This is a genomic window from Aeromicrobium sp., assembly GCF_023146395.1.
Classification (GTDB): Bacteria; Actinomycetota; Actinomycetes; order Propionibacteriales; family Nocardioidaceae; genus Aeromicrobium.
Window position 1 is genome coordinate 224,728 of record NZ_JAGLCD010000008.1, and the last position, 54,183, is coordinate 278,910.

Consider the following 54,183-nt stretch of genomic DNA (forward strand, 5'->3'; position numbering starts at 1 on the left):
GAGCCGTGGCACGAGACAGCCGCGACGTTCCCGCCTCCGCGCGCCGCGTGGTGGCGGCGGTCGCGATCCAGCTGGTGCCGTTGCTCGGGCTGCTCGCGGCGTTCACACTCGCCGCCGCGGGCTGGTGGGCCGCGTCGGGTGACGCGATCCCGGCGCAGATGTTCGCCCGGCTCACGGTCGTCGCGGTCGTCGGACTCCTGGGCTCGTTCGTCGTGCACGAGCTCGCACACCTGGGCGCGCTGCGCCGCATCCGCTCGGTCGAGTCGGTCCGGCTGGAACGCACGGCGTGGCGCCTCTCGCTGCACGCACAGGGTCGGATGACGCCACGACAGATCGCTGCGGTCGCGGTCGCGGGGCCCGGTGCCTGCACCCTGGTCGGGCTCGCTCTGGCGGTGCTCGCACCCGGCTCGACGCTGCCCTGGTGGTACCTCGCGCACCTCGTCGCCCTGGTGCCACCGCTGGGCGACGGTCGTGCCCTCGTCCTCGCGATGCGCGCGGCACGCCGCCCCCACCCCACGACCACTTGTCGCACCTGACCGACCGTTCGTCGCCGCGCGGTGACCGACCAGCGCTCGACCACCCACCTTCGCCGCTGCGGCCTCGTGGTGATCTGGCCCACACGCCGCGCCGCTCCCTAGCGTGACCCACGGCACACCCGTGCCCCCGTCGGCGCTCGCCGTCGGCGCCCAGGAGGAAGAAGGTGAACGACGTGGCCGAGAAGGTCAGTCCCGAGGTGCAGGCGGAGTATCAACGCCTCCATGCCACCGCCGAGTTCAGGGCGCTCCAGAGCGCATACCGCAGGTTCGTGGTGCCCACCACGATCGCGTTCATGGTCTGGTACCTGACCTACGTGCTCTGCTCGAACTACGCGGGCGACTTCATGGGCCAGCAGGTCTTCGGCAACATCAACGTCGCCCTGCTGTTCGGCCTGCTGCAGTTCGTCACGACGTTCGCCATCGCCTACGCCTACGCGCGCTACTCGCTGGCGAAGATGGACCCGATCTCCGACGAGCTCCGCGCCCAGTTCGAGCGGGAGGTCGGCTGATGACCCACCTCCACGGCGTCCTCGCCGACGACCGCGTGCTCCTGGCCGCCGAGGGGACCACGAGCGACAACCGCGTCCTGACGGCGTCCCTGTTCGGATTCGTGGTCCTCCTGACGGTCGGCATCACGTTCTGGGCCAGCCGCAACACCAAGACCGCAGCCGACTACTACGCGGGCGGGCGCTCGTTCTCCGGCATGCAGAACGGCTTTGCGATCGGCGGCGACTACATGTCGGCGGCGTCCTTCCTCGGCATCTCCGGGGCCATCGCGCTGTCGGGCTACGACGGCTTCCTGTACTCGATCGGCTTCCTCGTCGCCTGGCTCGTGGCGCTGCTGCTGATCGCCGAGCTGCTGCGCAACTCGGGCCGGTTCACGATGGCCGATCAGCTGGCCTACCGCATGGAGCAGCGACCCGTCCGCACGGCGGCCGCGACCTCCACGATCGTGGTCTCGATCTTCTACCTGCTCGCCCAGATGGTCGGTGCGGGCGCGCTCGTGTCGCTGCTGCTCGGCATCGACGGCGAGACCGCGAAGAACATCACGATCGCCGCGGTCGGCCTGCTCATGGTCTTCTACGTCGTGCTCGGCGGCATGAAGGGCACGACGTGGGTGCAGATCGTCAAGGCCGTGCTGCTGATGTTCGGCACCCTGCTCATCAGCGTCCTCGTGCTGGCGAAGTTCGGCTTCAACCTCTCCGACCTGCTGGGCACCGCAGCCCAGGAGAGCGGGCAGGGCAGGGCCTTCCTCGAGCCGGGCCTGAAGTACGGCGGCTCCACGACGAGCAAGATCGACTTCATCTCGCTCGGCATCGCCCTGGTGCTCGGCACGGCCGGCCTGCCGCACATCCTCGTGCGCTTCTACACCGTGCCCACCGCCAAGGCGGCCCGCGTGTCGGTGCTGTGGGCCATCGGCTTGATCGGCACGTTCTACCTCATGACGCTGGTCCTCGGCTTCGGCGCCGCGGCGCTCGTCACAGGCGACCAGAAGCAGCAGATCATCGACTCCGGCGGCAACCTGGCCTCGCCCCTGCTGGCCCAGGCCGTGGGCGGCGGGCCCGGCACCACCGGGGGCGCGATCCTGCTGGCCCTGATCGCGGCCGTCGCATTCGCCACGATCCTCGCGGTCGTCGCGGGCCTGACGCTCACCTCCGCCTCCTCGGTGGCGCACGACCTGTACGCCAACGTCTGGAAGAAGGGCACGGCCTCGGAGAAGGACGAGGTCAAGATGGCTCGCGTCGCGGCCTTCGTGATCGGCGGCGTCGCGATCGCCCTGGCCATCCCGGGCAAGAACCTGAACGTGGCGTTCCTCGTCGCGCTGGCGTTCGCGGTGGCCGCCTCGGCCAACCTCCCGGCGCTGCTCTACAACCTGTTCTGGAAGCGGTTCAACACCCGAGGCGCGGTCTGGAGCATCTACGGCGGACTGATCTCGTCGGTCGGGCTGGTCATCTTCAGCCCGATCGTGTCGGGCAAGGGCGTCGACGCCAGCGGCAAGAACCTGTCCCTGCTGCCCGAGAGCATCGACATCAGCTGGTTCCCGCTCGAGAACCCGGGCATCGTCTCGATCCCGCTCGGCTTCCTGCTCGGCTGGCTGGGCACCGTCACGACCCGCAGCCGGGTCAGCGAGGAGCGGTTCCCCGAGCTCGAGGTCCGCTCGTTCACCGGAGCTGGCGCCGAGAAGTAGAGCGCGCGACTCGACTCACCACGCGCTGGTCGAGTTCCCGCGAGGCGTTGCCCTGAGTGCCGCGCGAGGAACGAGCACGGTGTATCGAAGGGAACGAGCGGGAGTATCGAGACCCGCCTGCCTCGCTTCGCTCGGCCCATGGCTGGGACGCGGGGCAGGCGCCCGACGTGATCCCCCTGGCCCTGCAACCACCGAGCAACACCTCTCGCGCAAGACTGTGGCGTGGGACACCATGAACACCAGTACTCGCCCTGACTCAGGAGATCTCCAGTGACCGACGAGACCATCAGCAACCTCGCCCACGAGGATCGCGTCTTCGAGCCGCCGGCCGAGCTGGCGGCGCACGCGAACTTCACCGCCGCCACGTACGAGGCCGCCGCGAACGACCGCCTCGGCTTCTGGGGCGAGCAGGCCGAGCGCCTGACCTGGGACACCCCGTTCACCGACGTGCTCGACTGGTCGGACCCGCCGTTCGCGAAGTGGTTCGTCGGCGGCAGGCTCAACGTCGCCTACAACTGCGTCGACCGCCACGTCGAGAACGGCCACGGCGAGAAGGTCGCGTTCCACTTCGTCGGCGAGCCCGGCGACACCCGCACGATCACCTACGCCGATCTCAAGGACGAGGTCAGCCAGGCGGCCAACGCGATCACCGAGCTCGGCATCGAGACCGGCGACCGGGTCGCGATCTACCTGCCGATGATCCCCGAGGCCGTCATCGCGATGCTGGCCTGCGCCCGCGTCGGTGCCCCGCACACGGTCGTGTTCGGCGGGTTCAGCTCCGATGCGCTCGCCTCACGCGTGGAGGACTGCGGCGCCAAGCTCGTCATCACCTCCGACGGCGGCTACCGCCGCGGCAGTCCCTCGGCGCTCAAGCCCGCGGTCGACGAGGCCCTGGCCAAGCTCGGCGACGCCAGCCCGGTCGAGAACGTCCTGGTCGTCAAGCGCACCGGCCAGGACGTCGCCTGGAACGACGACGTGGACGTCTGGTGGGACGAGGTCGTGGGCGAGTCCTCGACCGACCACACCCCGGAGGCCTTCGACGCCGAGCACCCGCTGTACGTCATGTACACCTCGGGCACCACGGGCAAGCCCAAGGGCATCCTGCACACCTCCGGCGGCTACCTGACCCAGGCGGCCGCGACATTCCACGGCACGTTCGACCACAAGCCCGACACCGACGTCTACTGGTGCACCGCCGACGTCGGCTGGGTCACCGGCCACTCCTACATCGTCTACGGCCCCACGGCCGAGGGCGCGACGCAGGTGCTCTACGAGGGCACCCCCGACACCCCGCACAAGGGGCGCTGGTGGGAGATCGTCGCCGAGTACGGCGTCACGCTGTTCTACACGGCCCCCACCGCGGTGCGGACGTTCATGAAGTGGGGGCGCCAGATCCCCGCCGAGCACGACCTGAGCTCCCTGCGCATCCTCGGCTCGGTCGGCGAGTCGATCAATCCCGAGGCCTACGTCTGGTACCGCGACAACATCGGCGGCGGGCGCACCCCGATCGTCGACACGTGGTGGCAGACCGAGACCGGCGCCCACATGATCACGCCGCTGCCGGGCGTCACGCACGCCAAGCCCGGCTCGGCCATGATCGGCTTCCCCGGCATCAGCATCGACGTCGTCGACGACGCCGGCGAGTCCGTGCCCAACGGCGCCGGCGGCTACCTCGTCGTGACCGAGCCGTGGCCCTCGATGCTCCGCACGATCTGGGGCGACGAGGAGCGGTACAAGGAGACCTACTGGTCGCGGTTCGCCTCGCAGGGCTACTACTTCGCCGGCGACGGCGCCAAGAAGGACGACGACGGCGCGATCTGGCTGCTCGGCCGCGTCGACGACGTCATGAACGTCTCGGGCCACCGCCTCTCGACGACCGAGATCGAGTCGGCCCTCGTGTCACACCCCTCGGTGGCCGAGGCCGCCGTCGTCGGCGCCGCCGACGAGACCACGGGTCAGGCCGTCGTGGCGTTCGTGATCCTGCGCGAGTCGGCCGGCGACGACGGCGGCACCGACGACGCCATCACCGCGCTGCGCAACCACGTCGCCAAGGAGATCGGGCCGATCGCCAAGCCCCGCCAGATCATGGTCGTGCCCGAGCTGCCCAAGACCCGCTCGGGCAAGATCATGCGTCGCCTCCTGCGCGACGTCGCCGAGAATCGCGAGGTCGGCGACGCCACGACCCTCGCCGACTCCTCGGTCATGGACCTCATCACCGCGGGGCTGAAGACGACCAGCAGCGACGACTGACCCCGACCGCCCGCGCGGGGCGGTGAGTCCTCCACCTTGGGCGGTGAGTCTTCCACCGTATGAGCCTTCATACGGTGGAAGACTCACCGCCCGTCCGCGTCAGGTGGACCACTCACCGCCCCACCGGGGCGGGCGGTCGTGGTGCGTCGGGGCCGGTCGCTTGTAGGCTCACGGGCATGGCCACCAGCGTGAACTCATCGTCCGACGCCGCGACCGACCAGGTCGAGGAGCCCACGATCGGCCGACTCGTGGCCGACGCCAGCCGCGACCTCTCGGCGCTCGTCCAGCACGAGGTGGCCCTGGCCAAGGCCGAGCTCCGCTTCAGCGTCAAGGCGGGCCTGCTCGGCTCGCTGCTGTTCATCGTCGCCGGATTCCTCGGCGTCCTGATCGTCATCATGCTGTCGTTCGCGTTCGCGTACTTCCTGACCATGACCGGCCTGCACCCTGCGTGGGCGTTCCTGATCGTGGCCGGCGCCTACGCGCTGCTCGCGGTGCTGCTGGTCGTGTTCGGCATCAACCGGATCAAGAAGATCCGCGCGCCCGAGGCCACGATCGAGACCGCGAAGCAGATCCCGGCCGCCCTCAAGGGCCAGCGACCGGGTCCCGATCCCGTCTGACCGCGTCCGCCACGGCCAGCACCACGCCGAGCAGCAGCACGACGCCACCGCCGATCGCCGCCCGCTCGAGCAGTCCGTCGAACGAGGCCCGGGCGACGTCGAGGAGCACCAGGCCGACGCGCGTGCCCGCATCGGTCCCGGCGGAGGGATCCGCCGACGTCAGGGCCCGTGCCGCGACGTAGAGCACGCCGGTGACCGCCAGGGCACCGGCGCCGAGCCACACCAGGGCGACACCGCGGCGGCGGGCCGCCGCGAGGGCGACCACGGCTCCCACCAAGGTCACGACTCCGGCCCCCACGGCGAGCTGCGGGCTTGCGGCGACGACCGACACCGCGCGCCGGGCCTCGGGCTCGTCGCTCTCGACGGGCAAGGTCGCAGGGACGTCGAGGTCGACTCCCGCCTCGGTGGCCACCGCCGAGACCAACGGGGCCAGGTCGACCACGAAGCCCCGGTCCTGACCGTCGCCTTGGAACATCTCCCGGTGCGCCTGCCGCTGCGACTCGCCCCAGGCGTCGACGACGGCGTCGGCGGCGAGGCCCTGCCCGACGAATCCGGCGACCTCCTGGAGCGTCTGGTCGATCAGCGTCTCCGGGATGCCGACCTCGACCAGGCGTTCCCGCGTCCGGCCGTCGAGCTCGTCGACGACCGCCTCGACCACCGCGGTGCGGGTGTCGGCGTCGTCGAGGATCCCGCGGCTCAGCTCGACGTACCCGTCCTCGTCGGCGATCTCGACCGCGAGCCACGACAGCGGCAGCACGACCGCGAACGCGACGACCGCTAGCAGGCCCGCGACGAACGCGGTGAATCCCCTCATGCACACCCTCCGGTGTCGACCGACGACGTCGCGGTGCGGCCGGTCTCGGCCGCACCGGCGACCTGCTCGGCCGTCAAGGCGTAGCCCGTGTTGGCATCGGTGATCGAGGCCGCGAAGATCACGCCCAGCACGAGTCCCTCGGTCGAGACGAGCGGTCCACCTGAGTTGCCCGAGCGCACCAGGCTGCGGATCGAGAACGACTCGCGCACGTGCTGGCCCACGTCGTAGATGTCGGGGCTCTTGAGACGGATGCGCTCGCGGATGCGCGCGGCCTGGGCGTCGAACGGCCCGTTGCCCGGGTAGCCGAGCACTGCAGCGTCCTGACCGGCCTCGCCCCGGGTGTCGAACTCCAGGGCCGGGAGGTCGAGGTCGACCGCGAGCACCGCGACGTCGAGCTCGGGGTCGAACACGACGACCTTCGCCGCGAACGAGCCCTCGGTCGTGATGACGTCGGGCTCCGAGACGCCGGCCACCACGTGGGCGTTGGTCATGACGCGGTCCGGCGCGAACACGAAGCCGGTGCCCTCGATGCCGCGCTCGCAGGACGCCTCGCCCAAGATCTTGACGACCGAGGCCGCGGCCTGCTCGACGCCGGGCAGCTGCAGGGTCGCCGGATCGGGCGGACCCACCCGGACGATGTCCTCGCTGTCGAACGGGTCCAGGTACCGCGGGAACAGGTTGGCGTCGATGACGTCGCTGAACGCCCGCAGCACCCCCGAGGCCTGCGACGGCATGACGCGGTCGACCGTGCCGAGGATCGTGGAGTCACGGGCCGCCGTCGACAGGTACGGCACCGTCGTGCCGCTCACGGCGTAGCCCAGGGCCCAGGAGACGACCAGGACCGAGACGACGCTCAGGACGCCGCCCCCCGCCGCGTCGAACAGCCGGCCCCGGGGCGAGCGCACCGTGCGACGCAGGTCGGTGCCGACGATCGTGCCGAGGATCTGTCCGCCTGCGGCGGCGGCCACCACGATGCCGAGCGCCGTCAGCGACGCGGCGAGGTTGGGCTCGGCCGGCGAGATGACGAGCGGCACGAGCAGCACCGCGGCGAGTCCCCCGACCAGGAGGCCGGCCGTGGCGGCGAGATTGGCCAGAAATCCCTGCACGACGCCCGAGACCGCGAACGCGAGGGCGATGATCAGGATGCACAGGTCGAGGGAGTTCATGGCAGGGGCGGAAGCTCTCGCTCGTCGGAGACGTCCCACGGACGCTCCCAGCCGACGACCTCGAAGAGGCGGGAGATGACGCCGGCCGTGAATCCCCACAGCGGCACGGCCGTGCCGACGTCGAAGGCCGGGCCCCGCCACCCCATCGGATGGATCATCGTGAACCGGTGCGCCGGGTCGAGCAGCTGCTCGATCGGCTGGTGCAGCACGGTGCGCACCTCCGCGACCGAGACCGGCTCCAGGGGACGCGGCTCGCGCCAGTACCCCAGCACGGGCGCCACCGCGAAGTTGCTCGGGGGCAGCCACAGGGTGGGCAGCACCCCGAACACGTCGACCTCGGCCGGGTCGAGGCCGACCTCCTCCTGGGCCTCGCGCAGCGCGGCGGTCACGAAACCGTCACGGCCGGCACCGTCGCCGGGGTCGACCCGCCCTCCCGGGAAGGACACCTGGCCGGCGTGCTGACGCAGGGTCGTGGCGCGCTCGGTCAGGAGCAGCTCGGGGCCGTCGGGGCCGTCGGCGAACGCCAGGAGCACGGCTGCGGGTCGCGCGTCCTCGGGCGGGTGCGGGAATCGCGGCGAGAGCCGCTCCGGCTCCACCGAGGCGGCGATCTCGGCGATCGGCCGCAGCCAGGCCGGTACCGCGGACGGCAGCACGTGCTCGGTCACGGGCCCACCTCCAGCTTCTCGGCGATGTCGGCGACGAGCACACCGTAGTCGTCATACGGCGTGAGCTGGGATCCGACGACCTCGCCGTCGACCAGGAACACCGTGGTGGGCAGGCCGCGCAGCGACAGCGGGACCCGCAGCGAGCTCGACGGATCGGCGACCTGGGGGTACGTGACACCGAGCGAGCGGGCCAGGTCGATCGCGGCCGAGGGATCCTCGTCGGCGAACAGGACCCCGACGAACGTCACGCGACCGGCGTACTCCTGCGCCGCGCGCACCAGCAGCGGCAGCTCCTCGCGGCACGGCTCGCACCAGTGCGCCCAGACGTTGACGACGACGGGACCGTCGAAGGCCGCCAGGTCGACGGGGTCGCCGGTCGAGACGCACACGAGCTCGCGGTCGGCGAGCGGCGAGGCCACGGCGTCCGGCGCGCGGCCGGGGCAGGGATCGATGCCGGCGGCCTCGGCGGCCGCCACGACGCCGGCGCTGATCGGTGCCCCGTCGACCGCCTCGTCGGCGGTCCGGTCCGGTGCGCAGGCGGCGAGCAGCAGTGCGCCGAGCACGAGGGCGGCCGCGGCGCGCCTCATGCGCGCCCCTGGGTCGTCACGAGGGCCTCGGCGACCGCCGGATCTGTGGGGCCCAGCCCGTAGGACGGGCACCAACGGGCCACGGGGCAGGCACCGCACGCGGGCGTGCGGGCGTGGCAGCGGCGGCGTCCGTGCCAGATCAGCCGATGGCTCAGCATGGTCCAGTCGCGCCGCGGGAACAGCGCCCCGACCGCGTGCTCGGTGCGCACCGCATCGGCCACGGTGTGGGCATCGGCCCAGCCGAAGCGCTCCGCGAGCCTCAGCACGTGGGTGTCGACGGGCAACCCCGGCACGTCGAACGCGTTGCCGAGGACCACGTTGGCGGTCTTGTGCCCCACGCCGGGAAGCGTCACGAGGTCGGCCATGCGGGCCGGCACCTGTCCGTCGAACCGCTCGACGATCGCCGCTGACAGCCCCAGCACGTGCCCGGACTTGGCTCGGAAGAACCCGGTCGGACGCACGAGCTCCTCGAGCTCGGCCCGATCGGCGCCAGCCATCGCGGTCGCGTCGGGCCAGCGGTCGAAGAGCGCCGGCGTGACGGCGTTGACCCGCCGATCGGTCGTCTGGGCCGACAGCACCGTGGCCACGAGCAGCTCGAACGGGGTGCGGAAGTCCAGCTCGCACCGCGCCTCCGGGTACGCCTCGGCCAGCACGCGGTGCATGCGTCGCGCTCGACGCACCAAGGCCGTCCGGGACACGTCAGGCGATGGCGGGTGGGGCGAGACGGGGACGAGGGAACCTCGAGTCGTCTCCGGTCGCGCCACCCGCACAGCCTAGTTGGCCCGTCAATCTCCCGTTCCCGTGCCGGACTGTGCCAAACTTTGGAGGTACGTGTGACAGACCAGACATGAGAGAAGGCCCACGTGTCCGAGGAAGTGCTCCGCCAGGCCCCGCTCTTCGCCGGCCTCGGCGAGGAGGCGGCGGCGACGCTCGAGGCGTCGATGACGGCGGTGAGCCTGCGGCGCGGTGAGGTCCTCTTCAACGAGGGTGACGACGGCGACCAGCTCTACGTCGTCACCGACGGCAAGATCAAGCTCGGGCGCACCTCGCCCGACGGTCGCGAGAACCTGCTCGCGATCCTGGGCCCCGGTCAGATGTTCGGCGAGCTGTCGTTCTTCGACCCGGGCCCCCGTTCCGCCACCGCGACTGCCGTCACCGACGTCGACATGCGCAGCCTCGGCCACGAGGCGCTGAGCCCCGTGCTGGAGTCGCATCCCGGCGTGGCCAACGCGCTGCTGCACCAGCTCGCGGGCCGACTGCGCCGCACCAACGAGGTCGTCGGCGACCTGGTGTTCTCCGACGTGCCCGGCCGTGTCGCCAAGGCGCTGCTCGACCTCGCGAGCCGGTTCGGGCGCGGCGCCGACGACGGCGTCCACGTCAACCACGACCTCACGCAGGAGGAGCTGGCGCAGCTCGTCGGCGCCTCGCGCGAGACCGTCAACAAGGCGCTGGCCGACTTCGCCTCGCGCGGCTGGCTGCGGCTCGAGCCGCGCTCGGTCATCATCCTCGATCTCGACCGCCTGCAGCGCCGCGCCCGCTGACCCGGTTCCACCACTGATGGCCTCCGCCCACCCGGGCGGGGGCCATCAGCGCGTCCCGGGGTGGACGCAATCTGAGGGGTTGTGGCTGCCAGCCGACGAAGGCTGAGGGGTTGCGGGTGCCGGGGCACCCTCAGACCCTCAGACTTCGTCGCTCCGCTCGGTCCGGAGGTGCTCCAGCTGCGCCTCGACCGAGCGCTCCGCGGCGGGCCAGAGCGACTCGTCGACCTCGGCGTAGACACGCTCGACGACCTCACGGGCCGTGACGGCACCGCCGGCGACCGCGGCCCGCACCTGGTCGAGGCGCTCGAGCCGGTGCGCGCGGTAGAAGTCGACGACACCGTGGGCGTCCGGCAGCACGGGCCCGTGCGCCGGGTAGAACGTCGTGGCACGACCGGACGAGACCAGGTCGCCGATGCGGTCCAGCGACGACAGGTAGGGCCCCAGCGCGCCGTCCGGGTGCGCGATGATCGTGGTCCCCCGCCCGAGGATCGTGTCGCCGGTCAGCAGGGCGTCATCGGCCTCGACGAGCAGACACGTCGAGTCGGCGGTGTGGCCGGGCGTGGGCACGACCTCGAGGCGCAGGCCGTCGACCTCGACGACCTCACCGTCGCCCAGCGGGTCGGCCGCGCGGCACCAGGCGGCGTCACGGGCCCGCGCGGGCGCGCCCGTGCGGGACACCATGGTGTCGATCGCGTCGGTGTGGTCGCCGTGCCAGTGCGTGTACAGCACGACCGCGACCTCGCCCGCGACCTCGAGCACGACGTCGAGATGCCGCGGGTCGTCCGGACCCGGGTCGACGACGACGCTGCGCGACGCGCCAGGTGCGCGCAGGATCCAGGTGTTGGTGCCGTCGAGGGTCATGATCCCGGCGTTGTCGGCCCGCACGACGGTGGCGACGTCGCTCACCCTCACGGGGACCTCGACCGGCCGCGCGGTGATGTCGGGAACGGCGCTCACGTCGGGTCCTCCAGCGAGTTCTCGATGAACCAGGTGTCATCGACCCGTACGAGGCGCGGCTCGATCGTCTCGATGACCCGGTCAGCCGATGCAGCGACGACGTCGGCGGCCCGCAGGCCCACGAGATCGCGGCACATCGCGATCGTGGGTGGCATCATCGCGACGCCACCGCTCGACGCAGCTTCGAGGGCCTCCTGAGGCGTGATCCACGCGGCCCGGTCGGCCTCGCCGGGCAGGGATCCCACGCGCTGGCCCTCGGGCACGGCCGCGACGAAGAACCGGGTGTCGAACCGGCGCGGCTCGAAGGACGGTGTGATCCAGTGCGCCCAGGCGCCGAGCAGGTCGCTGCGCAGGACCCAGCCGTGCTCGCCGAGCACATCGGCCAGGCTGCGGCGCGCGGCGTCGAGGTCGAGGCGGACCTGCGTGATCTCGTCGGTGTCGAGGTCGGTCGCGGTGGTGTGCTCGTCCGGTCCCGCGAGCAGGATGCCCGACTCCTCGAACGTCTCTCGCACGGCGGCCACGACCAGGCCCCGCGCGACGTCCGGGGTGCAGCGCAGCCGCTCGGCCCACGCCTCGGGCGACGGGCCGGTCCAGCCGATCGGCTCCTCGTCGCCGGCCTGCAACGAGCCGCCGGGGAACACCGACATGCCCGCGGCGAAGGCCATCGTGGGCTGTCGTCGCAACAGGTACGTCTGGGTCTGCTCACCCACGTCCCGCAGGAGCGCGACGGTCGAGGCGTCACGCGGCTCCGTGACCGGCCGGTCCAGGTCGGGCTCCCAGCCCGCGGGCAGGGGTGTTCTCATGCGGGCGCCCTCATGCGCGGACGGCGACCTGGAGCTCGATCTCGACCGGCGAGCCGAGCGGCAGCTCGGCCACGCCGACGGCACTGCGCGCGTGCCGGCCGGCCGAGCCGAAGGCGGCGGCAAGCAGGTCACTGGCTCCGTCGGCGACGGCGGGCTGACCCGTGAAGCCCGGGGCGCTCGCGACGAAGACCCCGACCTTGAGGACCTGCACCACACGGTCGAGGTCGACGACGCTCCCCACCGCGGCGATGGCGTTCAGCGCGGCCACCCGGGCCAGCTGGTGCGCCTCACCGGGCTCGACGTCGGCGCCGACCTTGCCCATCGCGACCAGGGCCCCGTCGACGAACGGCAGCTGGCCCGAGGTGAAGACGACCCCGCCGTGCGCCACGGCCGGCACATAGGCGGCGACCGGCTTGGCCACCGGGGGCACGCTCAGCCCCAGGGCGGCGAGCCGATCCGCGACGGCCGACACCTCAGGCCGCCGGTCGCTTGAAGTAGGCCACCAGGTTCTCGGGGTTGAGCCCGGGCACGATCTGCACGAGCTCCCAGCCGTCACGGCCGAAGTTGTCGAGGATCGCCTTGGTGTTGTGCACGAGCACGGGTGCGGTGAGGTACTCCCACTGAGTCATGTCCCGACTGTAACCATGTCCGCCGGTGATCGAGGGCCGGGGAGCCGCGGGCCGTCAGTCGGCGTCGGTCAACGCGCGCAGCAGCTTCTCGGCGAGCGCGAGCTCACCGGCCGCGTCGAGGTCGGCACCCGGGGTGAGGTTGACGGTGAACAGGACGCCGCCGACCAGCGCGGCACCGGCAGTCTGGCTGAAGCCGGAGACCTCTCCGGTCGCGATGCGCGCCCGCTCGCCGATGTCAGGGGTCGACTCGTCCTCGACCGTGAGCCCCGCCGTGATCCCGTCCAGGTAGGCCTGGACACCCCCGCCGAGCTCGGCCTCGAGCTGGGCACCGAGCGCGAAGGACGTCGCCCGTGGATCGTCCTGGCTGTACTCGCAGAGGTCGAAGGGCCCCTCCTGCGCCGTGACGGCGAAGCCCGCGACCTGGCTCGCGGCGTCGGCCGGCAGCAGCTCGCAGACGTCCGGCGCCTCGGTGTCGACCGAGCCGGCGTCCGACGAGCTCGCCTCGTCGGGGCCGCTCGCCTCGTCGGGATCGCCGCCGCAGCCGACGAGCAGGGCGAGTGGCAGGAGCAGTCCAGCGGCCAGGCGTTGACGGTGCACGACGGCTCCCGGGGGTCTCGAGGGTCTGAGGTCGCGTCACGCTACCGCCCCCACCTCTGACAGTGCGGATTCGCGGGAAACGGTTCAGATCCCGCCGATTCACCGAGCGGATCCGCCGCCGCTCGCTAGGCTGCGAGCGTGTCGTCCACCGCGCTCCACGTCGTCACCGGCAAGGGCGGCACGGGCAAGACCACGGTCGCCGTGGCCCTCGCGCTCGCCCTGGCCGATCGGGGTCAGCGCGTCCTCGTGTGCGAGGTCGAGGGCCGGCAGGGCATCGCCCAGCTGCTCGACGTCGCCCCGCTGCCGTACGAGGAGCGTCGCGTCGCGGCGGGCCTGGGCGGCGGTGAGGTCTTCGCCCTCGCGATCGACGCCGAGTCCGCACTGCTGGAGTACCTCGAGATGTTCTACCGGCTCGGTCGGGCGGGCAAGGCGCTGGACAAGTTCGGCGTCGTCGACTTCGCCACGACGATCGCCCCCGGGGTGCGCGACGTGCTGCTGACGGGCAAGGTCTACGAGATCGCCCGCCGTCGCGGCGAGAAGCGCGACACCGGTCCGCAGTACGACGCGATCGTGATCGACGCCCCTCCCACGGGTCGCATCCGGCAGTTCCTCAACGTCAGCACCGAGGTCGCCGGTCTGGCGAAGGTCGGGCCGATCCGCCGCCAGGCCGACTCGATCACGGCCATGATGCGTTCGGACGTGACCCGCGTGCACCTGGTCACGGTGCTCGAGGAGATGCCCGTGCAGGAGACGCTGGACGGCATCGCCGACCTCGCGGCGGCCGATCTGCCCGTCGGTCACGTGGTCGTCAATCTCGTGCGACGGGCCCTGCTCTCCGACGACACGGCCACGGCCCTCGGCGACGCCTCTCTCGACACCGAGACGGTCGCCGCCACGCTGACCGCCGCGGGGCTCGACCCCGCCGCGGCCACCGCTCTGCTCGACGAGGGCCGCGGCCACCTCGAGCGCCAGGCGTTGCAGCAGAGCCAGCGCGCCCTGCTGCAGGACTCTCCCGCCGCCACGACAGAGCTCCCGCTGCTCGACGACGTGGGCCTCGGTGGGCTCATGGAGCTGGCCGGCCTCCTGCACGAGGGAGGGGTCGCATGACCACCCACCGACGCCCGCACGACCGCCGCCCGCACCGCCGGGCCCGCTCCGTACAGGGATTGACGCGATGAGCCCGCGGACCTCCCGGACGGCGCCGGACCCACGTCGCCCGCGCTCTCCGGCACGGGTCGTCGGGGCCCACGACGACGCGGGGCGTCTCGACGTCGACGCGCTGATCGCCGACCGCTCGACCCACATCGTGGTGTGCTGCGGTTCCGGCGGCGTCGGCAAGACCACGACCTCGGCGGCGCTCGCGATGCGCGCCGCCGACGCCGGCCGGGCGGTCTGCGTGCTGACGATCGACCCGGCACGCCGCCTGGCGCAGTCGATGGGACTGACCGAGCTCGACAACACCCCCCGGGCCGTCGCGGGCGCCGGGGCGGACGGTGGTTCGCTCGACGCGATGATGCTCGACATGAAGCGGACCTTCGACGAGGTCGTCGAGGCCCACGCGAGCCCCGAGAAGGCGGCGCAGATCCTGGCGAACCCCTTCTACCAGGCCCTGTCGAGCTCGTTCGCCGGCACGCAGGAGTACATGGCGATGGAGAAGCTCGGGCAGCTCCACGCCCAGGGCGACTGGGACCTCATCATCGTCGACACGCCGCCGTCACGATCGGCCCTCGACTTCCTCGACGCCCCCGAACGGCTGTCCTCAATGCTCGACGGGCGCTTCATCAAGCTCCTGCTGGCTCCGGCCAAGGGACCCGCGCGACTGCTCAGCGCCGGGTTCGGGCTCGTGACGAGTGCGCTCAACAAGGTCCTGGGCGCGCAGGTGCTGACCGACGTCCAGACCTTCGTGGCCGCGTTCGACACCCTGTTCGGCGGGTTCCGCCAACGGGCCGAGTCGACCTACGCGCTCCTCCAGGCACCCGGCACCGCGTTCCTCGTCGTGGCGGCGCCCGAGCCTGCGGCAATGCGCGAGGCGTCGTACTTCGTCGAGCGCCTCGCCGGCGATGCGATGCCGCTGGCGGGCCTGGTGGTCAACCGGGTGCACGACGACGTGTCGTCCGCGATCGAGCTCGACGACGCCCGAGCGGTCGCACGCCGGCTCAGGAAGCGCGGCACGACCGAGCGCCAGGTCGCCGAGCTGCTCGACGTCCATGCCGAGCGGCTCGCGACAGCGGCCCGCGAGCAGCGCGAGCGCGACGGCTTCACCCGGTCCCACCCGGGCGTGCCGCACGTGCCGGTCACCGCGCTGTCGACCGACGTGCACGACCTGGACGGCCTGCGGCGGATCGGCGACCTGCTCGGCCGGTGAGCCGCACCGGCCGAGCGGAGGTCAGCCCGCGGGCTGCAGCACGCGACGCCACTGCGTCACGTTGGGACGACGCCGCAGCAGGGCCCGGCGCTCGCGCTCGGTCATGCCACCCCACACGCCCCACTCGATGCGGTTGTCGAGGGCCTCGGCGAGACACTCGGCCGTGACGGGGCACCCGCCACACATCGTCTTCGCACGGTTCTGCTCAGCGCCCTTCACGAAGAGCTCGTCGGTGCGTCCGCGGCAGGCTGCCTGGCCGGCCCAGCTGGTGTCAAACATCATGTCGAACCTCCCGAGGTGGTCCCGACCCGAACGGGACCAAGGTGTCTGAGACGACCGTATGAAACTCCTGAGGACCTCCGGCAGGGCCGGTTGAGGAGTTTCACCTAGTTCTTTCGAACCAGATCCGGCGAAAACGCCCTCACGAGGCCGCTCCGGATGCCCGGGGCACGCGCGGACCGAGCTCGTCCACCGGTTCCGTGCGGTGAGGTCCCGTATCCTCCAGGCATGGACTTCGGCACCGCCGCGACCCGTCTGCGCCGCCGCGTGCGCGACGAGCCACGACCTCCCTCGCGCGGCGCCGCCGCCGTCGCCCTGCTGCGCCTGGCCGCGATCGGCGGCCTGCTGGTCGCCGCGATCGTGGCCCCTGCCGCCGCGCTCGGCACCTACACGCTCACGCGCGCCGCCGACGACATCATGGAGCTGCCGCTGTCGCTCCCGGCGTCCACCAACCCGCAGACGAGCCGGCTGCTGGCGTCCGACGGCCAGCTCATCGCGTACTTCTTCGACGAGAACCGGCAGGACGTCCCACTGGACCAGATCGCGCCCGTCATGCGGGACGCGATCCTGGCGATCGAGGACAAGCGCTTCTACGAGCACGGTGCCCTCGACGTCGAGGGCACCCTGCGCGCGTTCGTCACCAACTCCGCCACCGGCACGACCCAGGGCGGGTCCACGATCACTCAGCAGCTCGTCAAGATGACGCTCCTGCAGCAGGCCCGCACCGACGAGCAGAAGAAGGCCGCCACCGAGCAGACCGTGTCGCGCAAGGTGCGCGAGCTGCGGCTCGCGATCGACATGGAGAAGCAGTACTCCAAGGACGAGATCCTCGAGCAGTACCTGAACATCGCCTACTTCGGCGACGGGGCGTACGGCATCTACGCCGCGTCCACGCACTTCTTCTCGGTCACCCCTGACCAGCTCACCGCGCCGCAGGCGGCCATGCTCGCGGGCCTGGTCAAGAACCCTGTCGACTACGACCCCAACATCTACCCCGAGAAGGCGCTCCAGCGACGCAACACCGTCCTGGCGGTGATGGACGAGCAGGGCAAGCTCAGCGACGCGGAGGCCGAGGAGCTGCAGGCCAGCGACCTCGGGCTGAACGTCACCGAGTTCCCCAACGGCTGCGTCTCGTCCTCGGCCGCGTTCTCGTGCGCCTACATCCAGACCTACCTGCTCGCCGAGCCGGCGCTCGGCGACACCCCGGAGGAGCGTCGCGAGCGGCTCGAGCGCGGTGGACTCACGATCAAGTCCAACATCGACCTCAACATGCAGGCCGCAGCCAACACCGCGGTGGCCAATCGCGTCGACCCCACCGACCCCGAGATCGGCGCCCTCGCGATGGTCGAGCCCGGCACCGGCAAGGTGCGCGGCATCGCCCAGTCGCGACCCATGGGCCGCGACAAGGCCGCCGGCCAGTCGTACGTCAACTTCGCGGTGCCGAAGGAGTACGGCAACTCCAACGGCTTCCAGGGCGGCTCGACCTTCAAGTTCTTCACGGTCGCGGCAGCGCTCAACGAGGGCCTGCCGGTCAGCACCGGCTTCAACTCCCCGGCGCAGCTCACGATCCCGCGCGGCACCTACTTCGACTGCCAGGGCCGCGGCACCGACCCGTATCCCGTCAAGAACTCGACGTCCTCGGGCTACATGAACATGTACACCGGCCTGCGGCTGTCGGTGAACACCTACTTCGCCCAGCTCGAGGCGAAGGTCGGCCTGTGCGAGACGGTCTCGATGGCCCGGTCGATGGGCATCAAGGTCCCCGAGAACCAGGAGGTGCCGTCCTTCACGCTCGGCGTCACCGACACCAACGTCCTCCAGATGGCCGCGGCCTACGCCACGGCGGCCTCCGGCGGCATGTACTGCACCCCGCAGCCGGTCTCGGAGATCGTCGGCCTGGACGGCGAGGTCGTCAAGGCGTACGAGCCGGAGTGCACCCGGATCCTCTCCGACGAGATCGCGGCACAGATCAACGACATCACCCGCGGCCTGCAGGAGCCGGGTGGCTTCGGCTACTCCAAGGGCACCGGGCTGCGCATCCCGTCCGCGGCCAAGACCGGCACGACGCAGGACGCCAAGGCCGTCTGGTACGTCGGCTACACGCCGGAGCTGGCCACGGCCGCGATGGTCGCCGGCGCCGACGCCGACGGTGTCCCGATCCCGCTCCGCGGGGGCAACGCGGCCGGCAGCTCGGTCGCTGGTCCGATGTGGGCCGACGCGATGAAGGTCATCCAGGACTACCTGAGCCCGGTCGACTTCGCCTCACCGCCGCAGCGCCGACCCTCGCCGAACCCGCCCTCGCCGCGGCCCTCGGACACCTCGGCCCCGTCGTCGCCGGAGACGCCGGCCGACCCGGCCCCGCCGCCGGCTCCCTGAGGGTGAGGCTCAGGCGCCGAGCTGGCGCTTGACCTCGGCGGCGACGACGCCGCCGTCGGCACGGCCCTTGACCTGCGGCTGCACCAGGCCCATGACCCGACCTATGGCCTTCATGCCCTCGCCGGCCGCGCCAGCCTGCTCGATCGCGGCCGTCACGATCGCCACGATCTCCTCCTGGTCGAGCGCCTCCGGCAGGTAGACCGCGAGGATCGCCGCCTCGTCGCGCTCCTTCTGCGCCAGCTCGGGACGTCCACCCTCCTCGAAGGCCGTGGCGGACTCACGCCGCTTCTTGGCCTCCTTGGTGAGGATCTCCACGACCTCCTGGTCGCCCAGCTCGCGCGCCTCGGTGCCGGCGACCTCGGCGGTGCTGATCGCCCCCAGGGCCAGTCGGATGGTCGAGACCGTGAGGGCGTCGCGCGCCTTCAGGGCAGTCGTGAGATCGGCGCGCAGGCGTTCCTTGAGAGCGGACATGCAGCCATTGTCGCGCACGAACTGTGGCCCCGGCCCGACTGCGCCCGGTGTGCAAGGCTGGAGGCATGCGAGCCCGTGACGCCCTGCTGGCCTCGACCGCTCTCGGACTCGGCGCGGTCGCGTGGGGCGCCGTGGTCGAGGTCCGCGCCTTCGCCCTGCGTCAGTTCACGGTGCCGGTGCTGGCGCCAGGATCGCGCCCTCTTCGCGTGCTGCACCTCTCGGACGCCCACATGTTGCCGTCGCACCGTCGCAAGCAGGCCTGGCTGCGCAGCCTGGCCGAGCTCGAGCCGGACCTCGTCGTCAACACCGGCGACAACCTGTCGCACGCCGACGCCCTCCCGGCCGTGCTCCACGCCTACGAGCCGCTACTGGACGTGCCGGGCGTCTTCGTGTTCGGCTCGAACGACTACTTCTCCCCCGTCCCGAAGAATCCGCTCCGCTATCTCCGCGGCGGCTCCGGCGTCGCGGCCGGCGGCGACTGGGCCCGCGAACGCGACCTGCCGTTCGAGCAGATGCGGCAGGCCTTCACGGAGCGGGGCTGGGTCGACCTGACGAACCGGCACGACACGCTCACGATCGACGATCGTCGACTCTCGTTCGTCGGTGTCGACGACCCGCACCTGGAGTACGACGAGCTCGACGAGGTTCCCGCCGACCGCACGGCCGACCTCGCGATCGGTGTCGCCCACGCCCCGTACCTGCGCGTGCTCGACCGGTGGAACAGCCTGGGGTACCCCCTGATCCTCGCCGGGCACACCCACGGGGGGCAGCTGTGCGTGCCGTTCTACGGCGCGCTCTCGACGAACTGCGATCTCGACACCCAGCGCGCGAAGGGCCTGCACACCCACCGCGTCGCCGGTCACGAGCCGTCGTGGTTGCACGTCTCGGCGGGTCTCGGCACGAACCGGACGGTGCCCGTGCGGTTCGCGTGTCGACCCGAGGCGACACTGCTCACCCTGACTGGGTAGACTCGTCCGGGTCGCTCATGAGCGGCGGCCGGGGTGTGGCGCAGCTTGGTAGCGCGCGTCGTTCGGGACGACGAGGCCGCAGGTTCAAATCCTGTCACCCCGACACACAGCAAGGGCCCACCGACTGCGTCGGTGGGCCCTTGCGTCGTGTGGCGCGGTGACAGGATTTCCGCGGTGATCTCCAGCCCGCGGCCGCGCAGATGTGCGCGCAACGGCCGATGAGACGCACTGTCAAGGCAGCTTCTGCTCGCACATCTGGTGGTGTCGAGCGGGATCGGCGGAGGGCCGCGGGCTCACTCGCGCAGGTGGTCGGCGTTCTGGAGGTACCACTCATAGGTGGTGCGCATGCCGTCGTGGAGGGTGATGCTGGCGGTCCAGCCGGCCTGGGCGAGCCGGGAGACGTCGAGAAGCTTCTGGGGGGTGCCGTCGGGCTTGCTCGTGTCCCACTGGGTGGCGCCCGTGAAGCCGGTGACATCGGCGATGGCGGCGGCGATCTCGGCGATCGAGGCGTCCTGGCCGGTGCCGACGTTGAGCTGCTGGGGTCCGTCGTAGTGCTCGAGCAGGTGCACGACGGCTGAGGCGAGGTCGTCGACGTGGAGGAACTCGCGGCGCGGGGTGCCGGTGCCCCAGTTCATGACGGTGGCGTCGCCGGCGCGGGCGGCCTCGTGGTAGCGGCGGATCAGGGCCGGCAGCACGTGCGAGCCCTGAGGGCTGAAGTTGTCGTTCGGGCCGTAGAGGTTGGTCGGCATCGCGCTGATCCAGGGTCGGCCGTACTGGCGGCGGACGGCCTGGACGTGCAGGATGCCGGCGATCTTGGCGATCGCGTAGGCGTCGTTGGTGGGTTCGAGGTGCCCCGTCAGCAGGGCGTCCTCGGTGATGGGCTGGTCGGCGAGCTGGGGGTAGATGCAGGACGAGCCGAGGAAGATCAGCCGCTCGACACCGTGCTCGAGAGCGGCGTCCAGGACGTTGACCTGGATGCGCAGGTTCTCGGACAGGAAGTCGACCGGGTAGGTGTCGTTGGCCAGGATCCCGCCGACCTTCGCCGCGGCGAGGGCTACGTACGCGGGCTTGGTGCGGGCGAACCAGTCGAAGACCGCCTCACGGTCCTTGAGGTCGAGCTCGGCCGAGGTCGGTCCCACGATGTCGGTGAATCCCTCGGCGGTGAGCTTGCGGACGATCGCCGAGCCGACCATGCCGCGAACGCCCGCGACGTAGAACCGCGCATCGCGGTCCAACCGGCCCGGGGTGAACTCCACCCCGTCGGCGGCGCGGCTCATGCCGTGCCCCAGGACGCGGGCTCGACCTGGTCGCGCCTGCGGGCTGCACTGCCGGCACCGCCCGTGCTGCCGGTGATCAACGCCGTCTCGCTCATCGCACCTCGCGCTCGGTGGGGTCGAAGGGCCCGGCGGCCCGCGGCGAGTCTAGGCGAGCGGCGCCGGCCGTCGCCGCGGAACGCCCCGGACCTGCCGCCTGCGCGGGCCGGGCCGATACACTCGCGCCCTCACGACTTCGAGCCGGGGAGGGCGCGGATGGACGTCCACGACCTCGACCGGTTTCTCCTGATCGGGTCCGCCGTCCTGATCGTCGCGGTGCTGGCGGTGCGCCTCTCCGTCACGGCTGGTCTGCCGTCGCTGCTGATGTACCTCGGCCTCGGTCTGCTGCTGGGCACGAACGGACTCGGCATCGAGTTCAACGATGTCGACCTGGCCCTGTCCCTCGGGTTCGCCGCGCTCATGCTGATCCTGGCCGAGGGCGGCATCACCACGAACTGGGCCCACGTGCGCCCGTCCATCGGGTTCGGCCTGCTGCTTGCGACCCTCGGGTCGGTCGTCAGCGTGCTCGTCGTCGCCGTGAGCGCCCACGCCCTCCTCGGGCTCGACTGGACCCTCGCGGTGCTGCTCGCCGCGGTGCTGACCCCGACCGACGCCGCCGCCGTCTTCTCGGTCCTGCGGGCCGTGCCCCTCAAGCACCGCGTGAGCGGCACGCTCGAGGCCGAGTCCGGCCTCAATGACGCACCCATCGTGGTGCTCGTCGTCGCGATCAGCTCGGGTGACCTCGCCGATCGCGGTGCCGCCGCGTTCGCGGTGCTCATCGCGTACGAGATCGTCGTCGGCATCGGGATCGGCGCCGCGGTCGGCGCCGCGGGCGGCTGGCTGCTGCGCCGGGTCGCGCTGCCCGCCTCGGGCCTGTACCCCCTCGTCGTGCTGGCCTTCGCGATCCTGGCGTATGCCTCGGCCGCCGGCATCCACGCCTCCGGCTTCGCCGCGGTCTACGTGGCCGCGCTCGTGCTCGGCAACACCGAGCTGCCGCACCGCACGGCGACCCGGTCGTTCGTCGAGGGGATCGGATGGCTGGCCCAGATCGCCCTGTTCGTGATGCTGGGACTGCTCGCGAACCCGGACGAGTTCTCGGCGTGGCACGTCGGCATGGGCCTGGCCGCCGGGGCGATCCTGACGTTCGTCGCCCGCCCGCTGTCGATCGCGGTGTGCGCGGTGTGGTTCCGCATCGGGTGGCGGGAGCAGGCGTTCATCGGCTGGGCAGGCCTGCGCGGAGCCGTGCCCATCATCCTGGCCACGATCCCGCTCGCCAACGATGTCCCCGGATCGCGCGACCTGTTCAACATCGTGTTCGTGGCCGTCGTGGTCTACACGCTGGCCCAGGCCGCGCCGCTGGGGGTGCTCGCCCGGTGGTGCGGCGTGCTCGGCGAGGTGCGTGAGGTGGAGATCGAGTCGGCCCCGCTCGAGCGGGTCTCGGCCGATCTGCTGCAGGTGCGCGTGACCCCGGCGTCGCGGCTGACCGGCATCGAGGTCGGCGAGCTCCGCCTGCCCACGGGCGCCATGGTGTCGCTCATCGTGCGCGCCGAGCGCACGATCGTGCCCACTCCCGCGACCCGCATCATGGCGGGCGACGAGATGCTGATCGTCAGCTCACGCGACGTGCGTGACCGGGTCGAGCGTCGACTCAGCCAGGTCGCCCGGCACGGACGGCTCGCCGGGTGGGGGCCGTGAACCCCGGCGCCTGAGGAGCCGAGGGCCTACAGCTCGGCCAGCGGCACGCACACGTCGACAGCCCGCGTGGCGGCGATCTCGGTCGGCGGGGCGGGGTTGAGGTCGGTGTAGCTCGGGCCCACCACGACCGTGACCCCGTCGGGATCGATCGGGACGTCCGGGGCCACGATCTGCGGGGCGACCTGGAACTGTTGGGCCACGAGCTGGACCATCGGGTCCTCGGGGTCGTCGGTGAAGATCGCGACGTGGTCGACCGGGATCTCGCTCTCGCTGTTGGCGATGCCGCCCTCGAGGAACCCGTACCGCTGCAGGTTGATGCTGACCCGGTTGGCCAGACCTCCGCGGCCCGACGCGTTCAGGACGTTGACCTGCACGAGATTGGGGGTCAGCGCCTCACCTGGCTCGACCCGCCGCTCGGTGCACGTCGGTCCGGCGATCGTCTCGGCCTTGGCCGTCAGCAGGTTCCAGCCCACGACCCCACCACCCACGAACAGTCCCAGGGCCACGACCGTCGCCAGCAGGTTCGTCATGCGGTTCATCGACGCGCTCCCATCGTGTAGACCCGGGCGTGCAGCATGTGCCGCTGCTGCAGCGCGGCGCGGACGGCCCGGTGCAGACCGTCCTCGAGGTAGAGCCGACCCTGCCAGCTGACGACGTGCGCGAACAGGTCGCCGAAGTAGGTCGAGTCGTCGTCGAGCAGGTGGGCCAGGTGCAGCGTGGTCTTGGTGGTCGTGAGGTCGTCGAGGCGCACCTGGCTCGGCGAGATCTCGGCCCAGCCCGAGGCGTTCAGGGAGTGCTCGGGGTACGGACGCCCCTCAGCCACCTCCCGGAAGATCACGGCGACAGTCTAGGAGACCACCCCTGGTGATCCCGGTCGGCAGCGCCGCACCGGGAGCGTCGCGCGTGCCAGACCGGGTGGATCAGACCGGGTGGACCAGGCCGGTCGGCCCAGGCGGGGCGGGGCAGACCCGGGCGAGCCCGTCAGCCGACGGGCCCCACCCCGCGCACGCCACGACGAGGGAACGGGGTGTGCGTCATGTCCGGCGGTGGAACGTAAGGTTGACCCTATGTCCCGTCCGTCGCTCTACCTGACACTCCTCCACCGCAACCTCGGCGAGGGACTGTCCTGGGTCGAGGCCTCGGACCGAGCGCTGGCGGGAGTCGCGCACGCGTACGACCTCGTCAAGCAGGCCGTGATCGGTCCCCCGGCGCTCCGTGCGGGCAGCACCACGGACGCAGACGCGTCCTCGACGCCGCCCCCGCCGCGCGACGAGCCGGGCGCCTCCTCCCACTCCGACGCCACACAGCAGTCGTCGACGACGACCAGCTGAGGCGGTCCCTGCCAGCGAGGCACCGCCGACCTGGGCTCAGGCGCGCGTGACCGCGCTCGCCGGGTCCACCAGGATCTTGGCGTGCTGCTCGGGGTCGCCGAGCTGGCCGAACGCCGTCGCCACTCCGTCCAGCCCCACGGTGCCGGTGTGCAGCGGGGAGGGATCGACCGTGCCGTCGGCGAGCCACACGAGGACCTGACGAAACTCCGCGGGGTCGTAGCAGAAGGCGAAGCGGAGCTCGTGCTCCTTGTTGATCGCCATGACCGGCCGGAACGTGTCGGGCTCCATGCAGACCCCGACCACGACGATCCTGCTCTGGAGGGGGGCGGCCGTGCTGATCTGCTCGATGATGCCGGGCACGCCGACGCACTCGAACACGACGGGCCCGGTCGGCAGTGCACCGAGCTTCTCGGCGATCTGGAACGCGCGCCACCACGGCAGCCTGGGCACCCGGCGCAGCTTCTCCATCGTCGACATCCCGAGCTCCATGAAGCTGGGAGCGTCGGTCACGTAGCGCCGGTCGGCGGTGAACCGGTCCCACGGCGACTCGACCGACGGGTCGACCACGACGTCGGCCCCACAGCGCCGCGCGAGATCGCGCCGGCCCGCGGAGAAGTCGCTCGCCACGACGTTCTTCACACCGGACGCCTTGAGCATCAGGATCACGGCGAGCCCGATCGGACCGCAGCCGATCACGACCGCGGTGTCCTTGCGACCGACCCGGCCCTTGCGGACCGCGTGCCACGCGACGGCGAGCGGCTCGGTCATGGCGGCGTGGTCGACCGGGACGTTCTCCGGCACCTCCATCGTGACGGCCTCGGAGACGAGCACGTGCTCGGCGTAGCCGCCGCCGGCCCGCGGCGTGAGCCCGGTCATCTGCAGGCCGTGCCCGGTGCGCACGAGCGGGAGTGAGACGACCCGGGTCCCCGCGGGCCAGCGACCGTGGGTCCGCGGGCCGTAGGCCACGACCTCACCCACGAACTCGTGCCCCATCACGACGCGGTCCTCGGGGGTCATGAAGTCGTGGTAGCCGACCTCCGAGACGGTGTCGTGCGTGATCTGCGAGTGGTGACGAGCGTGCAGGTCGGACCCGCAGATGCCGGCCCGCAGGACCTTGACGAGCACCTGGCCCGGGCCGGGCTCCAGATCGGGCACCTCCTCGACGGTGAGCTGTTCCTGATGACACACGACAGCGCGCATGGGCGACCTCCGGTTCGAGCGCGAGCCTAGCCCGCGACGTGGTGCGGGTCACGCACTTCAGTACAGATTCGTATCTGACCCCGGCCGAGGCAGACTGGCCTGCATGGACCCGGCCCTGGCACAGCTCGCGCACACCGTGCGCTTCGAGTGGGGCGCGAGCGGCGCCGCCGCCGTCGCCGACGGGGTCGACGTCGTGGTCGTGGTCGACGTGCTGCACGCCTCGACCGACGTGACCCACGGACTGGACGCCGGCGCGGCCGTCTGGCCGGTCGACACCTCCGGACCCGCCGGCCGCCTCGCCCTCGACCTGGCTCCGCGCGTCACCACGGTCGTGGCCGGCTCGCTCCACAACGCCCGAGCGGTCGCCGACTGGCTGGCGCGCGAGCACGACGAGGACGTGCAGACCGTCGCGGTCATCGCGAGCGGCGACGCGTGGCCGGACGGGTCGCTGCGTCCGGCGGTCGAGGATCTCTGGGGAGCGGGCGCGATCCTCGCCGCGTTGGAGGACCACGACTGGCGCGGCCTGTCGCCCGAGGCCGCCGCGGCAGCCGACGCCTATCGGCTCATCGTCGGACGGGAGGGGTCGCACCTGCTCGCGAGCGCCGGAGGGCAGCTCTGCCTCGCGGCGGGCCTCGATGACGCGCTGGACCGCGCCGCCGAGGTCGACGGCTCGCGCACGGTCCCCCTCCTCGGGTCACAGGGATTCGTCCCGGCCCCGTGACCTGCGCAGTGACGGAACCGGCTCAGGACGCGGTCTGACCGGTCCGGATGCGCACCTCGCGCTCCATCCGCTTCTCGTGCCGCTCGCGCCCCTTGGCCGCCTCACGCTCACGGCTCCTGGGCGGCGACCGCGTCACGAGGTCGTCGAGCAGGTGGCGTGTCGCGAGCGCGATCTCGTCGATCGCCCGCTCGAACGCCTCCACGTTCGCCTGAGAGGGGCGGGTCGACCCGCTGACCTTCCGGACGAACTGCAGCGCGGCCTCGCGGACCTCGTCGTCGGTCGTGGGCGGGTCGAAGTTGTGAAGGACCCGGATGTTCCGGCACATGCTCCGACGGTAGGTCGCGCGCGATGCCCGCGTCACGGATCGTGACCATCGGCGCGAACTGCTCCGCCGACCTACCGTGAGGGCATGAACGACCGCGTCCGCCTCCTCCTCGCCGCGTCGCTGCCACCCCTGGCGATCGCGGCCGTCGGGATGACTCATCCCGCCCGTCTCACGTTCGAGGCGGCCCACCACTGGCAGGTCATGCACACCGTGCTCCTGCCGGTCTTCCCGCTGCTGGCCCTGGGACCGTGGCTGGTGGCGCGACGCGCGAACCGTGCGGCGGGCGTCGTGGCGGGCGTCCTCGCCTTCGTCTACGCGTGCTTCTACACGAGCCTGGACGTGATCGCCGGCATCGCCACCGGCGCTGTCAAGCACGACGGCGGCGTCGGTCTCGGCACGCTCTTTCGCGTCGCGGGCGACCTCGGTGACATCGGCAGCTACGCCTACTTCGCCGCCTCGGCCGTCGCGGTCGCGGTCGCGGCGCGCCAGCTGGGGATCCTGCGCGCCGCCCCCGGCGCCGTCCTCGTGACCGTGGGCGCCGTGATGTTCTGGCAGGAGCACGTCTACCGCCCGTGGGGCGTCCTGGCGATGGTGCTGCTGGCAGCCGGCTGGGGATGGCTGGCCCTCGCGCGACCGCAGCATGCCGCTCAGGCGGTCGCGACCAGCTGACGCAGCGCCACCACGACGGCTCCTGCCTCCAGCACGTCGGTGACCCCCGCGCGCATCCGGTCGGCGACCACATCCGCCAGCTCCTCGACCGCCGCGTCGGCCTCCCCGACGAGCTCGGACCGCGACTCCTCACCATCCTCGCCCTGGTCGCGCAGCACCGCGGCGACCGCTTCCATCGCCGAGGCCGCCGGCCCTCGGAGCCGGGGGCCGAGCGCCACGACCTCGCGGTCCGCGTTCTCGCTGCGCACGAGCAGGCCGGCCAGGTCGTCGACGACCAAGGAGAGCCGCTCGAGCGCCCGGGCGTGCTCGGCCTGGCGGTCAGCGCGGTCCTGCCAGCGACGGGCCCGCCAGTTGACGCGGCGCACCTGCGTCGACTGGGCGACGAGAAGCCCCATGGCGCGCGCCTGCGGCCGGATGTCGTGGTGGCGCTCGAGCCACGCCTCCTGGTTCGGGAGCTCGTCGCTGCGCAGGCCGCCGGCCAGGTCGTCGAGCTGGGCCGCCAGCGCCTCGCGCACCGCGCTCAGCTCACGATCCCCTGGCGTGAGCGGCATCGGCGGCAGCACCGCGTTGACCAGCACGCCGACCGCGGCCCCCATCCCGGTGAGCACGACGTAGCCCGTCAGGTAGTCGAGGAGTCCGCTGCTGCCGATGATCAACACGAACAACGCCGAGATCGGCACCCAGTCGCCCATCTCCCCGAGCCGCCACCACCCCGCGGCGACCGTGCCGAGGAGCACCACGAGCGCCAGCCCGGGCACCACCGGCACCACGGCGCCCACCGTCACCGCGATCGTCGCCCCCAGCAGGATCGCCGCCACTCCCTGGAGCGACGCGCGCACGGAGTCCGCCACCGTCGACGACACCGCGATCACCGCCCCGAGCGGCGCGTAGTACGGGTACTCGTCGGCCGCGCCTCCGAGCGGTTGGACCGCGAGCCAGGCCAGGACCGCCGCGGCGGCCGCCTTCGCCGCGCGCGGCCCCCGGGGGTGCCGCGCCAGGGCGTCGCGCCCCTGCGCCAGGCGGTCAGCGACGGGTCGATGGGTCGAGCTCATGCGGGAGGGGTTCCCCGTCGAGCCGGGCACAAGCGTGGCGGCCGGCACACGCCCCCGCGAAGGGGACACGACTGAGCCCCGACGAAGAACTTGTTCAACCGACTGGACGAAGTGAACAAGTTTTGCGTACGATCGTCATCAGTCTCGAGTGCACGGGACATGGCCACGTCGGCCAGCGCATCACCCGCAAGCTGGAGCCTCACATGCCGAACCTGAAGCGTCTTCCCCTGCCCCTGATCGAGGTCTACGAATGGCAGCACTCGGCTGCCTGCATGGGCCTGGACTCGTCGGTCTTCTTCTCCCCGACGGCCGAGCGCGGTGCGGCCAAGCACCTGCGCGAGCAGGGTGCCAAGGCCGTGTGCGCCCGCTGCCCCGTGATCGACGCGTGCCGCCAGCACGCCCTGTCGGTGCGCGAGCCGTACGGCGTGTGGGGCGGTCTGACCGTCGAGGAGCGCGAGCAGCTGCATCGCCTCCCGCAGGCCAGCTGACGCGCCGCGGCGCGCCCCCAGATGCGCCGCATGCTCCGTCGCCGCGGGGGTACGCCCGAGCCATGGACGCCCTGGAGATCACGTGGGCCCTCAGCTTCATCGCGACGGCCTGGTTCCTGCCGATCGGCGCAATCCGGATGATCGCCTACGCCTCGGGCGATGTCGACCACACGTCAGGCATGCGACGCCTCGCCGTCGCCACCCTGGGTACCGGCCTCGGGGCCGCCATAGTCCTGCTGGCGCTGACCCTCGCGATTGTGCTGCGGTAAGCAGCGGGGCCGGACGCTAGCCCACCGCCGTGCCGAAAAGCCGGCCGATCGCGTAGGTCACGGCGAGGCCGGCGGCTCCGCCCACGACGACACGGGCCACGGCCAGGCGCGGGCTGCTGTGCCCGAGTCGGGCGCTGATGAGCCCCGCCAGGGCGAGGGCGACCAGCACGATCGCCACGGTCGAGAGGACCTGCCAGGCCTCCGGCGCGAGCATGATGGCCGCGAGCGGCAGCGCCGCGCCCAGGGTGAACGCGACGGCCGAGGCCGCGGCCGCCTGCAGGGGGCTGGTCAGCGCATCAGGGTCGATGCCCAGCTCGATGTCGGCGTGGGCCGCGAGCGGGTCGTGGGCCGTCAGCTCCTCGGCCACGCGACGTGCCGTCTCGGCCGAGAGCCCCTTGGCCTCGTAGAGCCCGGCGAGCTCCTCGAGCTCCTCTTCCGGCGAGTCACGCAGCTCGCGCGCCTCCAGGTCGAGCTGCGACCGCTCGCTGTCGCGCTGGCTGCTGACCGAGATGTACTCGCCCAGGGCCATCGACACCGCGCCAGCCGTCAGGCCGGCGAGGCCGGCCGTGAAGATCGCCCCTCGCCCGGCCGAGGCACCGGCGACCCCCACGACGAGGCCCGCCGTCGAGACGATGCCGTCGTTGGCGCCCAGCACACCGGCCCGCAGCCAGTTGAGCCGCGAGCCCATCGCGGCGTCATGCGGCTCGTCCTCGTGTGCTCCGGAAACGGTCATGGTCTCTCCTCGTGGTGCTGCGGGCTGGCCGGTGGCTCAGGAGGTCCCGACGTCGCTCCAGGCTGCCTCGGCACCACTGTGCCCGATGCGCACGACCTGGACCGCCACGCCGATCGATCCCAGCACGGCCAGCACGACCAGGACGGCCACGACGGCCTTCGGCCACGAGGAGGCTACTCGCTCCCGACGTCCCGCCCACCAGAGCCCGATCGCCGCCACCGCCAGGACGGCGACGAAGGGCAAAAGCTGATCGCCCAGCTCGGCGTGCCGTTCGACCAGCCTGGTCTCGGCGACACTGCGCTCGAGGTTCTCGCCCGAGGACGTCGACAGCGGGACGAGGACCAGACCCACGACCGCAAGCCCCGCGGGCAGAGGACCGGCCCAGCGGCGGAACCGGGGCCACAGCACGGCGAGCAGGACGGTGACGGCCGCGAGGGGCACGATCACGACCGTGCCGTGGACGATGAGCGGATGCAGCGGCAGACCGAACGCGGTCTCAGGCATGGGGTCCTCCGGTCAGGGGACGCCGGCGGCTCGGGCGCACGGGGGACGTCTGACGGTCGAGGTGGCGGGGATTTCTCATGGCGCCACCCTGGGGGCGCGAACCTGCACGTCACCTGACTGGACGGCTGGCGGCGACGCGACGGCGCGGCGGCGCCGGCGCCCACGCAGGACGGCGAAGGCTGCCGGCGCCAGCGAGCACGCCGCGAGGCCCATCGTGATGAGCTCGATGTGCTGGGCGACGAACGCGATCGCGCCGAAGAAGAAACCCGTCATGACGATGCCGGTCCCCCAGACCAACGCCCCCACCACGTTGTAGGTCGTGAAGCGGCGGCGGCGCATCAGGGCGACACCGGCGACGACCGGCGTGAAGGTGCGCACGACCGGGACGAACCGCGCCGCGATCACCGCGACGGGACCGTGCTTGACGAAGAACTCCTCCGCCACGGCGACGTGCTCGTGCCGGAAGAGCCGCGACTCGGGGCGTGCGAAGACCCGCGGCCCCCAGCGGCGACCGACGAGGTAACCGACCTGGTCGCCGGCCGCGGCGGCGACGCACACCGCAGCGGCGACGAGCCAGATCGGCAGGTGGATCACCCCACCGGCGACCAGGGCTCCGGTGATGAAGAGCAGCGAGTCCCCCGGGAGGAAGAACCCGACCAGCAGGCCGGTCTCCGCGAACACGACCGCGATCACGAGCAGCAACGCCAGCGGCCCGAGCACCAGGAGGGCCGGCGTCAGCAACGCGGTCATGCCAGTCCCCCGCGGCACGTGCGGGGGCGACGTTCGTCAGCGGAGGTCTCGGTCATGGCACCACCGTGGCCGCTCGAACCTGCACGCCACCTGACTGGAGCTCAGGACTAGGCCTCAGGACTGGGGCAGCGTGAGCGTGAAGACCGTGGGATCACGGTCGCTGGTCAGCACGACGTCGCCGCCCAGCGAGCGCGCCACGCGTCGCGCGAGGGCCAGTCCGAGGCCGGCACCGGTGCTGCCCGGACCGTGCACGCCCGGGGTGAACAGCGCCTCACCCAGCTCGGCCACGACCCCCGGACCGTCGTCGGTGACGCTGATCTCGATCCGCCGGTCCCGCACGGCCGCTGTGAGGGTGACGCCACTCGAGGCGTGAGCCACGGCGTTGTCGACGAGCGGCGCCAGGGCTCGGGAGGCGAGGGCCAGCGGCGCACCCGTGTCCGGGAGGTCGTCGCCGATGTCGACCCGGATGCTCACCCCCGACCGCTCGTGCTGATCGGCCAGGACCGCGCGGGCGATCTCGAGCGGGTCGCACGTCGCACCGCGATCACCCTCGCCGCGCGCCACGTCCAGCAGCGTCGTGATCGTCGTGCTCATGCGCTCCACGAGGGCGATGACCTCCCGCAGCCGCTCGGCGACACGCTCCTGGGGCTCCATCATGAGCGCGATCTCGGCCTCGCCACGCAGTGCGGTGAGCGGCGTGCGCAGCTCGTGCGCGAGCTCGGCCGTCAGGCGTTGCTCCCCGCGCAGCGCCCCGGCGACCCGGTCGAGCAGCAGGTTGAGCGTCTCGCCCAGGACGGCGATCTCGTCCCCACGACCCGGAACCGTCGCGAACCGGGAGTCGAGGTCGTGCTCGCTCCACTCCTCGGCGCGGGTCGCCATCGACCCGACCGGCGCCAGGGCCCGCCGCACGGTCCAGGCCGCGCTCGCGCTCGATCCGGCCGTGACGATCACCCCGAGCGCCACCAGGCCGATCGCGACGACGTTACGCGTGCGCTCGTACGGCTCGAGCGACTCCGACACGACGACGACTCCGGCCGGGTCGCCGGACGTCGACGCCGGAACCGGTGCGGCCAGGTACAGGCGCTCGCGTCGCTCCAGGCTGGTCCGCCGGGTCACGTCGGCCAACGACTCGGCGGTCTCCTGCACGTTGCGCCCGGCGTTGGGTCCCCGCACCTGCTGCCCGGTCGCGTCGAAGACCCAGACGGCCTCGTCGATCGCGTCGTCCGGGGCGTCGAGTCCCGGGCCCGAGTCACCGTCACCGGCCTGCGCGGTCGCGAGCACGAGATCGAGCCGGTCCTCGAGAGAGCTGGTGACGCTGTCGCGGGTCAAGGCGGCCAGGACCAGCAGCACCGTGGTCACCACCAAGGCCATCGCGACCGCGGTCACGAGCGCGGTGGAGCGCACGATCCGGCTCCGCAGCCCGGCCCGGCGCCAGAGTCTCACTGGAGCACGAACCCGACGCCGCGCACGGTCTCGAGCCGGACGGGCGACTCCACGGCGGCGAGCTTGACCCGCAGGCGCCGCACGTAGGAGTCGATCGTGTTCTCGCTGACCATCGTGCCGTCGGGCCACGCGGCGACCACCGCGGCGCGGCGCCGGACGACCGTGCCGGGCTGGGCGGCGAGCGTGGCCAGGAACCGGTACTCGGTGGGGGTCAGCCGCTCCTCGAGGTCGCCGTGGCGCACCGCGAAGCGGCCCGGGTCCAGGTGCAGGCCGGTGGTCGTCTCGGGGACTGCGCGCGCACGGCGCGTCAGCGCCTCCAGCCGTACGAGGACCTCGGCGACGGCGAACGGCTTGGCGACGTAGTCGTCGCCGCCGGCGTTGAATCCCGAGACCCGGTCGTGGAGGGCGTCGAGCGCGGTCAGGAACAGCACCGGGGCGTGCTGGCCGGACGCGCGCAGCGCCTGGCACACGTCGCGGCCGTCCGCGTCGGGCAGGCCGATGTCGATCACGAGCACGTCGACGCCGGACCCGGCTCCGAGGTTCGCCACCGCCTCCTGGCCGTTGCGGGCGATCACGACGTCGTGGCCGTGCAGGGTCAGGGCGTCGGTGAGCACGCGGCGCACGGCGACGTCGTCCTCACAGATGCCGATGCGGGTCACGTCGTCCATGGTGCCCCACGCCGGACCCGTGCACCCACGAGATCGTTCACCGCACGCGCAGGGCCAGAGCGGGGCACGCGGCCGCCGCTCGGCGGGCCGCACCGACCAGATGGGGCTCGATCTCGGGATCGAGGACGAGGGGGTAGCCCCACTCGTCGAGGCCGATCTTCTCCGGCAGGAGGCGCGCGCAGAGCCCGTGGCCGTCGCACCGGGTCCAGTCGACGGCGATCGCGGTCATGACGTCCTCCTCGGGATCGCGAGGATGCTCGACGGCGGTCGTCCGCAGGTGCCGTGGGCGCGGTGGACCTCGATGTCGTCGGCCAGTGCGACGAGTGCCGAGGTCATGAACTGGACGGCGCCGTCCGGGTGGGCGCACGCCCCGCGGCCGCGCACCTGACTCGCGCGCCGCAGCAGCTGGGCCTCGGACCCCTGACCCGCCGCGAACGCCCGCACGTCCTCGGCCAGCGCCGGAAGCCCGAAGAAGCACGGTCCGCACTGTCCGGCCGACTCCTCGGCCAGCCACTGGCTCACGGCCGCGACCTCGGCGAGCACGCACGTGCCGGGGTGCGGCCGGGCGATGACACCCGCGCCGAGCGGTGCCCCGGAGGCGCGCAGCGCGGCCCGGTCGATCGTCAGACCTGCGGTCGAGCGCACCCAGGTTCCGTGGAAGCCTCCGACCAGCACGGGAGCGCCGGGGCGCCCAGGCAGCAGCGCGTCGAGCGGGGTGCCGTTGGCGACCTCCAGGACCCCGGCCTGGACCACGTCGCCGACGAGCGTGACGAGACTCGTGCCCGGTTCGTCGCGGGTGCCGGTCTCGGCGTAGCCGGCGGCTCCGAGCCGGGCGAGCACCGCGATCTGCGCGAAGGTCTCGACGTTCGAGGCGAAGGTCGGACGCCCGTCGAGGCCGCGGTCGTGCGGCAGGTCGCGGCGGCCGCCGGGCCGAGCGAGTCCGGTCGTGAGGCCGTTGACCACGGCGCGGATCTCGCCGCCGGCGAAGCCCGCCCGCGTGAGAGCGAGGGTGACCGCGGCCGCGTCCGGGCGCTCCGCGAGCGCTGCTGCCAGGGCGGCGTGGGCCCGGTGGTCGTGGACCGCGATCGTCGCTCCGGTCGCGCCGAGCGCGTGCGTCACGACCAGGGCACCGTCGATCACCAGGTGGGGGGCGACCGTCATCAGGGCCCGGTCCTTGCAGCTCGCCGGCTCCCCCTCGCTGCCGTTGACCAGGACCGTCATGGGTCCGCCGAGCGGCATGGCCTCGAGCTTGACGGCGACGGGGAAGGCCGCGCCGCCCCGACCGAGCAGGTTCACGGCGCGCAGCGACTCGAGGAGCCAGGCGCGCGGGCGCAGGGCGGGCACGCCGTGGACGGCCCGGTGCTCGGCCCAGGTCAAGGCTCGGTGGGCAGCGACGCCGGCGAGCAGCCGCGGCGCGCCGAACGGGTGGGACGGGGCGGTCGCGACGGGATCAGTGACGGTCATGAAGTGATCCTGACGAGGCGACGGGCTGTGGCGAGGGGCTGGTTCGCGGATCGGTCGTGGCCGAACAGGCGCACCGCGACGGCGACGACGACGGCCAGGCCGCACGCGACGTAGACGGCGGACGCCCAGATCGTGCCGGTGTCGGTACCGGCGAGCAGGCCGTGGCCCATCGACAGCGCCCAGCCGGCGTAGGCCATCAGGTGCACCGATCGCCAGGTCCGGGCCGCCCGGGCGGAAGCGGCGAGGCGACCGCGCGCCGCACCGGTCACCGCGGCCAGGACGATCGCGTAGGTCCCGAGGGTGCCCAGGCCCAGGGCGACGGGCGCGTACCCGGCGGTGAACGGCACCAGCGCGCCACTCACGCTGACGTCGACGAAGTGGTCCACCACGAGGATCGCGACGTGGGCCGTCAACGCGAGAAGTCCGGTGATGGCGGCCGAGCGATGCGCCATCTGCATCAGGAAGCGACGGTCGATCGCCGACCAGGTGCGCGGACGCGCGCGGCCCGACGCGAGCGCACCGAGGACGGTCGAGACGGTGAAGGCGATCAGGGCCACCATGCCGGCGGCCCGCGCCAGGTACCAGAGCGTCATCACGACGCCTCGACACTGACCGGCCAGGCACCGAGGGTACGGACCCGGCCCCCATGGTCGACGAGCCGGGCCGGCAGCTCGAGCTCGGCCAGGTACGACTCCGCCTCGGCGCCGAGGATCAGGGCCGCGGTGCTCGCGGTGTTGGCGTCCACCGCGCTGGGCGCCCAGACCGTGGCCGAGCGCCACGGCCCGGCTGCAGGCCGCCCGGTGCGCGGATCGACGATGTGGTGGGCGTCGCCGGCGGCCGTGCGCCAAGCACGCGCCGCGGTCGACGACGTCGCCAGCCCGCCATGCGTCAGGCCGATCTGCTCCCCGTCGCCGCCCGCGATCTCGCTGACGTGGACCTGCCACGGCCGGTCGGCGCGTCCGGCGACCGCGAGGTCTCCACCGATCTCCACCAGGACACCGGTGCCGTGGAGGGCGGCGATCGTATGGGCGGCGACGTCGGCGGTCCACGCCTTGGCGGTCGCTCCCAGGTCCAGCACGACCCCGCGCGGGACGCCGATGCGGGACAGCTCGTGGTCGACGCGCACCTGGCGCCAGTCGGCCGGCGGCACCGCCTGCGCGGGAGCGGCCGGCACCAGCCGGCCGCGCACGAGCTCGATGTCGCGGTCGTAGCCGGCGGCCATGACCTGATGGCCGATCGTCGGGTCGACCAGTCCCTCGGTCTCGGCGGCCGCGTCGAGCGCGACGTCGACGAGCGCCAGCGTGCGACCACCGACCGGCACGAACGTGCCCGACCTGGCGTTGACGCGGCTGAGGTCGGACGTCGCCAGGAAGCGGCTCGACGACTGCTCGACCTCGCTCATGAGACCCGTGAGGTACCGCCGGGACGGGCCGAGGGCAGCCGGGTCGGTCACGACCAGGCGCACCGTGCAGGTCCAGTCCTCCCAGAGGGCCGAGGCGCTCATGAGGCGTTGCTCCCGGCGTCGGGCGACGACCCGCGCTGGGGCGAGGTCAGTCCGGTCGAGCCGGAGGAGTCCGACGACCGCGAGCCGCTCGAGCCCGTGCTGCCTGTCGGACCCGAACCGTTCGCTCCCGGAATGCTCGGCCCGGCTGTGTCGGGCGGGGTGGACAGGCTCTGGGCCGCCGTGACGGCGGCCAGACCACCGGTCAGCAGCAGACTGGACGCAGCGATCGCCGCGAAGTGCTTCCTCGCCCGGGCGACAAGAGCCGCCCGCGGCGCCGTGGGTGAGGTGTTCATGGTGGGGTGCTCTTCGCCTCGTGTCGGACCGGTGGGTCGTCGAGCGATCGTTGATCGACCGCTCGCGCCCATCGTGACGGCGCACACCTGCACACAACCTGACTGCTCGCGGGAGGGGCCCGCGTGCAGTGGGAGACAGCAGACCGGGAAGGGACAGCAAGCCTTACGGCCCGCTCCCGGGCGTCGCGGCACCGGCCGGGCTGGCACCGTCACCCGACGAGCCCGCAGACGACCAGGCCGGGCCGACACGTGACCGCTTAGATTACTGGTGTCGACGGCGATGTCGACGTCCGACTCAGCCCGCGCCGACGAGACGGTGAGACGGTGGGACGGACGGCTCGACCCCGAGCCGGACGAGGCGCGGCTCGACCAGACGCAGAAGGAGTCCTGATGCTCAACCCGGTGCACCTGCGGACCCTCACCGTGGTGCTGAGAACCGGATCGTTCGCCGACGCCGGCCGCCGACTCGGCTACACGGGCTCAGCCGTGTCGCAGCAGATCTCGGCCCTCGAGCGCCAGGTGCGGATGCCGTTGTTCGAACGATCCGCGCACGCCGTGCGGCCGACCCCGGCCGCTGAGTTCATCGCTGCTCGGGCGACCTCGGCGCTCAGCACGCTGCAGGAGCTGGAGGACGAGATCGCCGCACTCCACGAGGGCACCGCGGGCCGCGTGCGCCTCGGCAGCTTCCCCACGGCGGCCGAGCGCCTTCTGCCGATCGCCCTGTCCGAGCTCGCGCACGCGACACCGGACATCGAGGTCCACCTCGACGAGGGCGAGCCGTCGGAGCTGGTGGGCCTGGTCGAGGCCCGTGAGCTCGACGTCGCCCTGGTGTACCGGTACGACCTGGTCCCCCTCAGCCTGCCGCGCGGACTGCGCGCGCACCGTCTCCTGGTCGAGGACCTGCTCGTGATCATGCCGGTCGACCACCCGGCCGCGGAGTCGGACGAGGTGGTGATGTCCACCCTCGCCGCCGAGACCTGGATCACGACCCGGGACGGTACGGCTGCCGCCACGATGATGCAGCGCCTCTCGGGAGCCGCCGGCTTCGAGCCCGACATCGCTCACCGCAGCAACGACTACGACGTGATCCACGGCCTCGTGCGGGCCGGGCTCGGGCTGGCGGTCGTCCCGGCTCTGGGGCACGTCCCGACCGAGGGCATCGCGGCGACACGGCTGAGTGGCCCCGACACCCACCGCGAGGTCTTCCTGCTGCGATCACCCACGTCGCGGCGTGAGACCGTCACGCGCATCGTCGCGGCGCTGGAGCACGCCTGCGAGACCGTGGCCGCGGGCAGCGCCGCGCTCACGACAGGTCGATGACCCGACCCGCGTCGAGGCGGTGGGTCCGAGTGCCAGCAGTTCTGGTGCTGCACCGCACCCCTGAGATCGCGAGTCGACAAAGGCCGTCCGCGACTTTGATCAGCAGGGACTCCGCGGAGTCGACGAGCATCAGCATCGCTGGTCCTGGGAGCGCTAGACCGTCGGCCTCGACCCCTCGTGCCGGGCGCCGTCGCGCCCGCATGATGGGAACCGACACCGAGACGAAGGGCTGAGACCGATGCTGAACGACACGTTCGACCTCATGGACGAGTGGGGGCCGGAGAAGGTCGTATGCGTCTCCGACCGGCGCACCGGGATGCGCGGCGTCCTGGTGATCGACAACACCTCGCGCGGCATGGGCAAGGGCGGCACCCGCATGAGCTCCGGCCTGAGCGTCCTCGAGGTCGCCCGGCTCGCGCGCACCATGACGTGGAAGTGGGCGGCTCACGACCTGTTCCACGGTGGCGCCAAGGCGGGCATCCTCGGCGACCCGAACGCCCCTGACAAGGAAGGCATCCTGCGGGCCTTCGCCCGGGCGCTGCGAGGCGAGGTCCCGAGCGAGTACGTGTTCGGCCTCGACATGGGTCTGACCGAGGCCGACGCCGCGATCTTCCTCGACGAGCTGGGTGACCGCGGGGGTGCCGTCGGCCTGCCCCGCGAGCTGGGCGGGCTGCCGTACGACGAGCTCGGGGTCACCGGTTTCGGCGTGGCCGAAGCGGCCGACGCGGCCGCCGCCGAGATCGGCCTGCCGATGGCCGGCGCGCGGATCGCGATCCAGGGCTTCGGGGCCGTCGGTGTCGCGGCCGCCGAGCGCTTCGCGCAGCTCGGTGCCGTGGTCGTCGCCGCGTCGACCTCGAAGGGGGCCGTGATCGACCCGGCCGGACTCGACCTCGCGCGCCTGGTCGAGCTACGCGCCAAGCTGGGTGACGACTGCGTGAGCGAGTACGGCGGCGTGCAGGATGCCGGCGCGGCCCTCACGGTCGACGCCGACGTGCTGGTGCCGGCCGCCCGCGAGGACGTCATCGACGAGCACCTGGCGGCGACGACGAGCGTGCGGCTCGTGGTCGAGGGCGCCAACATGCCGACCACGGCGGCCGCCAAGGAGGTCCTGCACGCGCGGGGCGTCACGATCGTGCCCGACTTCATCGCCAACGCCGGCGGCATCGTGGCCGCCGCGCACTCGATGGACGCCCGCCGCTCGCCGTTCCCGGTCGAGCCCGAGACCGTCTTCACGATGATCTCGGCGAAGATGCGGGCCAACACGGCGAACGTCATCGCCGAGAGCCGGGCCCGCGGCCTGATGCCGCACGACGCCGCACGCGCCGTGGCGCAGGACCGCGTGCGGGCCGCCATGGCCCTGCGCGGCCAGCTGCCGACCGCCTGATCCCCATCCCCAGCGCACCGAAGGACGTTCACCCATGACCACTGTCGACACCACGACCCTGCGGGCGCGCTTCGCGGCTCGCCTCTCGGCGCTCTACGGGACGGAGGTCCCGGCCTACACGACGCTCGTGGAGGTCTCGCACGAGGTCAATGCCCGCGTCATCGAGCGCCACGGCGCCGACGCCGAGCGCCTCGGGTCGATCAGCCGCGTGACGGCCGAGCGGCACGGGGCGATCCGGGTCGGCAGCCCGGCCGAGATGGCGCAGGTCGCGCGGGTCTTCGGTGCCCTGGGCATGCAGCCCACCGGGTTCTACGACCTGCGCGACGCCCGGCCCACCCCCATCCCGGTCGTCTCCACGGCGTTCCGTCCGCGCGACCGCGAGGAGCTCGCCCGCAACCCGTTCCGGGTCTTCACCTCGATGCTCGTCCCGGAGGACCGACGCTTCTTCGACGCCGACCTCGAGCAGCGCCTGCGCACCTTCCTCGACGCTCGACAGCTCTTCCCCGACGAGCTGCTGACCCTCGCCGACCGCGCCGAGGCCGAGGGAGGCCTGGACGAGGCCGCCGCCGTGACGTTCCTCGATCTGGCCGCCTCGGCGTTCGCGCTCTCGCCCGAACCGGTCGACAGCGCGTGGTACGCCGAGCTCGAGCGGGTCAGCAGCGTGGCCGCCGACATCGGCGGTGTCACCACGACCCACATCAACCACCTGACGCCGCGCGTGCTCGACATCGACGACCTCTACCAGAGCATGCAGGCCCGGGGCATCGAGATGATCGACCGCATCCAGGGTCCCCCGCGGTGGGACGGCCCCGACGTCCTGCTGCGACAGACCTCCTTCCGCGCACTCGCCGAACCGCGCCGCTTCCGCGACCCCGACGGGGTCGTCTCGGAGGGTTCGCTGCGCGTGCGCTTCGGCGAGGTCGAGGCCCGGGGCATCGCCCTGACCCCCGCGGGCCGCGACCTCTACGACCGCCTCGTCCGCACCGTCGACGAGCGCACCGCGGAGAGCGGGGAGGACCGCGACGTCGTGGCGCAGCAGGTCTGGACCGAGCACCTGCCGGCGACCGAGCGGCAGCTGTGCCTCGACGGGCTCGGCTTCTTCACCTACCGCCCCGCCGAGACACTGCCGGTGGGCACGCCGCCCCGGGACCTTCGCGGCCTCGTCGCCGGCGGCTGGCTCGAGGCCGATCCGATCGTGTACGAGGACTTCCTGCCCCGGTCGGCGGCGGGGATCTTCTCGTCGAACCTCACCGGTGAGGGAAGCGTCGACGCCTCCCAGGGCGGCGCCGAGCGCGACATCGACTGGATGTCCGCGACGGTCGGTCGCGACGTGGCGGCGCCCGAGGACGTCTACGCGGCCGAGAGCCGGACGAGCCTGGAGGCGGCCGCAGCCACGCTGGGAGTCACGATCGCGGAATGACGCCGCCTCGCCGCCTCGGCGTCTCGCCGTGACGGCTCTGGCGAACGTGTCCGGGGGGGCCTCAGCCCTCGTCGAGCCCGATGAGGGCGCGAACCTCCTGGGCGAGCGTGCGCGGGCTGAACGGCTTGGGGATGACCCCGCGGATCGCGACGTCGGCCCAGGGCGGGTCCTCCCCGCCGACCACGGCGCGGGCCGTCAGCAGCACGATCGGGATGTCGGCGGTCTTCGGGTCACCGAGCAGGATGCGTGCGGCCTCGACGCCGTCGACCTTCGGCATCATGACGTCCATCAGCACCACCGTCGGCTGGTGCTCGCGCGCCAGGTCGATCCCGGTGACCGCGTTGTCGGCGCTGACGACCCGCCATCCACCGACGCGCTCCATCGAGATCTCGACGAGCATGCGGATGTCCGGGTCATCGTCGACGACCAGGGCGAGCGGGGGGATCATGCGGCCATCTCCCGAATTCAGGTGGACCTGACTGGCGCCCTCATTGTGTCAGTCCGCCGGACGTCTCCGCACCGTCGAAGGTGAACGACCTCACCGATAGACTCCGCGCCGTGAGAGAACTGCGGCGAGCACGACGGTCCGGACCGCGGCGATGCCGAGGCCGGCGGTGAACGCCGGGCGGTTGCGGATCACCGTGCGCACCGCGATCGGCCAGGGACGCACGCCGATCTCGGCGTTCGACGACGCCCTGCACGGGGCGAACGTCGCCGACTTCAACCTCATCACGCTCTCGTCGGTGGTGCCGCCGCGCAGCGACGTCGTGATCAGCGACGAGTCGCTGCCGGCCGAGCACGGCGACAAGCTCTACTGCGTGGTCTCCACCGCTCGCGCCCAGCTGCGCGGCGAGTCGGCCTGGGCGGGCCTGGGCTGGGTCTACGACGAGGAGCTCGGCGGACTGTTCGTCGAGCACCACAGCGGGAGCCAGGAGTCGGTCGAGGAGCTCATCGACCTCTCCCTGGAGGACATGGCGCGGCGACGCGGCCTCGACTTCGGTCCCGCGAACCGCGTCGTGGCGGGCGCCCACTGCGAGGACCGGCCGGTCTGCGCGCTGGCGATCGCCACGTACGAGGTCGAGTCGTGGCAGGCAGCCCGTGGCTGACGACGCGACCCCCACGACCGTGACCGGACCCCGGGTCCCGGGTGTGCAGGTCGAGCGCCACCTGGAGGTGGCGGCCGAGCGCGCCGAGGAGCTGTACCCCTGGTACGAGAGCACCTTCGCACCGCTGCGGGAGGCGGCCGCGGCGCGGCACGTTCTGACCCTGGAGGAGTTCGTCGAGGAGATGGCCGATCCGCGCATCGACAAGTGGATCGCCACCAGCGAGGCCGACGGGGCGTTCCTGGGGCTGTCCACCCTGGCGCGCGACCTCGAGGCGGTGCCCTGGGCCAGCCCGGAGTACTACACGGTCCGGCATCCGGAGCACGCCGCCCGCGGGGCGATCTGGTACCTCGGCTTCACGATGACGCCGCCGAACGGCCAGCGCGCCGGGGTGTTCGCCACGATGCTCACGGCCATGATGGAGGCCGCCGTCGAGCACCGGGTCATCGTGGCCTGGGACATGTGCGCGGCCAACGTCGAGTCGGGCCTGAACGCCGCGATCATGGCGCAGCTCGCCGCCGGTGCGGGCGCTCCGTCGACGCAGGTCGACGTGCAGACGTACTACAGCGCCGACTTCTCCGGCGGGTCCTGAGCCGCGGCCGCTTCGCCGGTCAGCCGGTCGGCCGACGGCAGGGTGAACGAGAAGACGCTGCCCTCACCCAGGGTGCTCTCGACCCAGACCCGGCCGCCCATCTGCGTGACGATCGCGCGGGTGATCGCGAGGCCGAGCCCCGTGCCGCCCTCGATGCGCGAGTCCGAGGAGTCGACCTGCCGGAAGCGTTCGAAGATGTCCTCCAGCCGGTCGGCCGGGATGCCTCGGCCCTCGTCGGCGACCGTGAAGACGACCTCGTCGCCGTTCGGGGCGGCGCTGATCCGCACGGTGCTGCCGGCGTCGGAGAACTTGACCGCGTTGCCGACCAGGTTGCCCAGCACCTGAGCCACCCGGTCGGGATCGGCGATCACCTCGCCACCGACCTCGCCGACCTCGAGCGCGATGTCGGCCCCCTGGGCGAGGGCCGCGAGCTCGGCCGCGCTGGACTCCACGAGTCGCGCCGCCAGGTGCAGCGAGGCGTGCACCTCGAAGGCCCCCGAGGAGAGCCGTTCGACGTCGAGGATGTCGTTGATCAGGCGTCCCAGCCGCTCGGCGCTCTCCTCGCCGTGGTTGGCCATGGCCTGCACCTCGGGGGGCAGCTCGCCGAGCGCGCCGCTGCCGATCAGACCGAGGCTCCCGCGGATGGAGGTCAGAGGGGTGCGCAGCTCGTGGCTGACCACCGAGAGGAACCGGTCCTTCATCCGCTCCACCTCGCGCCGTGCCGTCGTGTCACGGAAGGCGACCACGGCTCCGCTGACCTTGGACGTGGCGGGGTCGACGATCGGCGACGCCACGATCTCCACCGCGAACGGCGTGCCGTCGCTGCGCAGGTAGACGTCGTCCTCGCTGCGCGCCACGACCGCGTCGCGGATCGCCTCGGTGACGTAGCACGAGTCGATCGGGTACGGCGCGCCGTCGGGCCCGGGCGCGTGGAACAGGTCGTGCGGGTGGGCCAGTCCGATCGCGGCCTCGTCCAGGCCCAGCATCTCCTGGGCCGACCGGTTGATCACGGTCACCCGGCCGCCTACGTCGACCCCGTAGATGCCGTCGGCCACGCTGTCGAGCAGCGCACGGGTCTGCTCGGCCCAGTGCCGCAGATCGGCGGTCTGGTCGGCGACCCGCTGCTCCAGGTCGCGCCGCAGCTCGTAGGTCTCGCGGCTGATGATGAGCTCGCGCCCCAGTGCGGCCGCGACCAGGACGATCCACAGCACGACCTGACCGCGGGCCGTCGGACCTCCGGCGCTGACGGTCTGGATGATCCCCGCGGCCAGCAGCACGGCGAACACCGTGACCGTGCCGGCGATCTGGGCCGTCCTCGGCCGCGCGACGGCGTCACCGACCTCGTGGGTCGGCACCCACGCGGCGAGGCCGATGAGGGAGTATCCGACGACCCAGCCCAGGTCGGTCCAGGTGCCGAACGCGTAGCCCTCCTGGGCCTGGGTCACGGCGTAGTTCAGGTCGCTCAGCATGTAGCTGAGGTAGCCGGCCGCGATCAGCGTCAGGGCGGCCCGGTCGGCCGCGCCGGAGCGCGTGAGCAGCAGGACCGCGATCGTCGCCACGACGACGTCGAGCACGGGCAGGATCAGCACCGTCGCGCCGCTCACGCCGCCGGTGGTGGTCGACAGCAGGTCGTCGTAGATCAGGGAGCTGGCGATCAGGAGCACGGCGGATCCCGCGACGAGACCGTCGAGCACCAGGACCGCGACCCCGCGGCTGGAACGGAGGGCGGGGAACAGGAGCAGGGCCACGATCGAGACCGTGAGGGCCGTGGCGATCGCGACGTCGTTGAGCGCGGCGGAGAGCCCGGCCGTGCCGCCACCGACCACCGAGCTGACGATGTTGCCGGCCACGACGATCAGGCCGGCGAGCCCGATCAGCTGCCAGGCGCGGCGGCGACGCCCTCGCGACCGGCGGCCGCGCAGGAAGCAGCTGGCGGCCGCGGCGCTGCCGACGAGCAGGAGCCCGCCGGACGCGGAGGCCGTGGCGACGGCGGAGCCCGGGTGCGTGATCAGGATCGCGGCGAGGACCACCAGGACGGGGACCACGACGGCGGTCGCGACGTAGGGCGCTCGCAAGCCCGCGCCGGCTGGGCCGGGTGCCGTCGACGCTGGGCCGCTCATTGCGCATCATCCGATCGTGTCCGGGCTGGTCGCCGTCCGATGGGCGGGTCGAGCCACTCGCCGGCGCATCTTCCCCACCAGCGCACGGTTCGGCGCGGCCGATGGCTCTGACACGGACGCCGAGCGTTCTCCCGTGTTCATCATGGCAGACGGTCGGCGCATCAGGCCGGATCTGCGTCGCCCACCGGTCCGCCTCGCGGGGGCCTCGCATGTCGCAGCCACGAGAGCCTGGCGTCACTCCTCGGGCACGACGCCCGACCACCACTGGCTTCGGGCGAAGAACCTGCGACTTTGCCCCGAGCCACTCCCCGCAGTCACCCCACCCGAACGACACCAGGGCCCGCAGCGACGAACGCGGCGGGCCCGGGTACTGGCGGAGGATAGGGGATTCGAACCCCTGAGAGCTTTCACTCAACCCGCTTTCCAACCGCGCCAGCGCCAATTTCGACCAGTTCGCCAAAGTCTCTTTCGCTGGAATTGCAGCGTTTTCCATCACTGCCCATCACGCTCAATCAGGGCAAATCATGGTCCAACTGAGACCAAAACTGAGACCAAAACCGAGAACGATCCGTGGGCCTCTGAGAGGCCGGCGAGCGCGGCGCTCAGCTCACGCGGTCAGCCAGTGTGGCGAGCCCCGGCCCGGAAAGCTCGTCCAGTGCGACGGGCCTGCCGGCGATCGCCATCAGGAGGGACTCGGCCGGACCGGCGACCTCATCACCGGTCCCGCGCGACCAGTCGTGATCGGTCGCCACCAGCCTGAGGCCGCGCGCGTTCCGCTTCGCCGGCAACGTCGGAGCCTTCAGCGCAAAGTCCAGTGCCGGCAGCAACCGCTCCGCGGGGATCTCCCGGGGCCGGCCGAGTGCGCGTCGGATGTCCTGCTGGTGGATCAGCCCGTCCGTCAGGGCAATGGCACCATGCATGGCCGACGTCAGCCCGCGCGGAGTCTCGCAGCGACGTACGAGCTCGATCACCTCGTCGTTCGAAAGGTCGGCGTGTCGAGCGACGGCCCAAGCGTTGACGGAATCGACCCGGAGGCCGCCGCGGAGGAAGGCCATCGGCAACCCGGACCAACCCAGGTCGTCGTAGCTCACGATGTGAATCGCGACCTCACGCACCGACCAGTCGTCGCACAGCGATGGACGGGCCCACTCATCAGGAGCCAACCCCCTGCAGAAGCTCGTGCAAGCTGGCGCGCTCACTCTCGACCAGCACTGGCATGTCGTTCGTCATTCCCGCTCCTTTCCAGCAAGCCGCAGCACCCGCGACGTAGACCGTCGCATCCGCAGGGACGGTCCCGCAGCACGAAAGGCTGCCCGAGTGACACCTTGGCGGAGTGCCCACGATTTACAGATTGAGTCCACTATGGGACATCATCTGTTGTGACTGGTCGGGAGTTCCTCACCATCGAGGAGACAGCGAACACCCTTGGGGTGTCGACTCGTCACGCCCGGCGACTCGCGGACACCGGCGCCATCGATCGCATCGCGCGAGGACTGGTCGACCGAGGGTCGGTCGATCGTTACCTCCAGTCGCAGCGTATGGGCCGCACCCGAGCCTGGGCTGAGCACACGGCGTGGGGCGCCGTCGCGATGCTCGCCGGTCTGGATGCCGACTGGCTCGGTGCGACTCAAACCTCGCGACTCCGACAGAGCCTTCGCGAACTCACCGAAGTCGATGAGCTTCTGACCCGGACCCGCGACCGCGCTCAGGTCCACACTTTCGAGGCACACCGCGCAGCGCTCCCCCAGCTTCGCCAGGTCGTCGCCCTCTCCAACACCCGGACACTCGGCCTCACCGACGCCGTCGACGCCAGCAGGGACGGCTACCTCGCCGCCAGCGACCTCGACAACGTCTCTCGGGACCTCAGCCTGCGCGCCGACCCGGCCGGGCCTGTCACGCTGCGGGTGACCGGCTTCGACTTCGAACAGGTCCGCGCCTTGGTCGACACCTCCGTCGTCGCGGCCCTCGACGCAGCCACGAGCACGGACCCGCGCGTGCGAGGCGTCGGCCACCGCGTGCTGGCGGAGTCGCTGGAGGCGTACCGATGAGCGCCGAACGCCCGCCCATCGACGTCGCCTCCCAACCGGGGGATGGGCGACTCCCTTACCGAGCGTCGCCGAACTGGCAGACGCCCGAAGGCGTCAAAAGAATTTCTGTGCTCAGTGGGCAATGTTGCTCATTGGGCAGGGGCGGTCATACTGAGGGAGTGGATCGTGGATTGCGGGACCTCAAGCGGGAGGCCACGGCGCAGGCGCTGGCCGAGGCGGCCTTCGAGTTGACCCGTGAGCGCGGGTTGTCGGGGTTCGTCACAGCAGACGTGGTCGACCGGGCAGGGTATTCGCGCCGCACCTTCGCGAACTACTTTTCCTGCAAGGAGGAGGCGGTCGCCTCGGTCGCGTTCGGTGGTGTCGACGACGCTAGCGCTGTCCTGACCGCCCTACCCGCAGACCTGCCCCTGCTCGATGCCCTATTGGCCGTGATGCGGGATCAGTTCACCGCGGACACGTTGGTGAGGATGCGCGAGCTGATGGCAATGGGGCGGCAGTACCCGTCCCTTGAACCTTATGTCCTCGGGGTTCAGCAACGAATGCGCCAGACCGCCCAGGAGCTCTTGGGGTCGGTGGCCGGGGACCGGTACCCCGCCATCTACGTACCCCTGCTATTCGGCGCCGTGTACGGCGCGGTGATGGCCGCCTTGGAGGGAACCTTCGACGTGCACCTTGACGGTGCAAGCGACGCCACCCCCGCGTCGATGGACTACAGCTCGTTCCTCGACATCACCTTCGACTACCTGCGCCACGGCCTCTAGCCGCCGCGTCTCGCCCTCAAGGAGCGCCAACCCCATGTCCACTTTCTTGTACCGGCTCGGACGAACCGCGTTCGGCAGGCCGTGGCTTTTTATCGCCGGTTGGTTGGCGGTACTCGCAGCGGTCGTCGGCGCCGTGGTCATCAACGGGGTGAACGTCAGCTCTGAGATGAAGATCGAGGGCACCGAGGCCCAGACCGTGCTCGACCGCGTGGCCGAAGAGCTCCCCGCGGCCTCGGGAGGCCAAGCCAGCGTCGTCTTTACCGTGCCGGGCGGTGAGCGCCTCGACACTCCGGAGCGTCTTGCGGTGATCAGCGACACCGTCAACGACGTCTACGACCTCGAGAAGGTCGTCAACCCCCTGGACGCCGCTCTAGGTACCGGGAAGCAGGGCGGATCGGGCACTCCTCAGGTAGATGCGCCGGCCGATCCCCCGGCCGGGACGGACCCGGGGCAGGCGCCTCCTTACCAGCCGCTGATGGTGGACGGGGCCCCGGTGCCCGGCGTGCTGGTGTCCTCAAACGGGCAGGTCGCGCTGTTTCAGTTTCAGTTCACAGTCGCCTCGACCTCATTGACCGATGACGACGTCACATCGGTGATCAAGGCGGCGGAGCGTGCCGAGCAGGGAACCGAGATCACCGTCCTCCCGAGCGACTCGCTCAAGGCCATCGAGATCCCGGTCGGTATCGGTGAGGTGATCGGTCTCGCCGTCGCCGCTCTCGTGCTGGCGCTTACCCTGGGTTCGCTGATCGCGGCCGGTCTGCCCCTGGTCACTGCGCTGGTGGGTGTCGGCATCGGCGTGGGTGGCGCCTATGCGCTCTCCACGGTTGTTGAGATGAACTCCGCCACCCCCGTCCTCGGGCTCATGGTCGGACTGGCCGTCGGCATCGACTATGCGCTGTTCGTCGTGAACCGGCAGCGACGGTTGATTCTCGATCAGGGACTCAGCGCGCGGGAGGCAGCGGGCCGAGCGGTCGGCACAGCGGGCAGTGCTGTGTTCTTCGCCGGCCTGACCGTCATTATCGCGCTGACCGCCTTGACCGTGATCGGCATCGCCATGCTGTCCACGATGGCACTGGTCGCGGCGTCCACGGTCGCCCTGGCCGTGCTCATTGCCTTGACCCTGCTGCCCGCGTTGCTGGGGCTGGTCGGGGAGCGGATCTGCTCCGGCAAAGCCCGAGCCCGAGGCCACGCCAGGGTGCAGGCGAAGTCCCACAGCGTCGCCAACCACTGGGTCAGGGGCGCGATCAGGTTCCGGTGGCCCGTCATCGCGGGAGTGATCGCAATCCTGGGTGTGATGGCGATCCCCGCGGCCAGCATGAACCTGGGGATTCCAACCGGTGAGAGCGCGAACCAGGACACCGCCGCCCGGCAGAGCTACGAGGCCGTCTCCCAGGGCTTCGGTGAGGGATTCAACGGCCCCCTCCTTGTCACCGCAGAGCCCTCCGGCTCCACAGATCGCGTCACGCCCGAGCTGACCGCGAAACTCCTCGCCGAGTTCCAGGGCCGAGACGACATCGTGCTGGCCGCCCCCGTCGGCGTCAACGAGGCCGGCGACTTGGCCGTATTCAGCATCATCCCCACCTCCGGTCCCGGTGACGAGGCCACCAGCGACCTCGTAACATCGCTGCGCGAACCAGACAACGACATCGCCCAGGCCAACCAGGTGCAGCTCGGCGTCACCGGCTTCACAGCCGTCGGCATCGACACGTCCGACAAGCTCGCCGACGTCTTACCGCTCTACCTCGGCATCATCATCGTGCTCTCGATCCTGATCCTGATGCTGGTCTTCCGCTCGATCGTCGTCCCGCTCAAGGCCACCGCCGGCTTCCTGCTCAGCATCCTGGCCACCTTCGGCGCCACCACCGCCGTCTTCCAGTGGGGCTGGCTCAGCAGCCTCTTCGGGTTCGATACCGGGGGCCCGCTGATGAGCTTCATGCCGATCATCGTGACCGGCATCCTCTACGGGCTGGCCATGGACTACGAGGTCTTCCTGGTGTCCTCCATGCGCGAGGCACACATCCACGGTCAGCGAGCCCGACAAAGCACCGTGCATGGCTTCGATCAGGCTAGCCGCGTCGTCGTCGCCGCCGCGATCATCATGGTCGCGGTCTTCTCCGGCTTCATCTTCAGCCACGACATCATGATCAAGCAGATCGGCTTCGCTCTTGCCGCCGGCATCCTCATCGACGCCTTCATCGTCCGGCTGACCCTCGTGCCCGCCCTCATGGCCGTCTTCGACGAGCGAGCATGGTGGCTGCCCCGCTGGCTCGACCGCCTGCTGCCCGACCTTGACATCGAGGGCGACAAGCTGCTGACCATGCTCAACCAGCAGGCCGAGGTCACCGACCAACAGAGCATCGAGGTCCGCAACTGAACGGCCTAGTGCCATCCTGAGCCGAAGGCTGTCGCGGCCCTTCTCAGGGGCGTCGCCACGCCACGCCACGCCACGCCACCCTATTGGCAGGGCCCGAACGCGATCGACCACCACCCCTTGACGCCGCCTCGATCACTGACAATGTCGGCGGTACTTGGCCCGCCGCCCAAGCATTCCATCCGTCTCACGGCGCAGGAACGCGATGAACTCCGACGCCTCCGCCAATCGATGGCACCGCCGTTCGCGCCGAACTCCAAGGCGGCGACCTCCATGGATCCTGGAGTGCACGGGGATGAACGATCGCCTGACTGGGGTGGCCGGGCGCGACTGTCGCCTGGGCGACGTCGGGGCCCAGGGACGGCTGGCTCCGCCCGAGTCACTGTCACCGTCGCGACGATCACCTAGAATTTGTCCATGGCCACGCCGCTCCGGGAGTCCTACAGAGCTCACCTGCGGAGGCGTGTGTTGGAGGCGGCTTACGCCGAGACGGTCGAGAAGGGCTGGGAGAAGGTCCGGGTGGGTCACATCGCGATCCTGATCGGCGCCCCGCGCGCCATGCTCTACAAGGAGTTCGGTGACAAGCAGGCGCTGGGTGAAGCCCTGGTCCTCCACGAGGCCGACCGCTTCTTAGCCGGGATCAAGAATCTTCTGGCGTCGTACCCGACCGACGCCGCGGGCGGCATTCAAGCAGCGGTGCATTACACCTTGGCCGAGGCGGAGAGAAGCCCCTTGTTGCGTGCAGTCCTCGTCTCGCACCGCGATCCGGCACTGGAGACCGACGTCCTCAACGCCCGCAAGGGCATGCTTCCTCTCATCACGACCTCGGGACGTCTGCTCGACGTCGCGAGCGAGGCCCTGGCGGCGTGGATGCACCAGCAGTTCCCTCATCTGGACGTCACCGACGTCCAGAACGCGACGGACGCCCTTGTCCGACTCGCCGTCAGCCACCTGGCCCTTCCGGGGGCAGATGCCGAGGCCACCGGCCAGCAGATCTCCGAGGTGGCACTTCGGTACCTCGGACTGCGTCGATCCGAGACCGCCGACGGGGCCCGGGGAGTCGACCCCGCCGTCACCGCCCGCTGATTCGGCGCACCTGGAAGGGCGCTCGCGTCACCGCACTCCCTGCTCGCGTTGGAACTGGCTCGGAGACTGTCCGGTCCATCGCTTGAACGCGTGTGAGAAGTTCGTGAGATCGCTGTAACCAAGGTCGCTGGCAATCTCGCTCACCGTCGCCGTTCGTTCGAGCAGACGCAGCACCGCGCGCTCTCGCAACGAAGTCTCGCGCAGCTCACGGAATGTGGTGCCCTCATCAGCGAGTCGTCGCTTGAGGGTGCTGGCCGACATCGACAGCTCATCGGCGACCGATTGGCTGCTTCTCAGGACGTCGCCTTCATCCACCAGAAGCCTCACGGTTCGCGAGAACGACAGCGGCCCATTGCGGCGCTCGAGAGCCTTCTCCAGCTCGGCGATCGCGTGCCGATAGGCGATCGGATCCGAGAACCGACACACCTCGCTGAGGGTCTCAGCAGGTACCCGGAGGAATGAGATCGGGGCATCGAAGGCCAGCTGACCGCTCACCACATCCGAATCATCGGCCAGGCCGGGGGGCGCCGACCATGCCAGATGCAGGGTGACGGTCGACATGTCACCCACGAGCAGCTTCAGCAGACGCACGAGTGCCGATCCGCAGTAGGTGATCACCAACCGATCCAGGTCCGGATCACCCGTGTGGCCGGTGAAACCGACCGTCAGACCCTGATCGGAGTGATGCAGCTGAGGACTGAGCGCGGTCGAGATCAACGGCAAGTAGGTCAGCAGCTCCACGATCTCCGCGACCGAGCCGGCACTGACCAGCGGCAGGCTCAGTGGCCCGAAGGTGGTCAGCTGCGCCTGCGCTGCGCACGCCCGCCCGAGATGAGTCGCCTGAGCGGAGTCCAACGCCGGGTACACCTCCCTGAACCAGCGCAGAGGTGCCTGGACGTCACGCTCGACCATGGTCGACTCGCTGACTCCCTCGCGAATCATGACACGACGGAACCGCGCGACGGCGTCCGGCTCGAGCGCCTGGCTCGCGAGCAGTTGCACAAAGGCGAGTGGCGGAACGCAAGGCTCGACCATGACCACGAAACCGCCTCTCCGTGAGCCGAAATCACAAGTAATTGACTCCGGCGACCATAGCCACCGTTATCCAACCCGGCAACACTCGTATGAAGTTCATCACGCGCGGGACAGTTCTTCAGGAGACCCACATGGCAGTTGTCACCTTCGTGTCGCACGACGGCGAGAAGTACGAAGCCCCCCTTGAGGAGGGACGGTCGTTGATGCAGGTCGCGGTCAACGAGGCGATCCCCGGTATCGACGGGGACTGTGGTGGCGAGGCTGCCTGCGGGACTTGCCACGTGGTCGTCGACCCGCAGTGGTCCGAGCAGGTCGGCCTGTCCGGAGCGGAAGAGGAAGAGATGCTCGCGATGAACCCCGAGCGGCAGCCGACCTCGCGGCTCGCGTGCCAGATGGCGGTCTGCGCCTCGTGGGACGGCTTGACCGTCGAACTTCCCGAATTCCAGCTGTGACGACGAGAGAGACGGAAGCCACGCCATGAAGATCTCAGAAGCCATCACCACCAAGGTCCAGTCGACCATCCCGGTCGACCGGCAGATCCAGGGTGCGCACCTCTACGACAAGACCCGCCGCTGGGTAACGGGAACCAACGGTCAGAAGATGTTCGTCGAGGAGCCGATCCCCCCCGTAGAGGACGTGGAGCTGACCGACATCGACGTCAGCAACCCGTTCATGTACCGCCAGGGTCGCTGGCTCTCCTACTTCGAGCGTCTGCGGAGGGAAGCCCCGGTCCACTACCAGGCGAACAGCCCATTCGGACCGTTCTGGTCCGTCACGCGCCACGCCGACATCGTGGCCGTCGACAAGAACCACGAGGCCTTCTCCGCCGAGCCGTTCATCATCATCGGCACTCCGCCGCGATTCCTCGACGTCGAGATGTTCATCGCGATGGACCCGCCGCGACACGACCTCCAGCGAGCCGCTGTCCAAGGCGTCGTCGCTCCCAAGAACCTGCGTGAGATGGAAGGACTCATCCGTTCACGCGTCCAAGAGGTCCTCGACGACCTACCCGTGGACAAGCCGTTCGACTGGGTCAGCAACGTCTCGGTGGAGCTCACCGCGCGGATGCTCGCCACGCTGCTGGACTTTCCGTACGAGCAACGCCACAAGCTGGTCGAGTGGTCGGACCTGGCGTCCTCGATGGAGCAGGCCAACGGTGGCCCCTCCGACAATGACAAGGTGTTCCGCGGCATGCGCGATGCGGCGCTCGGTCTGAGCGCCCTCTGGCGCGACAAAGCCGCAAGGACTGCCGCCGGCGAGGCGCCCGGCTTCGACCTGATCACCATGCTGCAGAGCAACGAGGACACCAAGGACCTGATCGATCGGCCCATGGAGTTCATCGGCAATTTGACGCTGCTGATCGTCGGCGGAAACGACACGACCCGGAATTCGATGAGCGGCGGCGTGCTGGCCCTGAACCGCTTCCCCGACCAGTTCGAGAAGCTGAAGGCCAATCCCGACCTGATTCCCAACATGGTCTCGGAGATCATTCGCTGGCAGACCCCGCTCGCCTACATGCGCCGTGTCGCCAAGAAGGATGTCGTGCTCAACGGCCAGTTCATCCGCAAGGGCGACAAGGTCGTCATGTGGTACGCCTCCGGCAACCGCGACGAGGCGCTGTTCGACCGCGCCGATGACCTGATCATCGACCGGGCAAATGCGCGCAACCACATCTCGTTCGGTTTCGGCGTCCACCGGTGCATGGGTAACCGGCTGGCCGAGCTGCAGCTGAAGATCCTCTGGGAGGAGCTGCTGCCGCGATTCGAGAACATCGAGGTCGTCGGCGAACCGGAGTACGTCCAGTCGAACTTCGTGCGGGGCATCAGCAAGCTGATGGTGCAGCTCACGCCGAAGACCAACGCATGACCAAGTCGCGAGCTGTGATCGTCGGAGCGAGCCACGCTGGAGCACAGCTCGCGGCCAGCCTGCGTCAGGAGAAGTGGGACGGGGAGATCATCCTCATCGGCAACGAGTCAGCGCTGCCCTACCAACGGCCTCCTCTTTCGAAGGCCTACCTCGCGGGCAAGAACACACTCGAGGACTTGGCAATCCGCAGCGCCGAGTTCTACGCCAAGCAGGACATCCAGCTCCAGGACGCCACGGTCGACGCGATCGACCGCCCGGCGGGGCAGCTCGCGTTGAGCAATGGAGAGTCCCTGCGCTACGACAAGCTCGCGCTGTGCCTGGGCGCTCGCGCCCGTCGACTTCCGGCACCAGGAGCCGACCTGGCCGGAGTGTTCTACCTGCGCACGGCAGCCGACGTCGAACTCATCCGCGAAGCCGCCGCCACCGCGCGTCGCGCCGTGATCGTCGGTGGCGGCTACATCGGACTCGAGACGGCCGCCTCGCTTCGGGCGCTAGGCCTGGACGTGACCGTCCTGGAGGCGACCGAACGGGTCCTTGAACGCGTCACTGCACCTGAGGTCTCGGCGTTCTTCGATCGGATCCACCGGGAGGAGGGGGTCGTCGTGCGGACCGGTGCCCTCGTCCAGGCACTCACCGGCGACGCCCAGGTTCGCGAGGTGGTCCTCACATCCGGTGAGAACATCTCCGCCGACATCGTCATCATCGGCATCGGCGTCGAACCGAACGTCGAGCTGGCTGCAGCAGCGGGCCTCGTCGTGGACAACGGCATCCTGATCGACTCGCACGCACGCACCAGCGACCCCGATATCGTGGCTGCCGGCGACTGCGCCAGCCAAGACATCGCCC

62 protein-coding genes and 1 tRNA gene (2 of these 63 cut by a window edge) are annotated in these 54,183 nt (G+C 71.2%); 31 read left to right on the plus strand and 32 right to left on the minus strand.

The genetic code is table 11. The features are described from left to right. The 6 genes from KAG51_RS07760 to KAG51_RS07785 all read left to right on the plus strand — a co-directional run. Window positions 1-2: a 2-nt sliver of a hypothetical protein gene (locus tag KAG51_RS07760; protein WP_290582324.1), read on the plus strand. Its footprint begins 319 nt before the window's first position; a 2-nt sliver of its 321-nt coding sequence is all that appears in the window; its start codon lies off the left edge, out of view; its stop codon straddles the left edge of the window (only 2 of its three bases are visible, at window positions 1-2). A 3-nt stretch (window positions 3-5) separates the two neighbouring features. Next, complete coding sequence (locus KAG51_RS07765) at window positions 6-536, plus strand: hypothetical protein (RefSeq protein WP_290582326.1); 531 nt, start codon at window positions 6-8, stop codon at window positions 534-536. A gap of 164 nt (window positions 537-700) precedes the next feature. Next, window positions 701-1,045, plus strand: a complete 345-nt coding sequence (locus KAG51_RS07770) for a DUF485 domain-containing protein (RefSeq protein ID WP_290582328.1) — start codon at window positions 701-703, stop codon at window positions 1,043-1,045. Continuing rightward, window positions 1,045-2,724, plus strand: coding sequence for a cation acetate symporter (locus tag KAG51_RS07775; protein WP_290582330.1), 1,680 nt, complete (start codon window positions 1,045-1,047; stop codon window positions 2,722-2,724). The genes KAG51_RS07770 and KAG51_RS07775 overlap by 1 nt, the downstream gene beginning before the upstream one ends. A 270-nt stretch (window positions 2,725-2,994) precedes the next feature. Then, the gene (acs, locus tag KAG51_RS07780; protein ID WP_290582332.1) at window positions 2,995-4,974 is read left to right on the plus strand and encodes an acetate--CoA ligase; all 1,980 of its coding nucleotides are present in this window, start codon (window positions 2,995-2,997) and stop codon (window positions 4,972-4,974) included. Between the two features lie 176 nt (window positions 4,975-5,150). Next, window positions 5,151-5,591: a phage holin family protein gene (locus KAG51_RS07785; protein ID WP_290582334.1), complete on the plus strand. Its 441-nt coding sequence runs from the start codon at window positions 5,151-5,153 to the stop codon at window positions 5,589-5,591. On the opposite strand, the gene KAG51_RS07790 is transcribed toward KAG51_RS07785, so the two are convergent. Genes KAG51_RS07790 through nth form a run of 5 tightly spaced genes read right to left on the minus strand, consistent with a single transcriptional unit; the run spans window position 5,557 to window position 9,485 of the window. Next, window positions 5,557-6,405, minus strand: a complete 849-nt coding sequence (locus tag KAG51_RS07790) for a hypothetical protein (RefSeq protein ID WP_290582336.1) — start codon at window positions 6,403-6,405, stop codon at window positions 5,557-5,559. The two genes, KAG51_RS07785 and KAG51_RS07790, sit on opposite strands and share 35 nt — an antisense overlap. Beyond that, on the minus strand, window positions 6,402-7,571 hold the full coding sequence (locus tag KAG51_RS07795) for a MarP family serine protease (protein ID WP_290582338.1): 1,170 nt from the start codon (window positions 7,569-7,571) through the stop codon (window positions 6,402-6,404). The genes KAG51_RS07790 and KAG51_RS07795 overlap by 4 nt, the downstream gene beginning before the upstream one ends. Continuing rightward, window positions 7,568-8,236, minus strand: coding sequence for a CoA pyrophosphatase (locus KAG51_RS07800; protein ID WP_290582340.1), 669 nt, complete (start codon window positions 8,234-8,236; stop codon window positions 7,568-7,570). The genes KAG51_RS07795 and KAG51_RS07800 overlap by 4 nt, the downstream gene beginning before the upstream one ends. Further along, window positions 8,233-8,823, minus strand: coding sequence for a TlpA disulfide reductase family protein (locus KAG51_RS07805; protein ID WP_290582342.1), 591 nt, complete (start codon window positions 8,821-8,823; stop codon window positions 8,233-8,235). The genes KAG51_RS07800 and KAG51_RS07805 overlap by 4 nt, the downstream gene beginning before the upstream one ends. Continuing rightward, entirely contained in the window at window positions 8,820-9,485 is a 666-nt protein-coding gene (nth, locus tag KAG51_RS07810; protein WP_290582344.1) for an endonuclease III, read from the minus strand. Before nth ends, KAG51_RS07805 begins: the two co-directional genes overlap by 4 nt. A 201-nt stretch (window positions 9,486-9,686) precedes the next feature. On the opposite strand from nth, the gene KAG51_RS07815 reads away from it, so the two are divergent. Continuing rightward, complete coding sequence (locus KAG51_RS07815) at window positions 9,687-10,364, plus strand: Crp/Fnr family transcriptional regulator (RefSeq protein ID WP_290582346.1); 678 nt, start codon at window positions 9,687-9,689, stop codon at window positions 10,362-10,364. A gap of 138 nt (window positions 10,365-10,502) precedes the next feature. On the opposite strand, the gene KAG51_RS07820 is transcribed toward KAG51_RS07815, so the two are convergent. From KAG51_RS07820 to KAG51_RS07840, 5 genes are read right to left on the minus strand one after another with little or no spacing between them, the layout of a single operon-like run. After that, the gene (locus KAG51_RS07820; protein ID WP_290582348.1) at window positions 10,503-11,321 is read right to left on the minus strand and encodes an MBL fold metallo-hydrolase; all 819 of its coding nucleotides are present in this window, start codon (window positions 11,319-11,321) and stop codon (window positions 10,503-10,505) included. Further along, the gene (locus KAG51_RS07825) at window positions 11,318-12,124 is read right to left on the minus strand and encodes an NUDIX hydrolase (RefSeq protein WP_290582349.1); all 807 of its coding nucleotides are present in this window, start codon (window positions 12,122-12,124) and stop codon (window positions 11,318-11,320) included. Before KAG51_RS07825 ends, KAG51_RS07820 begins: the two co-directional genes overlap by 4 nt. A 10-nt stretch (window positions 12,125-12,134) precedes the next feature. Continuing rightward, window positions 12,135-12,596 carry a RidA family protein gene (locus KAG51_RS07830; protein WP_290582351.1) on the minus strand — a complete coding sequence of 154 codons (462 nt, stop codon included), beginning with the start codon at window positions 12,594-12,596 and terminating at the stop codon, window positions 12,135-12,137. Window position 12,597: 1 nt separating this feature from the next. Next, a complete protein-coding gene (locus tag KAG51_RS07835; protein WP_290582353.1) occupies window positions 12,598-12,753 on the minus strand; it encodes a hypothetical protein in 156 nt (51 codons plus the stop codon). A 54-nt stretch (window positions 12,754-12,807) separates the two neighbouring features. Further along, the gene (locus tag KAG51_RS07840) at window positions 12,808-13,350 is read right to left on the minus strand and encodes a hypothetical protein (protein WP_290582355.1); all 543 of its coding nucleotides are present in this window, start codon (window positions 13,348-13,350) and stop codon (window positions 12,808-12,810) included. Window positions 13,351-13,488: 138 nt separating this feature from the next. On the opposite strand from KAG51_RS07840, the gene KAG51_RS07845 reads away from it, so the two are divergent. Further along, on the plus strand, window positions 13,489-14,457 hold the full coding sequence (locus KAG51_RS07845) for an ArsA-related P-loop ATPase (protein WP_290582357.1): 969 nt from the start codon (window positions 13,489-13,491) through the stop codon (window positions 14,455-14,457). 67 nt (window positions 14,458-14,524) lie between these two features. Next, window positions 14,525-15,715: an ArsA-related P-loop ATPase gene (locus KAG51_RS07850; RefSeq protein WP_290582359.1), complete on the plus strand. Its 1,191-nt coding sequence runs from the start codon at window positions 14,525-14,527 to the stop codon at window positions 15,713-15,715. Between the two features lie 21 nt (window positions 15,716-15,736). Here the strand turns inward: KAG51_RS07850 and KAG51_RS07855 are convergent, their stop codons facing one another. Continuing rightward, window positions 15,737-15,997, minus strand: a complete 261-nt coding sequence (locus KAG51_RS07855; protein WP_300234699.1) for a WhiB family transcriptional regulator — start codon at window positions 15,995-15,997, stop codon at window positions 15,737-15,739. A gap of 225 nt (window positions 15,998-16,222) precedes the next feature. Between KAG51_RS07855 and KAG51_RS07860 the strand changes: the two genes are divergently transcribed. Beyond that, window positions 16,223-18,370: a transglycosylase domain-containing protein gene (locus KAG51_RS07860; protein WP_290582363.1), complete on the plus strand. Its 2,148-nt coding sequence runs from the start codon at window positions 16,223-16,225 to the stop codon at window positions 18,368-18,370. 9 nt (window positions 18,371-18,379) lie between these two features. On the opposite strand, the gene KAG51_RS07865 is transcribed toward KAG51_RS07860, so the two are convergent. Then, window positions 18,380-18,841, minus strand: a complete 462-nt coding sequence (locus tag KAG51_RS07865) for a GatB/YqeY domain-containing protein (RefSeq protein WP_290582365.1) — start codon at window positions 18,839-18,841, stop codon at window positions 18,380-18,382. 65 nt (window positions 18,842-18,906) lie between these two features. On the opposite strand from KAG51_RS07865, the gene KAG51_RS07870 reads away from it, so the two are divergent. Together KAG51_RS07870 and KAG51_RS07875 are read left to right on the plus strand one after the other, a co-directional pair. Further along, a complete protein-coding gene (locus tag KAG51_RS07870; protein WP_290582367.1) occupies window positions 18,907-19,809 on the plus strand; it encodes a metallophosphoesterase in 903 nt (300 codons plus the stop codon). Window positions 19,810-19,838: 29 nt separating this feature from the next. Continuing rightward, a tRNA-Pro gene (locus KAG51_RS07875) sits at window positions 19,839-19,912 on the plus strand. Window positions 19,913-20,102: 190 nt separating this feature from the next. Here KAG51_RS07875 and KAG51_RS07880 read toward each other — a convergent pair. Next, the gene (locus KAG51_RS07880) at window positions 20,103-21,086 is read right to left on the minus strand and encodes a GDP-L-fucose synthase (protein WP_290582369.1); all 984 of its coding nucleotides are present in this window, start codon (window positions 21,084-21,086) and stop codon (window positions 20,103-20,105) included. 252 nt (window positions 21,087-21,338) lie between these two features. Here KAG51_RS07880 and KAG51_RS07885 point away from each other — a divergent pair, with 252 nt between their 5' ends. Further along, window positions 21,339-22,817, plus strand: coding sequence for a potassium/proton antiporter (locus KAG51_RS07885; RefSeq protein WP_290582370.1), 1,479 nt, complete (start codon window positions 21,339-21,341; stop codon window positions 22,815-22,817). A gap of 26 nt (window positions 22,818-22,843) precedes the next feature. Here KAG51_RS07885 and KAG51_RS07890 read toward each other — a convergent pair whose 3' ends face one another. Next, window positions 22,844-23,356 (minus strand): LytR C-terminal domain-containing protein, encoded by a 513-nt coding sequence (locus KAG51_RS07890; protein ID WP_290582372.1) that lies wholly within the window; start codon window positions 23,354-23,356, stop codon window positions 22,844-22,846. Then, complete coding sequence (locus tag KAG51_RS07895; RefSeq protein ID WP_290582374.1) at window positions 23,353-23,655, minus strand: type II toxin-antitoxin system VapB family antitoxin; 303 nt, start codon at window positions 23,653-23,655, stop codon at window positions 23,353-23,355. The genes KAG51_RS07890 and KAG51_RS07895 overlap by 4 nt, the downstream gene beginning before the upstream one ends. Before the next feature lie 229 nt (window positions 23,656-23,884). On the opposite strand from KAG51_RS07895, the gene KAG51_RS07900 reads away from it, so the two are divergent. Beyond that, a complete protein-coding gene (locus KAG51_RS07900) occupies window positions 23,885-24,148 on the plus strand; it encodes a hypothetical protein (RefSeq protein WP_290582376.1) in 264 nt (87 codons plus the stop codon). A 36-nt stretch (window positions 24,149-24,184) separates the two neighbouring features. On the opposite strand, the gene KAG51_RS07905 is transcribed toward KAG51_RS07900, so the two are convergent. After that, window positions 24,185-25,348: a zinc-binding dehydrogenase gene (locus KAG51_RS07905; RefSeq protein ID WP_290582378.1), complete on the minus strand. Its 1,164-nt coding sequence runs from the start codon at window positions 25,346-25,348 to the stop codon at window positions 24,185-24,187. A gap of 103 nt (window positions 25,349-25,451) precedes the next feature. Here KAG51_RS07905 and KAG51_RS07910 point away from each other — a divergent pair, with 103 nt between their 5' ends. Then, window positions 25,452-26,069, plus strand: a complete 618-nt coding sequence (locus tag KAG51_RS07910; protein WP_290582380.1) for a 2-phosphosulfolactate phosphatase — start codon at window positions 25,452-25,454, stop codon at window positions 26,067-26,069. A gap of 22 nt (window positions 26,070-26,091) precedes the next feature. On the opposite strand, the gene KAG51_RS07915 is transcribed toward KAG51_RS07910, so the two are convergent. Beyond that, complete coding sequence (locus tag KAG51_RS07915) at window positions 26,092-26,394, minus strand: DUF2277 domain-containing protein (protein WP_290582382.1); 303 nt, start codon at window positions 26,392-26,394, stop codon at window positions 26,092-26,094. An 84-nt stretch (window positions 26,395-26,478) separates the two neighbouring features. Between KAG51_RS07915 and KAG51_RS07920 the strand changes: the two genes are divergently transcribed. Continuing rightward, window positions 26,479-27,063: a hypothetical protein gene (locus tag KAG51_RS07920; protein WP_290582383.1), complete on the plus strand. Its 585-nt coding sequence runs from the start codon at window positions 26,479-26,481 to the stop codon at window positions 27,061-27,063. Here the strand turns inward: KAG51_RS07920 and KAG51_RS07925 are convergent. Further along, a complete protein-coding gene (locus tag KAG51_RS07925; RefSeq protein WP_290582385.1) occupies window positions 27,042-28,115 on the minus strand; it encodes an aromatic acid exporter family protein in 1,074 nt (357 codons plus the stop codon). The two genes, KAG51_RS07920 and KAG51_RS07925, sit on opposite strands and share 22 nt — an antisense overlap. Before the next feature lie 203 nt (window positions 28,116-28,318). On the opposite strand from KAG51_RS07925, the gene KAG51_RS07930 reads away from it, so the two are divergent. Next, window positions 28,319-28,603 (plus strand): WhiB family transcriptional regulator, encoded by a 285-nt coding sequence (locus tag KAG51_RS07930; RefSeq protein ID WP_290582387.1) that lies wholly within the window; start codon window positions 28,319-28,321, stop codon window positions 28,601-28,603. A gap of 62 nt (window positions 28,604-28,665) precedes the next feature. Next, window positions 28,666-28,872, plus strand: a complete 207-nt coding sequence (locus tag KAG51_RS07935; protein ID WP_290582389.1) for a hypothetical protein — start codon at window positions 28,666-28,668, stop codon at window positions 28,870-28,872. Between the two features lie 16 nt (window positions 28,873-28,888). Here KAG51_RS07935 and KAG51_RS07940 read toward each other — a convergent pair whose 3' ends face one another. From KAG51_RS07940 to KAG51_RS07985, 10 genes are all read right to left on the minus strand, one after another. Continuing rightward, window positions 28,889-29,605 carry a VIT family protein gene (locus KAG51_RS07940; protein WP_290582391.1) on the minus strand — a complete coding sequence of 239 codons (717 nt, stop codon included), beginning with the start codon at window positions 29,603-29,605 and terminating at the stop codon, window positions 28,889-28,891. Window positions 29,606-29,641: 36 nt separating this feature from the next. After that, a complete protein-coding gene (locus KAG51_RS07945) occupies window positions 29,642-30,109 on the minus strand; it encodes a DUF2231 domain-containing protein (RefSeq protein ID WP_290582393.1) in 468 nt (155 codons plus the stop codon). 75 nt (window positions 30,110-30,184) lie between these two features. Next, window positions 30,185-30,859, minus strand: a complete 675-nt coding sequence (locus KAG51_RS07950; protein ID WP_290582395.1) for a VTT domain-containing protein — start codon at window positions 30,857-30,859, stop codon at window positions 30,185-30,187. A gap of 114 nt (window positions 30,860-30,973) precedes the next feature. Beyond that, window positions 30,974-32,263 carry a HAMP domain-containing sensor histidine kinase gene (locus tag KAG51_RS07955; protein WP_290582397.1) on the minus strand — a complete coding sequence of 430 codons (1,290 nt, stop codon included), beginning with the start codon at window positions 32,261-32,263 and terminating at the stop codon, window positions 30,974-30,976. Window positions 32,264-32,298: 35 nt separating this feature from the next. Then, complete coding sequence (locus KAG51_RS07960) at window positions 32,299-32,961, minus strand: response regulator transcription factor (protein ID WP_290582399.1); 663 nt, start codon at window positions 32,959-32,961, stop codon at window positions 32,299-32,301. 46 nt (window positions 32,962-33,007) lie between these two features. Then, a complete protein-coding gene (locus tag KAG51_RS07965) occupies window positions 33,008-33,199 on the minus strand; it encodes a ferredoxin (RefSeq protein ID WP_290582401.1) in 192 nt (63 codons plus the stop codon). Next, entirely contained in the window at window positions 33,196-34,434 is a 1,239-nt protein-coding gene (locus KAG51_RS07970; protein ID WP_290582403.1) for an NADH-ubiquinone oxidoreductase-F iron-sulfur binding region domain-containing protein, read from the minus strand. Before KAG51_RS07970 ends, KAG51_RS07965 begins: the two co-directional genes overlap by 4 nt. Next, complete coding sequence (locus KAG51_RS07975; RefSeq protein ID WP_290582405.1) at window positions 34,431-35,027, minus strand: ferric reductase; 597 nt, start codon at window positions 35,025-35,027, stop codon at window positions 34,431-34,433. The genes KAG51_RS07970 and KAG51_RS07975 overlap by 4 nt, the downstream gene beginning before the upstream one ends. Next, window positions 35,027-35,938 carry an FAD:protein FMN transferase gene (locus KAG51_RS07980; RefSeq protein ID WP_290582407.1) on the minus strand — a complete coding sequence of 304 codons (912 nt, stop codon included), beginning with the start codon at window positions 35,936-35,938 and terminating at the stop codon, window positions 35,027-35,029. The genes KAG51_RS07975 and KAG51_RS07980 overlap by 1 nt, the downstream gene beginning before the upstream one ends. Continuing rightward, window positions 35,935-36,231 carry a hypothetical protein gene (locus KAG51_RS07985; RefSeq protein ID WP_290582409.1) on the minus strand — a complete coding sequence of 99 codons (297 nt, stop codon included), beginning with the start codon at window positions 36,229-36,231 and terminating at the stop codon, window positions 35,935-35,937. Before KAG51_RS07985 ends, KAG51_RS07980 begins: the two co-directional genes overlap by 4 nt. A 268-nt stretch (window positions 36,232-36,499) precedes the next feature. Here KAG51_RS07985 and KAG51_RS07990 point away from each other — a divergent pair, with 268 nt between their 5' ends. The 4 genes from KAG51_RS07990 to KAG51_RS08005 all read left to right on the plus strand — a co-directional run bounded on the left by KAG51_RS07990 (window position 36,500) and on the right by KAG51_RS08005 (window position 40,355). Beyond that, complete coding sequence (locus KAG51_RS07990) at window positions 36,500-36,622, plus strand: hypothetical protein (protein ID WP_290582411.1); 123 nt, start codon at window positions 36,500-36,502, stop codon at window positions 36,620-36,622. Continuing rightward, the gene (locus KAG51_RS07995; protein ID WP_290582413.1) at window positions 36,622-37,551 is read left to right on the plus strand and encodes a LysR family transcriptional regulator; all 930 of its coding nucleotides are present in this window, start codon (window positions 36,622-36,624) and stop codon (window positions 37,549-37,551) included. The genes KAG51_RS07990 and KAG51_RS07995 overlap by 1 nt, the downstream gene beginning before the upstream one ends. 238 nt (window positions 37,552-37,789) lie before the next feature. Continuing rightward, window positions 37,790-38,935: a Glu/Leu/Phe/Val dehydrogenase dimerization domain-containing protein gene (locus KAG51_RS08000; protein WP_290582415.1), complete on the plus strand. Its 1,146-nt coding sequence runs from the start codon at window positions 37,790-37,792 to the stop codon at window positions 38,933-38,935. A 34-nt stretch (window positions 38,936-38,969) separates the two neighbouring features. Then, window positions 38,970-40,355, plus strand: coding sequence for a DUF1338 family protein (locus KAG51_RS08005; protein WP_290582417.1), 1,386 nt, complete (start codon window positions 38,970-38,972; stop codon window positions 40,353-40,355). A 61-nt stretch (window positions 40,356-40,416) separates the two neighbouring features. Here the strand turns inward: KAG51_RS08005 and KAG51_RS08010 are convergent, their stop codons facing one another. Beyond that, entirely contained in the window at window positions 40,417-40,803 is a 387-nt protein-coding gene (locus KAG51_RS08010; protein WP_290582419.1) for a response regulator, read from the minus strand. Window positions 40,804-40,996: 193 nt separating this feature from the next. Between KAG51_RS08010 and KAG51_RS08015 the strand changes: the two genes are divergently transcribed. Further along, window positions 40,997-41,461, plus strand: a complete 465-nt coding sequence (locus tag KAG51_RS08015; RefSeq protein WP_290582421.1) for a pyruvoyl-dependent arginine decarboxylase — start codon at window positions 40,997-40,999, stop codon at window positions 41,459-41,461. Then, window positions 41,454-42,050 (plus strand): hypothetical protein, encoded by a 597-nt coding sequence (locus tag KAG51_RS08020; protein ID WP_290582423.1) that lies wholly within the window; start codon window positions 41,454-41,456, stop codon window positions 42,048-42,050. Before KAG51_RS08015 ends, KAG51_RS08020 begins: the two co-directional genes overlap by 8 nt. On the opposite strand, the gene KAG51_RS08025 is transcribed toward KAG51_RS08020, so the two are convergent. Next, a complete protein-coding gene (locus KAG51_RS08025) occupies window positions 42,020-44,170 on the minus strand; it encodes an ATP-binding protein (protein WP_290582425.1) in 2,151 nt (716 codons plus the stop codon). The genes KAG51_RS08020 and KAG51_RS08025 overlap by 31 nt on opposite strands. A 602-nt stretch (window positions 44,171-44,772) precedes the next feature. Beyond that, window positions 44,773-45,369, minus strand: coding sequence for a maleylpyruvate isomerase family mycothiol-dependent enzyme (locus KAG51_RS08030; RefSeq protein ID WP_290582427.1), 597 nt, complete (start codon window positions 45,367-45,369; stop codon window positions 44,773-44,775). A gap of 339 nt (window positions 45,370-45,708) precedes the next feature. Between KAG51_RS08030 and KAG51_RS08035 the strand changes: the two genes are divergently transcribed. From KAG51_RS08035 to KAG51_RS08050, 4 genes are all read left to right on the plus strand, one after another. Then, window positions 45,709-46,218 carry a hypothetical protein gene (locus KAG51_RS08035; RefSeq protein WP_290582428.1) on the plus strand — a complete coding sequence of 170 codons (510 nt, stop codon included), beginning with the start codon at window positions 45,709-45,711 and terminating at the stop codon, window positions 46,216-46,218. 158 nt (window positions 46,219-46,376) lie between these two features. Beyond that, window positions 46,377-46,979, plus strand: coding sequence for a TetR/AcrR family transcriptional regulator (locus KAG51_RS08040; RefSeq protein ID WP_290582429.1), 603 nt, complete (start codon window positions 46,377-46,379; stop codon window positions 46,977-46,979). 34 nt (window positions 46,980-47,013) lie between these two features. Further along, entirely contained in the window at window positions 47,014-49,353 is a 2,340-nt protein-coding gene (locus KAG51_RS08045) for an MMPL family transporter (RefSeq protein WP_290582430.1), read from the plus strand. Window positions 49,354-49,767: 414 nt separating this feature from the next. Further along, entirely contained in the window at window positions 49,768-50,436 is a 669-nt protein-coding gene (locus KAG51_RS08050; RefSeq protein ID WP_290582431.1) for a TetR family transcriptional regulator, read from the plus strand. Between the two features lie 27 nt (window positions 50,437-50,463). Here the strand turns inward: KAG51_RS08050 and KAG51_RS08055 are convergent, their stop codons facing one another. After that, window positions 50,464-51,471, minus strand: coding sequence for an AraC family transcriptional regulator (locus tag KAG51_RS08055; protein WP_290582504.1), 1,008 nt, complete (start codon window positions 51,469-51,471; stop codon window positions 50,464-50,466). Window positions 51,472-51,602: 131 nt separating this feature from the next. Between KAG51_RS08055 and KAG51_RS08060 the strand changes: the two genes are divergently transcribed. The 3 genes in view from KAG51_RS08060 to KAG51_RS08070 are tightly spaced (at most 25 nt apart) and all read left to right on the plus strand, a layout consistent with a single transcriptional unit that may run on beyond the window. Then, window positions 51,603-51,923 (plus strand): 2Fe-2S iron-sulfur cluster-binding protein, encoded by a 321-nt coding sequence (locus tag KAG51_RS08060; protein ID WP_229054644.1) that lies wholly within the window; start codon window positions 51,603-51,605, stop codon window positions 51,921-51,923. A 25-nt stretch (window positions 51,924-51,948) separates the two neighbouring features. Then, window positions 51,949-53,337 carry a cytochrome P450 gene (locus tag KAG51_RS08065; RefSeq protein ID WP_229054643.1) on the plus strand — a complete coding sequence of 463 codons (1,389 nt, stop codon included), beginning with the start codon at window positions 51,949-51,951 and terminating at the stop codon, window positions 53,335-53,337. Continuing rightward, a protein-coding gene (locus tag KAG51_RS08070) for an FAD-dependent oxidoreductase (RefSeq protein ID WP_290582434.1) crosses the window boundary here: on the plus strand, window positions 53,334-54,183 show its 5' portion. It continues 353 nt past the right edge of the window; only the first 850 of its 1,203 coding nucleotides appear in the window; the start codon lies at window positions 53,334-53,336; its stop codon lies beyond the right edge, outside the window. Before KAG51_RS08065 ends, KAG51_RS08070 begins: the two co-directional genes overlap by 4 nt.

Coding starts and splice junctions, on each gene's coding strand:
- KAG51_RS07775 (WP_290582330.1), top strand. CDS start 1,045: ATGACCCACCTCCACGGCGTCCTCGCCGACGACCGCGTGCTCCTGGCC.
- KAG51_RS07785 (WP_290582334.1), top strand. CDS start 5,151: ATGGCCACCAGCGTGAACTCATCGTCCGACGCCGCGACCGACCAGGTC.
- KAG51_RS07790 (WP_290582336.1), bottom strand. CDS start 6,405: ATGAGGGGATTCACCGCGTTCGTCGCGGGCCTGCTAGCGGTCGTCGCG.
- KAG51_RS07795 (WP_290582338.1), bottom strand. CDS start 7,571: ATGAACTCCCTCGACCTGTGCATCCTGATCATCGCCCTCGCGTTCGCG.
- KAG51_RS07805 (WP_290582342.1), bottom strand. CDS start 8,823: ATGAGGCGCGCCGCGGCCGCCCTCGTGCTCGGCGCACTGCTGCTCGCC.
- nth (WP_290582344.1), bottom strand. CDS start 9,485: ATGCACCGCGTGCTGGCCGAGGCGTACCCGGAGGCGCGGTGCGAGCTG.
- KAG51_RS07825 (WP_290582349.1), bottom strand. CDS start 12,124: ATGAGAACACCCCTGCCCGCGGGCTGGGAGCCCGACCTGGACCGGCCG.
- KAG51_RS07835 (WP_290582353.1), bottom strand. CDS start 12,753: ATGACTCAGTGGGAGTACCTCACCGCACCCGTGCTCGTGCACAACACC.
- KAG51_RS07850 (WP_290582359.1), top strand. CDS start 14,525: ATGAGCCCGCGGACCTCCCGGACGGCGCCGGACCCACGTCGCCCGCGC.
- KAG51_RS07855 (WP_300234699.1), bottom strand. CDS start 15,997: ATGATGTTTGACACCAGCTGGGCCGGCCAGGCAGCCTGCCGCGGACGC.
- KAG51_RS07860 (WP_290582363.1), top strand. CDS start 16,223: ATGGACTTCGGCACCGCCGCGACCCGTCTGCGCCGCCGCGTGCGCGAC.
- KAG51_RS07865 (WP_290582365.1), bottom strand. CDS start 18,841: ATGTCCGCTCTCAAGGAACGCCTGCGCGCCGATCTCACGACTGCCCTG.
- KAG51_RS07870 (WP_290582367.1), top strand. CDS start 18,907: ATGCGAGCCCGTGACGCCCTGCTGGCCTCGACCGCTCTCGGACTCGGC.
- KAG51_RS07880 (WP_290582369.1), bottom strand. CDS start 21,086: ATGAGCCGCGCCGCCGACGGGGTGGAGTTCACCCCGGGCCGGTTGGAC.
- KAG51_RS07885 (WP_290582370.1), top strand. CDS start 21,339: ATGGACGTCCACGACCTCGACCGGTTTCTCCTGATCGGGTCCGCCGTC.
- KAG51_RS07890 (WP_290582372.1), bottom strand. CDS start 23,356: ATGAACCGCATGACGAACCTGCTGGCGACGGTCGTGGCCCTGGGACTG.
- KAG51_RS07900 (WP_290582376.1), top strand. CDS start 23,885: ATGTCCCGTCCGTCGCTCTACCTGACACTCCTCCACCGCAACCTCGGC.
- KAG51_RS07905 (WP_290582378.1), bottom strand. CDS start 25,348: ATGCGCGCTGTCGTGTGTCATCAGGAACAGCTCACCGTCGAGGAGGTG.
- KAG51_RS07910 (WP_290582380.1), top strand. CDS start 25,452: ATGGACCCGGCCCTGGCACAGCTCGCGCACACCGTGCGCTTCGAGTGG.
- KAG51_RS07915 (WP_290582382.1), bottom strand. CDS start 26,394: ATGTGCCGGAACATCCGGGTCCTTCACAACTTCGACCCGCCCACGACC.
- KAG51_RS07920 (WP_290582383.1), top strand. CDS start 26,479: ATGAACGACCGCGTCCGCCTCCTCCTCGCCGCGTCGCTGCCACCCCTG.
- KAG51_RS07925 (WP_290582385.1), bottom strand. CDS start 28,115: ATGAGCTCGACCCATCGACCCGTCGCTGACCGCCTGGCGCAGGGGCGC.
- KAG51_RS07930 (WP_290582387.1), top strand. CDS start 28,319: ATGCCGAACCTGAAGCGTCTTCCCCTGCCCCTGATCGAGGTCTACGAA.
- KAG51_RS07935 (WP_290582389.1), top strand. CDS start 28,666: ATGGACGCCCTGGAGATCACGTGGGCCCTCAGCTTCATCGCGACGGCC.
- KAG51_RS07940 (WP_290582391.1), bottom strand. CDS start 29,605: ATGACCGTTTCCGGAGCACACGAGGACGAGCCGCATGACGCCGCGATG.
- KAG51_RS07945 (WP_290582393.1), bottom strand. CDS start 30,109: ATGCCTGAGACCGCGTTCGGTCTGCCGCTGCATCCGCTCATCGTCCAC.
- KAG51_RS07950 (WP_290582395.1), bottom strand. CDS start 30,859: ATGACCGCGTTGCTGACGCCGGCCCTCCTGGTGCTCGGGCCGCTGGCG.
- KAG51_RS07965 (WP_290582401.1), bottom strand. CDS start 33,199: ATGACCGCGATCGCCGTCGACTGGACCCGGTGCGACGGCCACGGGCTC.
- KAG51_RS07970 (WP_290582403.1), bottom strand. CDS start 34,434: ATGACCGTCACTGATCCCGTCGCGACCGCCCCGTCCCACCCGTTCGGC.
- KAG51_RS07975 (WP_290582405.1), bottom strand. CDS start 35,027: ATGACGCTCTGGTACCTGGCGCGGGCCGCCGGCATGGTGGCCCTGATC.
- KAG51_RS07980 (WP_290582407.1), bottom strand. CDS start 35,938: ATGAGCGCCTCGGCCCTCTGGGAGGACTGGACCTGCACGGTGCGCCTG.
- KAG51_RS07985 (WP_290582409.1), bottom strand. CDS start 36,231: ATGAACACCTCACCCACGGCGCCGCGGGCGGCTCTTGTCGCCCGGGCG.
- KAG51_RS07995 (WP_290582413.1), top strand. CDS start 36,622: ATGCTCAACCCGGTGCACCTGCGGACCCTCACCGTGGTGCTGAGAACC.
- KAG51_RS08000 (WP_290582415.1), top strand. CDS start 37,790: ATGCTGAACGACACGTTCGACCTCATGGACGAGTGGGGGCCGGAGAAG.
- KAG51_RS08005 (WP_290582417.1), top strand. CDS start 38,970: ATGACCACTGTCGACACCACGACCCTGCGGGCGCGCTTCGCGGCTCGC.
- KAG51_RS08010 (WP_290582419.1), bottom strand. CDS start 40,803: ATGATCCCCCCGCTCGCCCTGGTCGTCGACGATGACCCGGACATCCGC.
- KAG51_RS08025 (WP_290582425.1), bottom strand. CDS start 44,170: ATGAGCGGCCCAGCGTCGACGGCACCCGGCCCAGCCGGCGCGGGCTTG.
- KAG51_RS08035 (WP_290582428.1), top strand. CDS start 45,709: ATGGGCCGCACCCGAGCCTGGGCTGAGCACACGGCGTGGGGCGCCGTC.
- KAG51_RS08045 (WP_290582430.1), top strand. CDS start 47,014: ATGTCCACTTTCTTGTACCGGCTCGGACGAACCGCGTTCGGCAGGCCG.
- KAG51_RS08050 (WP_290582431.1), top strand. CDS start 49,768: ATGGCCACGCCGCTCCGGGAGTCCTACAGAGCTCACCTGCGGAGGCGT.
- KAG51_RS08055 (WP_290582504.1), bottom strand. CDS start 51,471: ATGGTCGAGCCTTGCGTTCCGCCACTCGCCTTTGTGCAACTGCTCGCG.
- KAG51_RS08060 (WP_229054644.1), top strand. CDS start 51,603: ATGGCAGTTGTCACCTTCGTGTCGCACGACGGCGAGAAGTACGAAGCC.
- KAG51_RS08065 (WP_229054643.1), top strand. CDS start 51,949: ATGAAGATCTCAGAAGCCATCACCACCAAGGTCCAGTCGACCATCCCG.